Source organism: Cardiobacterium sp., from assembly GCF_057314735.1.
Genome location: NZ_DBHKZK010000022.1, coordinates 1 through 54,722 on the forward strand (window position 1 = coordinate 1; position 54,722 = coordinate 54,722).

The window sequence follows — 54,722 nt, forward strand, 5'->3', positions numbered from 1 at the left end:
TATATCAACTACGGATTTGTTTGAGGCAGCATACATTTTAGGACACCACCCAATCTGAATACCGAACATCTCCCGTTGTTGGGTTACGCGCTGCGCGCTAACCCAACCTGCGGGCTGTCCGGTTATTGCAGTGGGCGGTTACGCACTGCGTGCTAACCGCCCCTACGCGCCGAGTGGTACCTACGCGCCGAGTTTCTCGCCACCGCGACACACACGGGGAAAAGCGGCTCATACCGCCCCCTCTTCCAGTTGCATCCAACGCTCCATCAGCGCGTCCAGCGTTTGTTGCGCCGCTTCCAGTTCGACAAAGGCCGCCTGTTGTTCGGCCGGCGGGCGCTGGTAGAAATCCGGCTGTTGTACGGCATCGGTGAGGTGGGCGACTTCTGTCTCTGCCGCCTCTATCTGTCCCGGCAGCGCTTCCAGTTCGCGCTGGTATTTGTAGGAGAGTTTGCCCGTCTTTTTCTCGGCAACTAGCGCGGCGGGCGCGGCGGGTTTTTCCGGCGCGGGTGCGGGTTCGGCGGCGGGTTCGAGTTGGGCGATGTCGCCGCCCTGGTTGAGCCAGTCGGCAAAGCCGCCGACGGTTTGTTCGATGCGGTTTTTTTGTGCGTTGAAAACCCAGAGGCGGGTGACAACGGCGTCCAGGAAGGCGCGGTCGTGGCTGACGAGCAGTACGGTGCCGGGGTAGTCCGCCAGCACTTCTTCGAGCAGTTCGAGGGTTTCGATGTCCAGATCGTTGGTCGGTTCGTCCAGCACGAGTACGTTTGCCGGTTGGGCAAAGAGGCGGGCGAGCAAGAGTCGCGCGCGTTCGCCGCCGGAGAGTGCGCCGACCGGGGTGCGCCAGCGTTCGGGCGGGAAGAGGAAGTCTTGCAGGTAGGCGGCGATGTGTTTGCGGCTGCCGCCGATTTCGACGTAGTCGCGCCCGGCGCCGACGCTGTCGCGCAGGGTTTCTTCCGGGTCAAGCTGCGCGCGCAGTTGATCGAAGTAGGCGACTTCGAGTTTGGTGCCGTGTTTGAGTTTGCCGCCAGTGGGCGCAAGGTCGCCGAGCAGCAGGCGCAGCAGGGTGGTTTTGCCCGCGCCGTTCGCGCCGACTAATCCGATTTTTTCGCCGCGTTCGATGATGTCGCTGAAGTTGGTAATGAGCGGCGCGCCGCCGGGGTGGGTGAAGCTCAAGCGGTCGGCGACGATGACTTGTCGCCCGCTGCGCTCGCCAACATCGACTTGCAGGCTGGTTTTGCCCTGGCGTTCGATGCGTGCGGCGCGTTCTGCCCGCATTTCTTTCAGCGCGCGCACGCGGCCTTCGTTGCGGGTGCGCCGCGCTTTGATGCCCTGACGTATCCAGACTTCTTCTTCGGCGAGTTTTTTGTCGAAGCGCGCGTTGGCTTCGGCTTCGGCGTGCTGCATTTCGTCGCGGGTGCGGAGGAAGCGGCGGTAGTCGCTTTTGACGTCGAGCAAGCGGCCGCGGTCGAGTTCCCAGATGCGGTTGGCGACTTTTTCGAGGAAGGCGCGGTCGTGGGTAACGAAGACGACGGCGCCGCCGAAGTTGTTCAGCAGGCCTTCCAGCCAGACGATGGCGCCCATGTCGAGGTGGTTGGTGGGTTCATCGAGCAGCAACACGTCCGGTTTGGCGACCAGCACCCGCGCCAGCCAGACGCGCCGCCGCCAGCCGCCAGAGAGGTCGGCCATGCGCGCCGCGCCGTCGAGGGCGAAGCGCTGCAGGATGCCGTCGATGCGGTTTTCCAGTTGCCAGCCGTCGGCGGCGGCGACTTGCGCTTCCAGTTGGGCGAGGGTTTCCGCGTCGCTGTCGGTGTGGTTGGCGAGCAGTTCTTGGTAACGCGCGACCAGCGCTGCCGTTTCCGCCAGGCCGTCGCGCACCACTTCGCGCACCGTGCGCGCATCGGCGGCGGGCGGGTCTTGCGGCAGGTAGGCGACGCGCACGCCTTCGGTCAGGCGCAGTTCGCCGTCGTCGGGCGCTTGCGCGCCGCGCAAGACGTTCAACAGGGTGGATTTGCCTTCGCCGTTGCGTCCCAGCAGGGCGACGCGTTCGCCGCTTTCCAGCGAGAAATTGACGTGGTCGAGCAGCGGCCGCCAGCCGAAGGCGAGCGATAAATCTTGTGCGGTCAGCAGTAATGCCATGCGGTTTTCCTTGAGGTAGGGATGCGAAAGCGCGGCATTATGAAGCAATGCGCGGTGGTAAAAAATCCCGCACGGGGCGGGATTTTTTTCTGCGGTTATTGCGGTTTGCCGCCTTTTTGTACGGTCTCTATCAAATCACCGTAGCCCGCCTGCGCCATCTCGGCGAGCGGGATGAATTTCAGGCTGGCGCCGTTGATGCAGTAGCGCAGCCCGCCTTTGTCTTTCGGACCGTCGGGGAAGACGTGGCCGAGGTGGGTGTCGGCGACGCGGCTCCGCACTTCGGTGCGGTGCATATTGAAGCTGGTGTCGTCGTGTTCGGTGACAACCGCGCGGTTAATCGGCTTGGTGAAGCTCGGCCAGCCGCAGCCGGAGTTGTATTTGTCGGCGGAGCTGAACAGCGGTTCGCCGCTGACGACATCGACGTAGATGCCCGGCGCAAAGAGGTGGTCGTATTCGTGGCTGAAGGCGCGTTCGGTGGCGCTGTGTTGCGTGACTTCATACGCCTGCGCGTCCAGTTTTTCTTTCAGCGCGGCGGCGTCGGGTTTGTGGTATTTGCTGGCGTCAATTTCCGGTTCGCCGTTGGCGTCGGTTTTGGCGGGCGCGGCGGCAGCGGGTTTTTCCAGCGGGATGTCCGCCTTGCGGATGTCAATGTGGCAGTAGCCGTTCGGGTTTTTCGCGAGGTAATCCTGGTGGTATTCCTCTGCTTCGTAGAAGCCCGCGAGCGGTTCGTTTTCAACTACCAGCGGTTTGGTGTGTTTTTTTTGTTCTTCGGCGAAGGCGGCGGCGATGGTGGCGCGCTCCGCCGGGTCGGTGTAGTAAACGCCGCTGCGGTACTGCACGCCACGGTCGTTGCCCTGCTGGTTAAGGCTGGTCGGGTTGACCACGCGGAAGTAGTAGCGCAAGAGGTCGGCGAGGCTGATGCGTTCGGGGTCGTAGGTGACTTTCACGGTTTCGGCGTGGCCGGTGCCACGGTGCGAGACGTCTTCGTAGCTGGGGTTTGCGGTTTTGCCGTTGGCGTAGCCGGAGACGGCGTCCAGCACGCCGGGGACGCGCTCAAAGTACGCTTCCAGTCCCCAGAAGCAGCCGCCGGCGAGGTAGATGGTTTTGCTGTTCATGGTTTTCGCTCCTTTGGCTTCGGGTTTGTAGAATTTTTGCGCGGGCTGGGCGAGCTCCGCCTGCGGGTTTTTCAGTAGCGCCAACGCCTGTTCGCGCGCGAGATGGCCTTTGATGACGCGGATGACGTTGCCGTTTTTGTCCAGCAGCGCCCAGCTGGGATAGACGGCGACGCCGGTGTCGCGGGCGATGTCGCCGCCGCTGTTCACCAGTACGGGCAGGTTGGGGTAATCGAGGCCACGATACCATTCGCTAAAGGCGGCTTCGTCGTTTTCGCCGAGGTAGCCGGGCGAGGCGATGGTGATGAGGTTGATGCCGGCAAAGGCCGGGTCGCTGCGCCATTCTTGGGTTTCGGCAAGGGTGGCGAGGCAGAGCGGGCACCAGCTCGCCCAGTATTTGATGAGGGTCGGTTTGTCTGCTTCAAGGTAAGCGGCGGCGGGCTTGCCGTTCACGTCCTTGAGGGCGAGCAGCCGCCGTTGTAATTGGTGCGGCAGTGGCGCTTCGGCACGGCTGCCGTGGTCGGCAAAGGCGGGCAGCGGCGCGGTCGTGGCGACGGCAAGGGCGATAAGGATGGCGTGTGTGAGGTTTTTCATGGGAGGCTCCGTGGATGTTGGTGCCTTGATTATAGGAAATCGCGTTTGCGCGGGTGTCTGCTTCGGTTGCTGCACCGTCTGTTAAGAAGCCCGCCGGGGTGGCGGGCTTGTTTTACGGGCGGCAACCGCTGAGGAGGATGGTGGCGGAGGCGGGGCGGGAGAGGACGGCGTTCTGGCCGTCGCTATGGAAGGCGATTTGGCCGTTTTCGTAGGTGGCGGGGTTGTCGCCGGGGCGCTGTTCGAGGGTGTGTTCGCCGCTCATGTAGCGCAGTTGCAGGGTGCGTTTGCTGCTGTCCGGGTAGCGGGTGTCGAAGGTGCCTTCGCGGCATTGCCAGGTGTTCCAGTGGTTGCCAATCGGCAGTTTGAGCTGGCTGTTGTGGCTGGCGGCAGGCAGGGCGATGTCGGTATCCGGCTGTTCGCTTTCGAGGGTGATGTCGGGGCGCGGTTTGTTGCTGCTGCAGGTGGCGAGGAACAGGGCGAGGGCGGTAAGGGCGAGGGTTTTGCGGGTACTCATGGTTTTTTGCGGGTTAGGGGGTTGGTGAAGGGCAGGGGACTGCCGGTAATTCGGTGGTGGTTGTTTTTTGCAGGTGTTCCGGGAATTTGTTTGGTGTTTGCGGGTGAAAAATTGGAATTTCGGCTCATCAATAATATTGCTCACCCCCTTCCCAACCCTCCCCCGCTGCGGGTGCTGTCGCACCCTGCAGGGGAGGGAGCGAATCGGCGGGATGATTGGCACGGCGGGGTTATTTTTGTTCGTCTTCTCCAAACATTCGGTGCAGGCTGTCTTTTTTCTTTTCGGCTTCTTGCCGGTATTGTTGCAGTTTTTCGTTTTCCAGGGTCAGTTGTTTGAGTTGCTGGTTGAGCTCTGTGATGTAGGCGTCTTTTTTGGCGAGTTCTTTGCGCAAGTGTTTGATTTGTTGTTGCGCCCGGCCTTTGAATTTGTCTTCGGCGAAGTCGTAGGCGGCGCTTTGTGCCATGTCTTTGCCGCCGTGGTCCCAGCCGATTTTGGCGCCGAAGGCGAGGCCAACCAGGGCGATGAGTTTGGTGAGTGCTTTCATGGGTTTTCTTCCGTGTCGGGGTGGGGGGCGCGGCAGGGCGGCAGGAGTTTTTCAAAGCCGAGGCAGAGCAGGATGTATGCCCAGGAGAAGAACATCAGCTTCATGAAGTTGGAGATGGCAATGATGAGGTAAAACAGCCAGTAGCTGTGGATGTGAAAGAGCTCTTGTGCGATGAATTTGCCGAGCGCGATGCGCAGGTTATCGAGCAGGAGGAAGGCGTTGACGATTTTTCTGCCGTAGGGGTTGTGGCCGTTCGCCATGATGCTGTCGGCTTCGGCGTAGTCGATGAAGTTTTCAAAGTTGATGTTGGTGGTCATGAATTCGGCGGTGTCGTAGCCGCTGAAGAGCAGGGTGAGCAGGAGGTTCAGCAGTAATGCCGGGATGAAGATGTTGATGAGCAGGATGCCGTGGCGGGCGAGGTTTTCGTTCAGGTGGTTTTCGAGGATGGCGGGATGCGCGATTGGGTTTTCGCGGCGGATGAGGTTACTGGCGGTGTTGTAGAGGTAGAGGGGGACGAGGAGGATGGTGTAGCCGTGGGCGAGGATGATGCCTTTGGCGGTGATGGTAAAGAGGATGCTCAGCAGCAGCGAGAGGAGGGTGCAGACGAGGATTTGCCACGGGGTGTTGCGTTTTTTGATGAGGCGTTGCAGGAAGGATTGTTCTTTGAGGTAGATGTTGAGGAGTTGCCGCTTGCTGTACCAGAGCGAGGCGGTCATGTACCAGATGAACAGGGCGGTAATCAGGATGAGCAGCAGCGTCAGGCCGTCGTGTCTGCCGACGATGTAGCCTTGCAGGGCGAGCAGCAGCAGAACCGGGATGCCCGCGAGGAGGTTGCGGGCAAGGCTGCGTTGGGGGTGGTGTTCGCGGTTCATGTGGGAGGACATGACAGGGGGTTATGGTGGGGCAAGCCCCACCCTACGGGTTGGTTACCACAGGCGGACGCCGCCGCTGGCGTAGCTGGAGGGCGGCAGGTTGAGGCGGTATTCGTACACTTTTTCGTATTCGAGCACGCGCTTGACGTAGTCGCGGGTTTCGGTAAACGGGATTTGCGCGATCCATTCGTCCAGCGGCAGGCCGGGGTTTTCTGCCCGCCATTGGTTTACCCGCGAGGGCCCGGCGTTGTACGCCGCCGCGGCGTAGGCGAGGTGGCCAAATTCGTTCAGGCGGTCGGTGAGGTATTGGCTGCCGATTTCGAGGTTGGTGTCGGGTTCGGTCAGTTGCCATTTGCCGCTGTAGGGGATGCCGTTTTTGCTGGCGGTGTGGCTCGCGGTGGCGGGCATGATTTGCATCAGGCCGATGGCGCCCGCCTTCGAGGCTATCGCCGGCTGGAAGATGCTTTCTTTGCGGATGATGGCAAAGATTTTGGCGGGGCTGATGCCGTGCTGGCGCGCCAGTTGGCGCACGCGGGTTTCGTAGGCGGTGGGGAAGCGCAGCGCGAGGGCGTCGTAGTTTTTGCTTTTGCCGAGGGTGGTGACGGCTTGCACGCCCCAGCCGATTTCGCTGGCGTAGAGGGCGGCCTGTGCGCTTTCGGCAGGGGTGAGGGTTTTCAGCAGGGCTTGCCATTCCTGGCTGGCGCGGGCGTCGTCGCCAAGGTTGCGAAAGATGCGCGCGCGGTAGGCGGCGGGACGGCCGACAACGGCGGCGTAGTGGCGGTCGCGGCTGACCGGACGGTCGTGGTAGCTGGGCGCGACGCCGAGTTTTTCGGCGGCGAGGAAGCCGTAGAAGTCGCGTTGGCCGGCGGCGCGGCGGTAGTGGCTGTCGGCACCGGCGCGGTCGCCGCTTTTTTCCAGCGCTTTGGCTATCCAGTATTGGATTTCGGCTTTGTTTTGCGCTTCTTTGTCGAGTTTGCCGAGGTGGGCGGGCAGGCCGCGCCAGTCGCCACGGCGCAGTTCGTAGGCGATGAGGTCGTAGGTGGTGTTGTCTTCGTGTTCGCCCGCCGGGATGGCGTCCCACAGGGTGAGGGTGCTTGGGTCGTCGGCCTGCGCCAGTTTGCGTACCAGCGGGTTGTAGAGTTTGCCCGCGTCTTTGGGACGGCTGATGTAGCCCATGCTGGCGGCGGTGGTCGCCTGGGCGATGGCGACGGGGTCTTTTTTCAGGCGTTTGCCCAGTTGTTGCGCGAGCAGGGCGCTGCGCCAGTCGGGGTCGCTGAGGCTGTAAGCGCTTTCTATCGGCAGGGTGTTCTGGTCGATGTCGAGCCAGGTTTGTGCGGCTTGGGCGGCGGCGCCTTGCAGGTTGCCCGCGAGGTAGGAGGCGATGAGGCGGTTGTTGTTCGCCATCGCCAGGCGGAAGCGTTCGGCGTGTTGCGCCGGTTTGATGTGGCCGCTGTGGGCGAGGCGGTCGTAGAGGGTGTTGCATTCGGCGCTGAGGCTTTTTTCGCTTTCCCACAGTTTGTCGCTGCCCTGGGTGGCTTCGCGGGTTTTGCCGCGGTTCAACAGCGCCAGGCGGTATTGGCATTCGAGTGCTTCGTCGGCAAAGCCGGGGCTGTAGCTCTGGATGATGGCGTCGTTGTCGCCGCCCGCCGCCCACAGCGGGTATGCCTGTTTGGCGAGCGCGGTGCTGAAGGGGTCGTTCGGGTATTTTTTCAGGAAGGCGACGAGGGTTGCGGTCGGGGTGGTGGCGAGGTTGTCGCGATACGCCTGCGCTTCGAGGTAGGGGTAGAGCGGGTGCGGCGCGAGGTGCTGGTAGGCTGCGAGCGGCGCGCCGTTTTTGATGGCGGTTTCGGCGTCAAGGATGTTTTCTTCGGCGTGGGCGGGAATGCCGAAGGCGAGGGCGAGGCTCATGAGGATTTTGTTCATGGGGTTCCTATTTGATGTGCTGCTGCCAGTCGTTCTGGTAGCGGTTTTTGTAGTGCATGACGCGCTGGATGTATTGGCGCGTTTCCTGGTAAGGCGGGATTTGGCCGCGGTAGCGCAAGAGGCTTTGCGGCCCGGCGTTGTAGGCGGCGAGCGCCTGTTCGGTGTTCTGGAAGCGCGCCAGTTGTTGGCTCAGGTATTTGATGCCGCCTTCGAGGTTGTTCGCCGGGTTGTAGGGGTCGGCGACGTTCATGTCGCCCGCGGTGCCGGGCATGAGCTGCATCAGCCCGACTGCGCCCTTGCCGGAGACGGCGTTGCTGTTGTAGCCGGATTCGACGCTGATGACGGCGTGGACGAGGGCGGGGTCGATTTGGTATTTGGCGGCGAGTTGGTTGATGAGTGCCTTGTGTTGTTCTTGTCGGGTTTTGAAGTCGCCGCTGGGCTCAGCGATGCGCACCGGCGCCAGGGTGAGCGGCAGCAGCGGGCAATGTTGCTGGATGCGGCGTTTTTGTCCGTTGATGGTGAGTGTCGCGTAGCATTGGCCGGTGGCGACAGGCTCCGCGGTTGCGGGCGCGGCTGCGGGGGCAACCGGCGCGGGCGGCGGGTCGCCGGGAAGCTGGATCGGCGGGATGAGGGTGTTCGCCGGTTTCGGCGGCGGGGTCTTGGCTTTGCCGTTGGGCAGGGCAACGCTGCAGGCGATGTTGGTTTTTTTGCCTTTGTAAACGACGGTGCCGCAGCTTTTGCCGTGCGCGGGCAGGGCGAGGGCGAGGAAGGCGAGGGCGAGGGCGAGGGCTGTGGTCGCTGCGCGGGTTTTTACACCCCCTCCCCATCCCTCCCCCGCTTCGCAGGGGAGGGGGTGGTTCGGTGCGGGGATTGGGGACGGGTTGTCGTCCGATGCGCGGGCTGTTTGGGAAGCAAGGGTTTTGTCGCAAGCGGGTGTACTTGCTGCCCCCACCCCAGCCCTCCCCCACAGGGGGAGGGGGCTGTTTGGTGCACGAAGCGGGGGTGGCGCGTCAGGGCGCAGCGTGTGGTGGGTTAAACGCGTATCGGGGTGGCATGAATTAACCCCACCCCCGTCCCCACCCCCACAGGGGGAGGGGGGAACAGCGGCGCTGCCCGCCCACAGGGGGAGGGGGTGGTTCGGTGCGGGGAGCGTGGGCGGCGCGTCAGGGTGCAGCGTGTGGTGGGTTAAACGCGTATCGGGGTGGCATGAATTAACCCCACCCCCGTCCCCACCCCCACAGGGGGAGGGGGGAACAGCGGCGCTGCCCGCCCACAGGGGGAGGGGGTGCTTTTTATGCCGTGTCATAGGCCGATCTCGGACGGGTTCGCCTTGTAGCGGCGGTAGTATTCCATGACTTTCGGCACGTAGGCGCGGGTTTCGATGAACGGCGGGATTTTGTTGCCGTATTTTTTGACGTTGCCTTCGCCCGCGTTGTAGCCCGCTGCCGCCAGCTGCATATCGCCGCCAAATTCGTTGAGCAGCCATTTGAGGTAGGTCGCGCCACCGCGGATGTTTTGCCCGGTGTTGTAAGCGTCGCTGACGCCAAAGCGGCGCGCGGTACCGGGCATGAGCTGCATCAGGCCCATCGCGCCGGCGTGCGAGCGTGCGCCCGGTTTGTAGGCGGATTCGGCGGAGATGATGGCGTGGACGAAGTGTGGTTCGATGCCGACTTCTGCCGCAATTTGGTTCACTTGTGCGCTCAGGTTGCGCTGGCGTTCGCGGAAGGCGCCGCTGACGTTGATGTTGAGTTCGTTGCGGATTTTTGCGGCGAGGCGTTCGGCTTCGATGACGTAGGACTGCGGGCAGTCTTTGGTCGGCTCAAGGTGGAAGACGCGGCCGTTTTCGCTGGTGACGGTGCCGCCGCAACTGCCCTGGGTGTTGAGGTAGTCGAGGTTGTGCGCGGCGATGCTGGTTTGCTGGTTGCCGAGGCGCGCTTCGCCGCCGCTGGTGCCGGGGGTGTAGTCAAAGGAGCGGGTGGCGCAGTTGAATTCGCGCGTCTCGCCGTTGAACTGGATGCTGCCCGCACCGGTGCATTGCAGGCCAGGGCCGCCGCTTACTGCCTGTTTGGCATTTTTTTGTACGCCTGCGATGGCAAGGGCTTCGAGGTTTTGGCTTTGCGTCGCCTGTTGGCGAAATTCTTGTTTGGCGCCGCTGTAGGAGCGGGAGAAGAAGGTGCAGTGGCGGTAGTTGCCGCGTTTGTTGGCGGGGACGAAGTTGGGCAGGCCGTCGTTGTTGAAGCATTTGTAGATGTCCTGCGCGATTTCTTCGTTGTCGCCGGGGGTGAAGCCGACCAGCGGTTTGCCGCGGTTCGGCGCGGGCAGGGCCGGGGCGGAGACTTCGCCGCCTTTGCGCCCCAGCGGCTGACAATTGCCCTGCGGCGGAGTCGCGGTTTCGATGATGGTCGGCGTGCCGTCCAGTTGCGGGCAGACCCAGATTTGCGTGCCTGCCGGGGTGACGGTGGCGATGGTTTTTTCGTCGTCCGCCGGGGCGGGTGCGGCTTGTGGCGCAGCGGTTTGCGGCACGGCTGCGGCGGCGCTGCCCGGTTTGCCGGGACGGAGGGCCAGGTCGCGGTAGTATTGGCCGCCACCGCGCGGGTTACTGCTGTAGTTCGGCGCGGGCGGGAACAGCGGCGGCGGGGCGGCGGGTTGGGGCGCCGGGGTTTTTTCGCTGCTTTTGGCGGCGGGTTCGTCGTTTTCGTCCCAGGTGAAGCCGCCCTGGTTGGTGTCTTTGCGGGTGTCGGTTTTGGCGGCGGGTTTGTTTTGCTTGCTGGCCGGGGGGGCGGTGGGTGCCTTGTTTTCGGTTTTGGGCGCGGGAGCGGCAGTCGCCGGGGCGGGGTTGCTGCCGCTGAGTGCGCCTTTTTGGTAGGGGCGGCAGTTGTCGCCCGTCGGCTTGCTGACAATGTTGTTCATGCCGCCGGGCGCCGGGCAGATGTAGAGGCCGGCGGTGGCGTCTTGTGCTTGTGCCGGGTGGAGGGCGGCGCAGGCGAGGAGGAGGCAGGCGGCGAGTTTGGAAAGGATGGTAGTTGCCGATTGGGCGGCGAGGTATGCGGACAAACCCCACCCCAACCCTCCGCCGGATCCCATGAAAAATGCGTTCGCATTTTTCATGGGTGCCCGCCCACAGGGGGAGGGAGTCTTTTGGGTGGGCGATTGGGTAACGTGCAGGTAAGCGGATAGCCGGGCAGTAGATACTGGGGGCTGTTGACCATTCGTTTTATGTGCGGTCGCTGACGCGGATGGTTTGCTGCCCCCACCCCAACCCTCCCCCACGGGGGAGGGGGCAGTTCGGTGGGCGGGGTGGCTTTGGGCAGGGGATTCGGCGGTTTGGGCGGTAGCTGTCAGGTTGCGTCCGGGCATGGTGGTTTCCTTGTGGTTCAGTCCCAGTTGAAGAGGTTGAAGGCGTCGGCGGGCAGCCAGGCGGTCATGCCTTTTTGCCAGAGCAGGTCTTTCATCAGGATTTGGCCTTCGTCGATGAGTTTTTGGACGTCAATTGCGCTCAGCGGCCCAATTTGCTGGCCGTGGTGGACGCGGTAGAAGATTTTGTCCTGGCCGAGCGGCGGGCGCGGCGCGTCGTTTTTGGCGGTGGTGATGGCGGGCGGCGCGGGGGCTGTTGTCTCCGTGTTTTCGCGGGCGTAGGCCGGGGCGGCGCTGGCGGCAGCCGGGCGCGCGGGATGTGTGCTTTGCGGCGGTGCACTTGGGGTGCGGCGGGCGATGCGCAGGTCGTGCAGGGTCAGGCCGAGTTGGGCGAGTTGTGGTCGCAGGCGCGCCTTGAGGAAGTTTTGCAGGGCTTCGGTCTGGTGGTCGATGTCGTCCGCGCTGATTTGTTCGTGGATGAGGGTTTGGTCGATGTGGTAGCTCAGGGTTTGGTCGAGGTAGTCGTCGTCGAGGTCAAGGGTCTGGTTTTCGATGAGGATGCGGCAGAGGGTGTCCGGGTCGCGGATGCTGATGGTGTAGCTGCCGGTGAGCGGCTGGTCGAGGCGGCGTTGCGACGGTTGGTAGATGCTTTGCCAAAGGCGACTGGCGCTCGCGTCCAGGTTGAGGTAGAGGATGTCGGCGGTTTCGGCTTGCGGGATGTTGTCCGGGTCAAGCGGGTAGTCGCCGGGTTCGTTGGCAGCGGTGTATTGTTCGTTGATGATGAGGTAGGCGATTTGTCCCGGTTCGATGTGCAGGGTACTGCGTTCGAGCAGGTTGTGCTGGCTGTGGTGCGCGATGAGGCTGTCCGGCACGAAGCGGGCGCGCAGGGTGCGCGGTTGCAGGCCAAGTTTGTCGGGTTTGAGGCTGGCGAGCAGGCGGGCGATGAGGTTTTTGATCATGCCGGGCCTCCGGGTTTTTGCGCGGCGGCTTTGAGGCTTTGTTTGAGCGCTTCTTCGGCGGCTTCAAGTTTGGCGGTGGCCTCGGCGCGCTGTTGGCGTCCGGCTTCGTGGATTTGGATGCTTTCTTCGATGGTCTCGATCAGCATCTGGTTGGCTTTTTCCACGGCGTCAATGTCGAAGACGCCGCGCTCCAACTGGGTGCGGCTTTCGCGGTTGGCGAGTTTGAGGTTTTCGGCGTTGCTGGTGAGCAGTTCGTTGGTGAGATCGCTGCTTTGTTTGAGTGCGGTCGCCGCTTCGCCGGAGCGGTAGATGGCGATGGATTGGGCGAGTTGTTGCCGCCACAGCGGTACGGTGTTGACCAGGGTGGTGTTGATTTTGCTGACGAGTCCTTTGTTGTTTTCTTGAACCATGCGGATGCTTGGCAGTGCCTGCATCGAGACTTGTTTGGTCAGCCGCAGGTCGTGCAGGCGGCGGTCGAGTTCGTCGCGCTGCATTTGCGCGTCGCGCAGGCGCTGCGCGCTTTCCATTTCGCCGTCTTCGGCGGCCTTCACCAGCGCGGGCAGGGTGGTCTGGTCGGCCTCGGCGAGGACGGTTTCGGCGGCGGCGATGTGGTATTCGAGTTCGCGGTAGTAGTCGAGGTTGGCATCATAAAGTTTGTCCAGCGATTTGATGTCCACCAGCAGTTTTTGTTTGTGTGCTTCGAGGGCGTTGCTGATTTGGTCGAGTTGTTCGCTGATGGTGTCGAATTTTTGCAGGAAGCTGGCGAGCGGTTTGGCTTTGCCGAGGAGGCGGGCAAAGAGCGACGGTTTTTCTTGCACTTTGAGTTCCGCGCCCTGGAAGCCGCGCAGCAGCCCGACCATGTTGGCGAGCAGTTCGCCTGCTTTGCCCGCGTCTTCGCTTTTGATGTCGGTCAGCATGGTATCGGCGACGGTGGTGAGCTGTTTTTGCGCGGCCGCGCCGAAGTTGAGGATGCTGTTGGTGTCGGTGATGTTCAGCGTTTGTGCGAGTTGCTGGACGCGCGCCGGTTCGAGGTGAGCGGGCAGGGTGCTGGTGGCGGTATTGGTGGGGGCGAGTTCGGTGCGGGTGCTGTCGTTCATGGTTTGTTTCCCGTGTTGAGTTGGTCGCGCAGGACCTGGATTTGGGTGTCGAGGTGTTCTTGTTGGGCGCTGCCGAGTTGCAGTTGTTGCGCGCTGAAGCTGTGTTCGCTATCGGCGAGCAGGGTGTGGAAGTTTTGTTGTTGGCGACCGTGATCGGGGTTGCCGATGTCGGCGAGGTAGGCGGCGCTGATGCGGCGCAGTTCGTGCAGGTGGACGACGAGGAAGCTACGCGCGGCGCGGATGCGTTCGGGTTCTTCGCCGATGTGGGCGATGATGCCGCGCGCCTGGGCGGTGATTTTTTCGAGTTGGGCGGCGATGTCCGCTTCGTCGGCGTAGTTTTTCAGGCGGTTGGCGTGTTGTTCGAGGGTTTCGATGGCATCAAAGCCGCCGCTCAACATTTCGCGCAGGGTGGCGTTGAGGTGGCCGGGGATGTGGCGCGGCGGTGCCTGGTAGGCGTCGGCGGGGGCGCTGTTGTGGAGGTAGGCGAGGTAGTAACCGGCGGCGGCGAGTAGCGCGCTGGTCAGGGCAAAGGCAATGCCGGGGCGGACGCTGAAGGTGATGCTGGCGGCGGCAAGCGCGGTGTAGGCGAGGGCGTAGGGGCGGTAGTCGTTGTCGGCCTGGTCGAGGCCGCTGCGGGCGAGGTTGGCGCTGCGCGAGCGGTAATGCTGTTGGGTGAGGCGGGCGGCGTAGCTGAGCAGGCCGATGGCAACGGCAGCGGTTGCGACGCCCAGCAGTTTGCCGCGCAGGAGGTTCACCGGCAGGGCGAGCCACAGCGGCAGTTGCAGCACGTACAGGCCGACACCGCGCAGGGCGAGGTATTGTTGTTTGAGTTTTTTTTGGGCGTCTTCGAGGTTCATCAGCGGAACAGGCTCATGCAGGCGGGGAGGAAAATGGCGCTGGCAAGCAGCAGCAGACCGAGGGCGCGGGGGAAGGTCATGGGCGGTCGGGGGTGGGTTGCAAGTCGCGCGATTATAACGGTTTTGTCAGGTTTTGGCTTGCGGCGGGCGGCTGTCGAGACGGTCGCGCAGGACTTCCATCCGGGTTTCGAGGTCGCGCAGGGTGCGGGCGCGCTGGTGCTGGTGGCCGTACTGGATGTGGTCGTGGGTGTCGTGGATGAGTTGCAGCAGTTGGCGGCGGTTGTGTTCGCCCAGCTCGCTCGCAGGCAGTTGCAGGTAGAGCAGGCTGATGTACACCAGTTCGGGCAGGTACACGGTGAGCAGCGGGCGGTTGGCGCGGATTTTGTCGTCGTCGCCGCGCAGGCTTTCGAGGTAGGTTTCGCTGTGGTTGCAGAGTTGTTCGAGCAACAGACCGATGCGCTCGCCATCGGCACGGTTGCGGTATTGCACCGCGTTTTCGCGCAGCGCGGCGAGGTCGGCGTGGGCGCGGGCGAGGGTCTGCTCGTGGATGGTCGGCGGTTTGGCGTGGCTGCAGAGGATGTGCGCGTGATAGCGCAGCCACAGCCAGGGCAGGGCGGCAAGCGCCAGGCTGGTCATGAGCGCCAGCAGCCACGGCACGAGGTGGACTTCACCGCGCCAGAGGACGCCATGGACGAAGCTCGCGCCGAAATAGAGGCTGATGAGCGCGGCGGCGCTGTTACTCCAGTAGCGCGCGGGCAGGGTTTTGAGGGTGGTGAGGATGGGGGGCATGGTGTTCAGGATGACTTTATCGCCATTCCCTTAAAGCCTCATACGGCGTTGTATCTCCTCGCCGTACAAAGGTGTACGCTTCGTCGCGGTGCCTTGTCCTGAGGCTTTAGGTGTATGGCCATATAATAAGTATCGGTGGCTGTCGGGTTTGTCCCCTTTTTTGAATTTGTCTGCGGTTGTGTGCCCGAAAGGGGTTATAGCCCCAGCGCCTGTTTCTGCACCTGCATGATTTCGCGGATGCCCTTGTCGGCCAGCGCCAGCATCGCCTGCATTTCGTCGTGGCGGAAGGCGTGGCCTTCGGCAGTGCCCTGGATTTCGATAAACGCGCCGCCGTCGTTCATCACGATGTTCATGTCGGTCTCGGCTTCGCTGTCTTCGGCGTATTCCAAATCCAACAGCGGCGTGCCGCGATACACGCCGACGGAGACGGCAGCGAGCTGGCCGTGCAGCGGGTTTTGTTTCAGCCGTCCCTGCTGAATCAGGGTGCGGATGGCATCCGCCAAAGCGACAAAGCCGCCGCTAATCGCGGCGGTGCGCGTGCCGCCATCGGCTTGTAGCACGTCGCAGTCAATCGTTATTGCGCGGTCGCCGAGTGCGGCGAGATCGACCACCGCGCGCAGCGAGCGGCCAATCAGGCGCTGGATTTCCACGGTGCGCCCCTGCTGTTTGCCCCGCGCGGATTCGCGCACGGTGCGCTCATGCGTGGCGCGCGGCAGCATCCCGTATTCGGCGGTCACCCAGCCTTGTCCCTTGCCACGGAGGAAGGGCGGTACTTTTTCTTCGACGCTGGCGGTGCAGAGGACGTGGGTGTCGCCGCAGCGGATGAGTGCCGAGCCTTCGGCGTATTTGTTGATGCCGCGTTCGATGCTGACGGGGCGGAGCTGGTCGGGACGGCGGTTGCTGGCGCGCATGATGATTCCTTGTGAGTTAATGTGGGCAGGCCGCGCATTATAAGGGGTGCGCGCTGTGTTTTCCGGCAAAAGGGCGTATCATGCGCCCGACTTTCTTACAGGGACATTGCCCATGCGACAGAGTATGACCGCCTTCGCCCGCGCCACCGAAGAAAACGCGCAATGGCGCATCAGTGTGGAATTGAAATCGGTGAATCACCGCTTCCTTGAAATCCAGGTAAAGATGGGCGACACGCTGCGCCATCTGGAAGGCGCGATTCGCGAGCGCCTGCAGGCGGCGGTCGCGCGCGGCAAGGTGGAAATCTGGATATTCGTCGAGAACATGGGCGAGGGCAACGCGCAGCGGTTAGATGCCAATGCGCTCACCGCCTGGCTGGACAAGTTCGCCGCCGCCGACCCGCAGGCGAATCTGGGTGCGCCCGGCTGGAGCGACCTGCTCGCCCTACCCGGCGTGCTGGTGCGTGAATACAACAGCGAAGACGCACTGGATGCCGCCGTACTGCGCCTCTTTGACGCCGCACTCACCGATTTCATCGCCATGCGTGCGCGTGAAGGCGAAGCGATTGCCGCCGTGCTGGGTGCGCGGCTGGACAGCATGAGCGCGGTGCTGGACGGTGTGGTCGCCGGACTGCCGCAGTTGCAGGAAAAAACCGCCGCCATCATGCAGGAGCGCCTGCGTGCGCTGCAATTTGAGGCCGATCCCGCTATTGCCGGGCAGGCGCTGTCGCAAATCCTGTCCAAAATGGACGTGCAGGAAGAGCTGGACCGGCTGCGCTTCCACATCGAGGAGGCGCGCAAAACCCTGCAACAGCAGGGCGCGATTGGTCGCCGTCTCGATTTCCTCATGCAGGAATTTAACCGCGAAGCGAACACGCTCGGCTCCAAGGCGGGCGACAACGCGCAGAGCCAGGCATCGGTCGAGCTCAAAGTCCTTATCGAACAAATGCGGGAACAGGTGCAGAACCTCGTCTGAGCCCACTGCCGCAACCCTTAAACCCATCCAGCAAAACAAATCCTTCCAACCCACAAACAGGAGAAACCCATGGCAAAAGTAGGAATCATCGGCGCCGGATTCGTCGGCGCCACCGCCGCATACGCAATGATGCTCAACGGCACCTGTAGCGAAATCGTGCTGATTGACCGCGACGAACCGCGCGCCAAGGCCGAAGCCGCCGACATCGCCCACGGCGCGCCGCTCGCCAAAGGCGTGCGTGCCTACGCGGGCGACTACAAAGACCTCACCGGTGCCGTGCTGGTCGTCATCGCCGCCGGCTCCAACCAAAAACCGGGCGAATCGCGGCTGAACCTGCTGGCGCGCAACGCCGCCATCCTCGCCAGCATCGTGCCGCAAGTCGTCCAGGCCGCACCCGATGCGGTCGTGCTGCTTGTCTCCAACCCGGTGGACATCATGACCAGCATCGCCCGCGCGCTGCACCCGAACCCGTCGCTGGTGATGGGCTCCGGCACCATCCTTGACAGCGCCCGCTTCCGCCAGCTCATCGGCGAACGTGCCGGGGTCAATGCGCGCTACGTCCACTCCTACGTCATGGGCGAACACGGCGACTCCTCCGTGATGTGCTGGAGCGGCGCGCTCATCGCCGGGATGCCGGTCGCCACCTTCATGAGCGAGCGGCAAATCCCGTGGGACGACAAAATCAAGGAAGCCATCGCCTACGACGTGCGCAACGCCGCGCTCGCCATCATCGCCGGCAAACACGCTACCTATTACGGCATCGGCATCGCGGTGAACAGCCTCGCCGATGCCATCATCAACGACCGCCACGCCGTCTTCACCGTCTCTGGCGACAGCCCGTTTGACGAAGTCTGCCTGTCGCTGCCGCGCCTCGTGGGTCGCAAAGGCATCTTGGAAACCCTGATGCCGCCGCTGAACAAAGACGAAAGCGTTGCCCTCTCGCACAGCGCGCAAGTGCTTTATGACGCGCAGGAAGGCGTGCTGAAAGACGGCAAACTGGTTTGCCTCTGAAACCGCCACGGCAACAAAAACGGGCATCGCAAGATGCCCGTTTTTTAATGCGCGCCTGCAAAACACCACGCAAAAGACAGCGCAACCCGCTGATTGCAAATAATAAAATAATAACCCATTGACAAAAAAAAAAAATCAACGTTAAGATGCGGTCAATCTCATTTGGAGCATCGCATGAAACGCAAAAACGGATTTGTCCTCCCCTTCCTTCTTCTCGCCGCAAACGCTCACGCCGACCTGCCGCTCAGCCTGGAAGGCATCGCCCCCACCCAAAACCGCCTCAAAATCGGCGCATCCCTGACTTACTACAACAGCAGCTCGGACATTCACAGCCAGGGCGCATCCACTTACCTTCTCACCCCGCAAAACACCACCATCGAAATCCCCGGACGCCTGCGCAACGGGCGCTCAAACAGCGACGTCCTCTATACCCACCTCAACCTCCAGTACGGCCTGAGCGCCAATACCGAAATCTACACCGGCGTCGGCGCACTGTGGCGGCAAAACCGCTACAGCGACGACAACGCACGCTTTACCCGCAACCATAACGAACTGTCGGACATAGTCCTCGGCGTCAATCAGGTCGTATTGCGCGATGGCGCAAACCCCATGCTGACCGCCACCCTCGAAACCTCCGCCCTCGAAAAAATCCGGGGCAAAAACGTCCACGCCCGCTCATGGTTCGCCGGAATCTCGGCCTACAAGGCAATAGACCCCGTTGTTTTCTCCCTCACCACCGGCTACCGCTTCAACTTCAACAACAGCACCGAACGCCGCCCCGGCAACTACTGGCTCATCCGCCCCGGTGTCTCTTTTGCCGCCAATGACCGCACCTCGTTCAACGCCCGCCTGCAATGGACAGGACGACAGGGCGACCGCATCCGTGGCAAAAAAACCAACGCATTTGAAAGCAGCACCCACACCACCCTCGGCGTCGGTTATGCCTTTTCAGACCGAACATCACTCAGTGCCGATGTGCAATGGAATCTCTCCGGAGATACCGGCGCCAATGCCACCCTTGGCTTTCAGCACCGATTCTGATGTAATCTGTAAACATGAAATGGAGTCAATCATGAAAAAACTGGTAATCAGCGCCCTCATCGCAGGGATTTCCGCCACCGCCCCGCTCTATGCCCAAACCGCCGCCGCGGACAGCATTGAGCAACAGGTCTTCGACAAATCCTTTGATGTCGCCGTACTCTCACCGCAGGAGATGCAGGAGACAGAAGGAGCGTTTTCACTTGCAGACAATGCAATTGTGGTGGGCGCAGGTATAGGAATGTTGGATTATGGATACAATAATATGGCAGCCGGAAAGGAAGTTAACCCTTATGGCTTGATAGGCGCAGGTGCTGCTGGAGCATTTGGTGGTGCATACGCTAGAATAACTAGTCTAATGGAAGGCACACTTGCAGGATGGTGGCTGGCAAAAGCCAACGATCAAATATGGGATTACAATTCTCCCAATACAAGACAATCGTTACATCCTGATGTAATGAAAGAATTATAGGTTACAGGAAAATCAATTTCCTCTATTAATCTATGACCGTTTTATATCATTTAAGACGGTCATTTATATTGGTTAGACATCCTATGACACTACTAATACTAGTACGTTTTTATACAATTATATGCAAAATATTGTATAATTTCACATAGATAACCACATCCCATCAAGATCAAGATAATAAAATTCCACAAACCTACGAAAACGTGATGCTTATATGAACTCTTTTTTATTTGAGGGAATTCATGTTATTTTTCTTATGATACCGCTAACACTCATGCACATCATGGAAAAATCCAAACCTGTCAAGAAAAGATACTATCTTTTGGTTATTACTGTTGTTTCATTCATATATTATGTTGTCGCCTCATTTATACTGAATGAATGGCATGAGACCATACAGCCAAGTTTGCGAACATTTTTATGGTTTGCAGCCTTTTTCTTGCTGATTACTCCTCCAAAAAATAGTGACCGGTCATAATTGGAGCATTTCATGCGATACGGGATATTTTTGATATTAATCAGCAGTCTTGCATTCGCCGCAGCGCCTTTCCCGGAACACCGTGCGATTTTGACCGAACAACCGGCGGTTAAAAGCTGGAAGGCGATGCGCGATGCGGGCATCGTCAAACAGGATTACGATTTCTCCTGCGGCGCGGCATCCATTGCCACCCTGCTTAACCGCCAATACGGTCTAACTTATAGTGAAAAAGAAATCCTGGAACTGTTGAGCAAGGAAGCGCAGGAAACCTGGAAAGCCTCCTTTGCCGATATGCAGAAAATCATGCCGTCGCTGGGATTTCGCGCCGAAGGCTATGCTGTTTCCTTTGAGCAGTTGCAACAACTGCGCGCGCCGGTGATTGTCTATCTGCGCTACCGCAACAACGACCATTTCTCCGTGCTCTACGGCATTGACGGCGAGACCGTGCTGCTAGCCGACCCGTCGCTGGGTCATGTATCCCTGAGCCGCACGCAGTTCCTCGATGCGTGGAAAACCCGCGACAGTCATTTGAGCGGCAAAATCCTCGCCATCGTCCCGGACAAGGCGCATCCGCATCCCGCCAAAACGGACTTTTTCACCCGCGCGCCACAGCGCAGCACCCGGCACAGCATGGTGTTTGAGCAAATGCCATCGCGCTATTGAACAGGACAACGGGCATCGTCGATGCCCGTTTTTTTGTCGCCGCAAAGAGGCAATCGCGCGTAGGGTGGGGCTTGCCCCACCATGTATGGCGCTGTTCATTGCGGCGGAAAACGCAGCTCGCCGCTGTTTTCGGCAGCGGTATAACGCAGCGCGGCGACAACCCAGTCGCCCGCCGCCTGCACCGCATCGTTGAGCGGCGCGCCATTCAGCAGGGCGGCGGTGAGCGCGGCGTGGAAGGCGTCGCCAGTGCCTTTGACGTCGCTCGCGATGCGCGGGTGATGGCTTTGCGCGACGCCGTCGCGGGTAATGATGAGGTTGGCGATTTCGCCGTCTTTAGCGCCGGGGCTGCTGGTGACGATGACGGTATTGAGGCGCGTGCCGAGCAGGCTGCGTGCGGCGGCGATGGTGGCGTCGAGGCTGTCGGTCGGGCGCTCGCTCAAATAGCCGAGTTCGTAATGGTTCGGGGTGATGAGGTCGGCGCAGGCGGCGAGGCGGTCGCGGTAGCTGGCGGCGAGTTCGGGGCGCACATAGAGGCCGCTGTCGTGGTCGCCCAGTACCGGGTCGATGCTGATGTGCAGTTGCGGGCGGCGTGCTTTTTCGGCGTCGAGCCAGTCGGCGAGGATGTCCGCCTGTTCGGCGCTACCGAGGTAGCCGAGGATGATGGCGCGGGTAGCATCCAGCGCGCGGCGGCGGTCGAGGTCGGCAAGGTAGCCGCGAAACCAGTCGGCGGGAATGGCGCCGCCGTGGATGGTGTCGTAGTGCGGGGTGTTGGAGTAGAGCACGGTTGGCACGGCGGCGGCGCGGATGCCGTGCCGGGCAAGCGTTGGCAGCGCGGCGTTGTTGCCGACGGTGCCATAGACGACTTGCGACTGGATGGAGAGGACGTCAAGCGGCAACGGGTTGCGGGCGGCGTAATCGAGGGGCATGGGTTTATTCCTTGTTGCGGGTCAATTTGCAGGGTAATTCTCACAAAGCCCTGTGCAGTATTGCGCCACTTTGCCGTACTGACTTTAGCGGCGCGTTTTGTACAGAACTTTGCGAGTATCGCCATACAGTTTATGCAATTTCCCGCTTTGGGTTCAAAGTCGATGCGCGGAAGCAGATATGCCCTCACCGCAGGGCACGATTATGGGTTATTTGGCTCGCCTTTGCCGGTCATATCCTGGTCTGGCGTGTTATGCTGACAAGCCGAAGCAGGAATGGCATTGGGCGCCATTCGATGAAAACGAGGAGTCAAACATGAGCCAAAATAAATCCGTGCAACAAGGCATTTTCCCGCGGGGCGACAAAAACGACGCCTATGCGCCATTTTTTACCGGCCAGAGTTATCTGCACAAGCTGGTTGCGGATGCCGATATTCCACTGTCGGTCGCCAACGTCACCTTTGAGCCTGGCTGTCGCAATCACTGGCATATTCATACCGATGGCTATCAAATTCTGCTTGTCACTGCTGGCGCGGGCTGGTATCAGGAGGCGGGAGAGGCGGCGCGTGCGTTGCATCCGGGCGATGTCGTTGTCACCCACAAAGGCATCCGGCATTGGCACGGCGCGCAAAAAGACAGTTGGTTCAGCCATGTCGCCATTACTGCCGGGCAGACAGAATTTTTTGAGCCGGTTGATGCGCGCGCATATGACGCGCTGCATTGATTGCATTTTATGATTTGCCGCCCGCAACGGGCGGCTTTCCTTTTTGTTTTTTTGAGATGGTGTGAAGTATTTTTTTCCACGCTTAAATGGCTGTTCATTCTTGTTCTTTTATTGATTGTCGTCGGCATCGCTTATGTCTGGCTCAATCCAACTTTCGGCGGCAAACCCGATGCGGTGAGCCTGAAACGCATTCAGGCATCGCCGCATTTTAATGGCAAAATTTTTGTCAATCTGGAGCCGACTGAGCTCGTCACTGCAAGCGAACGGCGTACCGGCATGGGCGATTTTCTTGCGGGCTATTTTTCCCCGCCCGCAGGCAAAGTTCCCGCTGCACCGTTATGAATGGCGCGAGCCGATTGAGCGCTTTACTGCCGCCGCCAAAGACCAGCCGCTGCCTGGCGAGGTATTTGATTACCGCGCACCGCCGCAACGCGACTGGTGGCGCGCGGTGCGAGACGAATGAACATCCCGCAAAGCGGCGGAATTTCCCCCGGCGGACATGGGCTTTTCGCTTACAATAATGGCATTTAATCAATCACCCGCCCTGCCAGCTTGAGGAAAACCGCTTATGGAAAGTATGAACCTGATGTTCCTGATTTTCGCCTTTCTCTTTTTTATCAGCATAGTAGCCACCCGTCTCTCGGCTTACATCGGGATGCCGCTGTTGCTGGTATTCCTCGGCGTGGGGATGCTCGCCGGCGAGGAAGGCATCGGCGGCATCCAGTTCAGTAATTTCCTTGCGGCGAACCTCGTCGGGCAGTTGGCTCTAGCCATCATCCTGCTCGACGGCGGCCTGCGCACCAGCACCGCCAGCCTGCGCATCTCGCTCAAACCGGCGGCGGTACTCGCCAGTTGGGGCGTTTTGGCGACGGTATTGGTGCTTGGTCTCTTTACCACTTATTTCCTAAACGTCAGTTGGCAATTGGGCTTTTTGATGGCGGCCATTGTCGGCTCGACTGATGCCGCCGCGGTATTTTCATTATTGCGCAGTAGCGGCGTCCGCTTAAATTCGCGCATTCTCTCGACTTTGGAACTGGAAAGCGGCGCGAACGACCCGACTGCCATTTTTTTGGTGACGGCGATGATTACCATGCTGAACCAGCCGGAGAATGCCAGTGTCCTTTCCTTTATTGTGATGTTGCTGCAGCAACTCTGCCTCGGATTGTTATTCGGCTGGTTGGCGGGAAAAGGGCTCGCCTGGCTCTTGCGCCGTATTGAACTTGCGGAAGGATTATATGCGCTTTTAATTGCATCCGGCGGGCTGATGCTTTTCGCCTTTACCAATCTTTTTGGCGGTAGCGGATTCCTCGCCGTCTATCTCGCCGGTATTCTCGTCGGCAATTCGCGCGGGCGCGCCAATGAGCCTATGCTCAATGTCATGGACGGCCTCGCCTGGTTGGCGCAGGCATCCATGTTCCTCGTTCTCGGTTTGTTGGTGACGCCGAGCCGTCTCTTTGAAAAAGGATTCTATGCGCTGATTATTGCCGCCTGCCTCATTTTGGTCGCGCGCCCCATTGCCGTATTCACTTCGCTGGTATTCTTTCCCTATGGCAAACGGGAAATGGCGTATATCAGTTGGGTTGGCCTGCGCGGTGCGGTACCCATTACCCTGGCGATGATGCCGCTGATGGAGGGTATTCCCAATTCCCAACTCATTTTTGACGTCATCTTTTCCGTCGTCATTTTCTCGCTGCTGATTCAGGGAACGACTCTCGGCTTTATGGCGCGCAAACTGAAAGTCGATTTACCGCCGCGCCCGGAACCGCTATCGAGCGATGAAATCTGGCTGACCGACAAACTGACGCTGCAACTGCAATCCTTCCGCGTTGCCGAAAATTCCAAGGCAGAGCGCAGCCACCCCTATGCCCTGACCCGCCTGAAACAATTTGCCAATGCCCGTCTCTTTGCCCTTATCCGCGACGGCGCCATCATGAAAGTCGGCATGAATTCCCAAATGAAAAAAGGCGATGTCGCCTGGTATGTTTTCCCGGAAGACCGGGGCAATGAATTTGCCGAGCAATTCGCCAGCAGCAAGCAAAGCGAAAGCGAGCAGGAATTTTATGGCGAAATTGAAGTCAAGCCGTATGTGCGCATTGGCGAACTGGCCAAGGCGCATCAATTAAACCTGCGCGAAGAAGACGCCGACCGCACGTTGGGGGAACTCTTCCGCGAACGGTTCGGCGATGTGCCGGTTGCAGGCGACCGCCTCGACCTGGACGGCTACGAAATCACCATCAAGGAGCTGGACGAACGCGGCTATATGAAATGGCTGGCGCTGAAAATGCCGCCAAAACCGGCGGAGGCGGAAGCCGTCGCGCCTGTATGACAAACGATAGAACCGCCGCGAGATGCGGCGGTTTTTTATGATTGTGCGGCAAGTGAGCGCCGCAACTTGCATCATTGCCGCTGCGCCCAGGCAATGGCGGTGGCAATCGCCGCGCGGGATTGCGGGCTGTTTTTCCAGCAACTGCTGCCGGTGAGCAGCGCGCCAAGCGACAGCACTTCTTCGAGGTCGGCGTTGGCGAGCGCTGCCACGTCGTCCAGTCCCATTTGTGCGAGGCGTTGCAGCACGGTTTTGCCGATGCCTTTTTCGGCAAGCAGCGCGGTTTGTTGTTCCGGGGTGAAGGGCATGGGGTGATTCCAAGAATTTATTTGGTGAGGGGTTTTTTGAAGCCGCTACTGCCTGCTGCAAGAATACCGTGCGTGTCGCGATAAACCCCACCCCGACCCTCCCCCACAGGGGGCGGGAGTGAATGGGTGCAGGCCGGTATTCAGTCAATCCCGAAAAACCGTCGCGCGTTTTCCGTCGTCAGGCGGGCGACGTCTGCCTCATTTTGTCCGCGACATTCGGCGACAACGCGCAGCACTTCCGGCAGGTACTGCGGTTCGTTTACGCGCGGCAGCGGGTTCAGCGTTTTCGGGGTGAGGTACGGCGCGTCGCTTTCCAGCATCAGGCGGTCGTCCGGAATGTGGCGCACGGTGTCGCGCAATGCCGCGCCGCGCGCGGGGTCGCATATCCAGCCGGTGATGCCGAAGTACACGCCGCGCGCTGCCATCGCCTCCATTTGCTCGCGGGTGCCGGTGAAGCAGTGCCAGACCGCACCCGCGAGTTCCGGCAGCGCTTCGCCCAGGATGGCGCTGAAGTCGGCGAAGGCGTCGCGTTCGTGCAGGAAGACGGGTTTTTGGACGGTTTTGGCAATCGCCAGCTGGTCGGCGAAGCAGCGGCGCTGGTTCGCGGGCAGGGCGAGGTTGCGGAAGTAGTCCAGCCCCATTTCGCCGACGGCGACGCAGCGCGGCTCACGGGCGAGGGTTTGCAGCAGCAGGCGGTGCGACGGTGCCTGCCATTCGTTGGCGTGGTGCGGGTGGAAACCGGCGGTGGCGTAGAGTTCGCTGTAGTGGTTGGCGAGCGCCAGCGCGGTTTCGTTGCTGGCGGCGTCGCTGCCGGTGATGATTTGCCGGGTGACGCCCGCGCGCCGCGCGTCCGCGAGGATGCGCCCGACGTGCGGCAACAGGCGGGGGCTTGCGAGGTTGCAGCCGATGTCAATCAGCATCACATTTTGATGAGGAAGATGACGAACAGCACCACCATCGCCATGAGGAAGGCAAAGGTGCCCCAGTGCTGCGGCGCGTTGCGGGAGCGCTCCATCAACGCCTTGTAGCCGCCGGTTTTGACCATGCGGTAAAACATATAGATGAAGTAGGCGCCAATGGCGACCGCGCCCAATTTATTCCAGTCCATACGGGTTTCTCCGGGGTAAAATGAGCGCGCATTGTACCGTAAGGATTTCCCCATGCCCTATCAAGACGCCAGCCCCGCCGGGCAACATTTCATGAATTTTTCCCGCCCGCTTGCGCTCGCCGTGGTCGCACGCGCGGCGGACGCACTCACTTTTGAGCTGATTTACGGCTTCGGCCAGTACCGCTTCGCCGCCGACCCCGCCCGCCATGACAGTCTCGCCGATTTGGCGCAAATGGCGGACGCGCTCGAAGCGGGGCATGACCACGTTGAGGCGCTATTCCGCGATGCCGACGGCGAAATCCGCCTGCTGTTGCAGGGCGATGATGATGTGCTGCAATTCGCCTGTTACGACGGCGCGGGCAGCGTGCTGCCGTGGTTGCAGGGCGATGCCGGGCGCTACGCCACCGCGCGCATGATTCGCGAACTCCTCGCCAGTCAGGACGCCGCATGAGCCAGTCGCGCTGGCAACGCGGCGTTGCCGCCCTCACCGCCATTTACATCACGCGGATGCTCGGCCTGTTCATGATTTTTCCCGTGTTCAGCCTGTATGCGAACGAGCTGGCGGGGGCGAACAAAACCCTGGTCGGTATCGCGCTTGGCATCTATGGGCTCAGTCAGGGGCTGTTGCAAATCCCCTGCGGCTGGCTCTCCGACCGCTACGGGCGCAAACCGGTCATCGCGGGCGGTCTCGCCCTCTTTGTCGCGGGCAGCCTGCTGGCGGCGTGTGCCAGCGACATATATATGATGATTGCCGCGCGTGCGGTGCAGGGCATGGGGGCGATTGCCGCCGTCGCGTTGGCGTATGCCACCGACATCACCCCGCCGGAAAAACTCGGCAAGACGATGGCAATACTCGGCGCGAGCATCGGCATCGCCTTCGTCCTCTCGCTCATCCTCGGCCCGCTGCTGGCGAACTGGGTCGGCGTTGCCGGACTCTTTGCCCTGATTGCCCTCTTGGCCGCCGCCGCGCTTGCCGCCAGCCTGCGCCTGCCCGCCGTCGCCCGCCCGACCACCAGCGGCGCGCAGTACAACGCCAAACCCGTTTACCAGGCCGCCGCCACCATCTTCACCCTGCACGCCATCTTTACCGCCACCTTCCTCGTGCTGCCGCCGCTACTGGTTGCAGGCGGCATCGAAAAAGTGTACCACTGGTGGCTCTACCTGCCCGCCAACCTCATCGCGCTCGCCTTCATGCGCCCGAAAAACCAGCCGCATCCGCTCACCTTCGGCATCAATTTCCTTATCCTCGCCGCCGGTGCCGCGCTGCTCGCCGTCCCTATCGCCCACACCGCCTGGCTGCTCGCCGCGCTCACCGTCTATTTCATCGCCTTCTACCGCTTGGAAACCGGCCTGCCGCACTGGGTCGCGCAAAATGCCGCGCCGGACAGCCGGGGCAAGGCGATGGGCATCTACAGCAGCGCACAGTTCATCGGCAGCTTCAGTGGTGGTGCCATCGGTGGCCGCCTCTGGCAAAACCAAAGCCCCGGCGTGGTACTCACCGCGCTCGCCATCGCCAGCGCCGCCGCCGCGCTCATTTTGCTGAAGATGGGCAAAACCGCTACACTACGCGGCGCAAACGAGCCTTAATCACACATTACACACGAGGAAACACATGGCAGGCGTCAATAAAGTCATACTCATCGGCAACCTGGGCAACGACCCGGATATGCGCTATATGCCCAACGGCGAGCCGGTCGCGAACATCTCCATCGCGACCTCGGAAACCTGGAACGACAAAAACACCGGCGAAAAACGCGAACGCACCGAATGGCACCGCGTTGTCGCCTACCGCAAAACCGCCGAAATCATCGGCCAGTACACGCGCAAAGGCAGCAAACTCTACGTTGAAGGCAAACTGCAAACCCGCAAATGGACCGACCAAAGCGGCCAGCAGCGCTACACCACCGAAATCATCGCCGACAGCATCCAGTTCTTGGACAGCCGCAGCGGCGGTGAAGGCAGCTTCGGCGGCGGTGGCTACAACAACAATCGCAACAACTACGGCGGCCAGCAAGGCGGCTACGACCAGGGTGGCGGCTATGACGACTACAACCAGGACTACGGCGCGCCCGGCGGCAACCGTCCGCAACAACCTGCGACGCCGAACAAGCCCGTGCCGCCGCAGAACAACAACGGCGGCTTTGGCGGCCCCACCATTGACCAGGACAACTTCGACGATGACATCCCGTTCTGACCCCCAAACCCCGCAGTAGCGGGGTTTTTCGTTATTTGGGTGGGGTGCCAAACGCAACAGCAGGGGCGAGTGTGCACCGCATCGTCAGGCTAGACACACGTCAATGTAAAGCCAAAGAAGAAGGCTTATCATCTACGCAACCTTACCAGCCGACAAGGAACCCGTAATGAAGCCAACACTGCCCTGCCTCCTGCCACTGCTCGCCGTAGCCGTCGCCCACGCCGAAGAAAAAACCGACCTCGCCACCGCCAACGCTTACCGCCCGCAATACGACTTCGCGCCGCCGCCGGTCATCACCCCGCAGACCGAATTTGGCCAGCCGCTGGAAAACCAGTACGACTACCGCCGTCCGTGGACGAACCCGTCCGCCGCACAAAACGTCAGTACCAACACCACCCGCCCGCTGCAAGCCGAAGCCCGCGTTGGCGGCATCGGCGATCAGGAGCGAATCCTCTACCGCCAGCGCGGCAGCAATCTCTACGGCGCGGTGCAGGCCTACCGCCTGCACATGGGCGATTACAAAGATGGCAGCGGCAAGCGCGTCCATGCCGGCTACACGCGCGACGGTGAAATGGCGATGCTTGGCGTCGTCCCCAACGCGCAGCAGGAATACCGCCTTGGCGTCGTGCGCGACAACATCCGCGACGACAAACAGCCGCAGCACCAAATGGACGCGGTCAAAACCCAACGCATCGTGGTCAACGCCAGCGCCCGCCTCGGCGCACAGGACCAAAGCAACACCTTCAACCTCAACGCGCGCCACATCGAACTCGACCGCACCGCCAACAACTACAAACTGCGCACCCCCGCGCAAGGCCAGCCGCGCGTCAAAATGGAAGTAGAGCGCAGCAAAACCGACCTTGACGCCGACTACCGCATCCAGTACGGCGAACAGCGCTCGCACATCGGCCTGCACTATGGCCGCGACAGCCACAACGCCGAACGCTACGCCATCACCCCGCAGGGCGCGCGGCGCAACGCCTACCGCTTCGCCGACATCCACAGCGACCACTACCACCTCTACTACGACCACTACTGGAACATCACCCCGCAGCACCAACTGAGCGGCGGCATCAGCTACGACCGCCTCACCGCCGACCCGAAAAAGAAAAACAGCGCCTCACAAATCGGCAACCAAAACTTCCCCGCGCCGAACCAGCTCTGGCAGCAGTATTACGGCAAAGCGCTGAATGGCAAACGCACCACCGGCGGCGTTGGCGCGGCACTCGCCTACCAGTACCAGCCCGACGAGCGACAAAAATACCGCCTTGGCGTGGACAGCCTCATCCGCCAGCCGGACAACCCCGAACGCTTCACCTCGCTCCCCGGCCAAAACGGCATGGGCTGGATCGGCAACCCCTACCTCAAACCCGAACGGCACAACCGCATCGCCGTCAGCGGCAGCTGGCAGGGCGACGGCTGGCGCGAATACGGCAAAGTGCGCAACGGCGACGTCGCCGGCGCCTGGCAAATCGAAGCCGCCGCCGACTACGACAAAGTGCGCAACTTCATCACCTACGACCGCGCACGCGGCCAAAACGGCATCCGCCGCGACGACGGCAACGTTATCAGCCGCAACACCCGCGCCACCCTCATCGGCGCCGAAATCAGCGCGGCAAAAAGCCTGACGCAAAAACTCGCCACGCGCGGCAAAGTGCGCTACCAATACGGCGAAAACAACGGCGACGACCGCCCGCTGTACAACATCCGCCCGCTCACCGCCGATTGTGCGCTGGACTGGCAGGACTACGCCCCCTTCGGCAGCTACAACATCGGCGCCAACCTGCACTACGCCCACAAAAACACGCGGCTGGACAGCGACAAAACCAAAGGCCTTGGCATCGACAACCCGCTGCACTACCAGAGCTACGCCACGGTGAACCTCTACGCCAGCCTGCAAACCCGCGACCGCTTCGCCGTCAGCGTCGGCATCGACAACCTCCTTGACCGCAAATACCACGCCCATAACGAACAGCCGCACGTCGCCTCGCTCAGCCCTGCCGCCGTCGCCGCCCCGGAACGCACCTACTGGCTCGGCTTCAGCTTCAATTTCTGACCACAAAAAGTAGGGGCGGTTAGTGAGGAACGAGCGTAACCGCCCGTAAAAAACCTTGCGGGCGGTTACGACACAAGCGTCTAACCGCCTCTACAGCCTTGCAGGTTGGGTTAGGCGTAGCCGTAACCCAACAACGGGATATGTTCGGCATTCGGTTTTTTGGGTCTCTCTCGCTGCGCGAGCAATACTTGTCGCTGCGCGAGCTGTTCCAGTCGCTCGTTCCTCGCTAACCCAACCTACGAACTGAGCACTCAAGGTGTATGTAAATCAGGTAGCGAAGAAACAGCACACAAATGCGAAAACGTGAACAAAAGCCGAACTGCCGCCGAACAGCCCCCTCCCTCGCAGGACGCGCAGCGTCCGCAGCGGGGGAGGGCTGGGGTGGGGGGAGCGCCCGCGAACACACCGCTGAAGTACAAAACGACAAGCGAACAGCCCCACCCAACCCCATCCATTTACATACACCTGAGCGCTCAACGTGTATGTAAAACAGGTAGCGAAGAAACAGCACACAAATACGAAAACATGAACAAAAGCCCAAACAACCGCCGCTCTGCCCCCTCCCCCGTGGGGGAGGGCTGGGGTGGGGGCAGCAAACCACCCGCAGCGCGACAAAATCCGAACAACCACGCCCACCCATTTACATACACCAACCCCGCTACCCTGTATGTAAATCTACCCCTCACTTACAACCGGAGAACACCATGACCCGTAACCTCACCCGCCGCCGCTTCCTGCAAATCAGCGCCGCCGCAGCCGCTGCCAGTGCCCTGCCGCTGCACGCCGCCGAACCCTTCACCCTGTGGGGGCCGCCCGTCACCCCGACCGTATTGCTGGCGGTCGCTGCCGAGATGGGCGAAGCGCGCAAAATCCGCCCGTTTGCCGTGAAAAGCTGGCAAAGCCCCGATCAACTGCGCGCCGGCCTCTTGAACAAAAGCATCGAAATCAGCATTGTGCCGAGCTACGTCGCCGCCAACCTGCGCGCGCAAGGGCAGCCAGTGCTGTTGCACAACATCATGACGCGCGGCCTGCTCGCGGTGATGAGCAAAAGCGGCACCATCAGCGACCTCACCGGTCTTGCCGGGCAGAAACTCGTCATGCCGTTTAAAAACGACATGCCGGACATCGTCCTGCAAATCCTCGCGAAAAAATACGGCCTCAACCTCGAAAACCGCATCACCTACACCGCCACCCCGCCCGAGGCCGTCACCCTCTTCCTGCAAAAAGACTACCCGCACGCGCTCCTGCCCGAACCGCTGGCGAGCGCCTCCATCCTCAAAGGCAAACAAGAAGGCGTGAACGTGGAGCGCAGCTTTGCCCTCGACAAAATCTGGAGCGAAACCTTTAACACCGCCAAAGGCGGCATCGCCCAGGCGGGGCTGATGGTGTCCGAGACGGCCGCCAAAGAACACGCCGACTTCCTCGCCGCACTCGACAAAGACCTGCTCGCGGCGGTGGACTGGGTGGCGAACAACGGCAAAAGCGCCGCAGAAATCGCCGCCAACTACATGCCCGCGCCCGTACCCGCGCTGGAGCGCGCCTTCCCGCACTCCGCCCTCTGTGCCATCCCGGCGAAAGACATCGGCGACGAAATCCTGCAATTCCTCAATGAGCTGCACCGCTTCAACCCGAAAATCACCGGTGGCAAAGCAGTCGATGCCAGCCTGCTCGGCTGAAGCCTGACGCTCGCAAAGCCGTCGCCATTCCCCTATCATCGGCGTTATCGCCCCGGCTGCCCCGGCGGTGATAGCGCCGCAATCGCTTATCCGGGGCGGTCGCCTTCCAGCATTCACCCGAAGGAATCCCCATGAATCACGCCCTGCTTGGCCTCACCGCCCCGCGCCGCCTCACTACCCGCCACCCGCAAGGCACCGCGCCCGAACTCAAACTGGCCGCCGCCTGCTTCATCACCCTGCTGCTACTGCTGACCGTTTGGCTCGGTAAAGGCGGCGCGGGCGGCAAGATACTCTTCAGCCTCGCCATCATCGCCGCGGCGGCATACCTCTACCGCCTCTTTGCCCGTGGCAAAACCGACCCCGTTTACGCCAAAATCCTGCGTGCGCGCATCCCCGACAGCGTCTGGCAAGACCCGCTGCTGCGCGACGACACCCTGACCGACGCGCAAAAAACCGCGCTGGGCGAAGCACTGCGCGACTGGCTCATCATCCGCCGCCAGTGCGATGCCCCGGTCGCCCAACCCTCGCAATACGTCCAACAACTCTGGCTGGCGCTGCACAACCAGCCCGGCTGGCTGCAAGCCGTCGGCGAACATCCGTCGCCGTCCACCAGCCTTTGCACCAGCCGCAACGGGATGCTCACCTGGGCGTATGCCTGCGCACTGCAAGGCGTGGCGCCGGACAGCCCCGTCTTCCTGCCGCGGCTGTGGTGCGTGGATTTACTGATTGAAAAAGGCGAATACGCCGACGCGGGCGCACAGGCGAAGCTGCAACATTGGGCGGACGCCTACCGCGAAGCGCAGACGCGGCGCTACTAAAATCGCAAAAAAAGTCCATCGTGCCGCCGTATCATGAAAACCATGAAAAACCATCACCCGCACGAACAGCGCTTCATCCGCGCACTGCGCTACCTGCAAAGCCACTACACCGACGCCATCGACCTGCGCCACATCGCCGACGCCGCCAACTACTCGCCCTGGCACTGGCACCGCGTCTATCGCGACCTCATGGGCGAAACCCTGCATACCACCGTCAAATGGATGCGGCTGCACCGCGCCGCCTGGCTCATCGCCTACACCGACAAACCCTTCGCCGACATCGCGCGCGAATGCGGTTACAGCAACGCCCAGTCCTTTGCGCGCAGCTTTCGCGACGAATACGGCTTCTCGCCGCAGCAATACCGCGCCCGCCCGCTGTCCCGCCATCCGGTACGGCTTGAAACCCGCGCGCCGGTTGCCGTGGTCATGCTCGCCCACCCCGGCGAATGCCAGCGTTTGGGCGACACCTTCTACCAGTTGGAAAGCCTGCTGCGCCTGCGCGGCGCGGATACCACCCGCGCGCGCTCCTTCAGCATCCATCCGGCGATTGACCCGTACCACGCGGAAAAACACGTCGCGGCTACCGTTGCCGCCGCATACGCCGCCGCGCCGCTGCAAACAGGCACCATCGCCGGAGGACGCTACGCGGTGCTGCACCACTGCGGCTCCTATGCCGACCTTGACCGCATTTATGACTGGTTCGCCGGCGAATGGCTGCCCGCTGCCGGACTGCGCGCGGACGAACACCGCCCGGTCATCATCGAATACTACGACACCCGCCCGGAAATCCCGCAACAGCAAAAGCGGGTGGAGCTCTGCATCCCGCTGGCAGAATGAAAAAGCCCCGCCATGCGGGGTATTTTTATGCCTATTCATCAAACAAAGCGTAGGGGCGGTTAGACGCTTGCGTCGTAACCGCCCGTGGCAATAGTTCGGGCGGCCTCTTTCTCGCTGCGCAAGCCAATGCTTGCCGGACGCCCGTCGCACTATATAGCCATCCACCGAAAGCCTCATACGGTGTTGCGTCGCCTGACCGGGCACTCTAAAAAATGGCTCCGCCATTTTTTAGGGGAACCCGCGCCGTACAAAAGCGTACTGTCTTCGGCGACGCGCCTTGTCTGAAACTTTCGGTGGATGGCTATAATGCCGAAAAACAAACGACAGGGCGTTGGCATGAAATTCAAAAATCCTTTTGAAGATTTTCTTAACTGGATACTGATAGGGATGATCCTTTTGCTGATCATTATTTCCGCTTACGATGGCAATGAAAAGATCGATATGAATTATGGCGACCCGATACAGTTTCCACAAAAGGCGGGTGAAGTGATAGAAATAGAGCTCGCCCTAAAATCCTGGCCGGAATCACGCTATCGCATACGCAGCGAAGATATTTTCTTTTTCCGCCTGCAAGGGCAATCATTTGAATGTCGCTGCGCGCATTATTGGTGCAGGGGAGGTGTGCGCAAGCATCAAAAAATTATCCGTTTTCGCAAGGCCGCCATACGTTTCGCCGAAGGCACCATACGCCGCACCATTACCAAAGGCACCCGCTTTTGCCAGATAGACTCCTGGGAATTTTGGGATGCGGCGGATGAAGCCAAATTCAGGGCGTGGGCAGACGAAAGTCCGCCGCAACGGTAATAAACATCAGCGCTCCTCATACTGCATCAGCATACCGACAAAAAATAAAATAAAGTAAAGCAGCATAGCGGCTCCGAGCATATTCAGGGCGGCCAGCGCGATAAAGACAAACGGTTTCAGAATATTGAGCCATGCGGCTAGATAAGATGCGCGCTGCGGATGCGCGTCTGCCGCTTCTTTGGGTAATACCAGCGGCTTGCCACGCAAAACCGCCTGTGTGTAAGCGGCGATTTCATCCAGCATTTCATCGTCGCCCAGATTGTCGCTGCTGATGACATATTGCGCCCCGTCCCGGGCGGTAATCAGCAGCGCGGATGAAGTCTTGTCATCCGCCCCGGCGGCGACATATTCGCAGGCGGCCATTTCTGCCCACTGCATACGAAAGACCGGCTCACCCAGCGGATAGAGCGACAGCGCATCATTATCGGCTTCGGCAAAGATACGGATGCGGTTGCGGCCGAAAAAATGATAATAAATCCAGCCGCAATACCATGCCGTCCGCCCCATGCTAACCAGACAAATCAATACGCCGATAATGGAAGCCAAGCCGCGCAACAATTCCCAGCTGATCAGCAAGAAAACGTGCGCTATTATGAAGATATCCATCGACATCGCAAGATACGCATTGGCGGTACGCACCAGTAAGGCATTCATATACCAAATATGCGAGGTAATAGTTTCCGCCGGAATGAATGGTGGCAGCACGTTATTTTCTGCTGCGGGCGTGTATGTTTTTCCCGCCGGGAAAAGCGGGGCGGCGGTAATGGTATTTACAGGCGACAGACCGTTAGCCGCCAGCCGGTTTGCCGCTACTGCCGCTATTTCCCGCAAGCTGTTTAACGAGAGTCTTCCCATGCGTACCGTTATCGCTTGCCCCTGAATATCGTGGACGATAATAAACGGTTTGCCTGACGCAGAAATGACGCTTACTTTTTTCAAGTCTTGCCAGCGCCATTGATAGCGTATTTTTTTGCCGCAGGAAAAGGTTAGTCCTTCTATGTCGCAAACTGCCAAGGGATGCCCCGTCGAGATGCCGGGAAGTAAAACCCAAACCAAAAAGGCTAACAGGAAAAAGATGACCGCTGTCTTGGCGATTTCGTGGTGAATGCTGTCCCGCCAGATAATCGCGATAAGTAATAAAATGGTGAATGCGCAACCACGCTTTCCGGCTGAAGGGGGTTCGCCATACCACACATGACTGTCGGCAGCATATATCCGGGGCTGAAAGGAAGGTTGTGGCATGGCGGTTCCTTATAACAGATTTATGGCGTATCCTGGAATGTCGCGGCCTTTCCCAAAGAAAAAGGCAGGCTCTCAGGATATAGCAATCCTCACGAAGCAGCAAACGCAGGTCGGCCATTTATGCCAATCCAGAAAACAAGGCGTAGGGGCGGTTAGACGCTTGCGTCGTAACCGCCCGTGGTAATGAATGGCTCGGGCGGCTTCTCTCTTGCTGTACGAATAATGCTTGTCGGATGCCCATCCGTACTATAATGCCGGAAAACAAACGACAGGGGATAGCATGAAATTTAATGACGCTGCGGGCGGATTTTTTATCTGGTTTTGGGTCGCTTTTTCCATCTTTATAGTGGCTTATCTTTTTGTCGATGGCGACGTCAAATACGATTATAACTATGGCGCACCATTGCATTTGCCGCTGAAAGATGGCGAGCCGATAGAAGTTGAACTGGTCGCAAGGGAAATTATGGAATCAAAATTCAAAGTTAGATATGAGGATATTTATTTGTTCCGTCTGAACCGGGAAACTTTTGAGTGCGACTGTAATGCTTTTTGGTGCAGGGAAAGTGTCCGCCAGCATCAAAAAGTTATCCGCTTCCGTAAAGTAACGGTTCGCTTTACCGACGGGACGATACGCCGCAGGGTGCTTAAAGGCAGCCGTTTCTGCAAAATTGAACAGTGGGAATTTTGGAATCCGGCAGATGAGGCGGTTATCCGGCAATGGTCCGAGGCGGGGAGAAAAGACAATCCCTATGGTTTTTGAGTTTCAGGAATCCACGTCCGCAGAGGACATACCTGAAAGAACCAATATCATAAATAGCGCAACACCGAATCCGTCCATATCGAGCAGCACTGCCAGCATAAAGACAAAGGGGGCGGAAAGGGAAAGCCATACGGAAATATAGGCCATCCGTTTTGGGTGGGCGTCCGCGTCTTCTGCTTCCAGGGCGGCAGGCTCACCGCGCAGCACGGCTTGTGCGTAAAGGGCGATTTCGCTGAGGACTTCGTCGCTGCCCAGCTTGTCTTCCATGAAGCGGTATTTTTCGCCCTGTTTGTCGGTAATGAGCAGATAGGATGATGGCGTCCGTTCGGGGGGAATTTTGATGTATTCGCAGGTGCGCATTGCCGCCCAGGTAATGCGAAATTCGTCTTCTGCAAATGGATAGAGCGTGAGCGCGACTTCGTCCGCCTGCGCAAAATAGCGCATCCGCCTGCGGCCAAAGATATGCCGGTAAATGTTGAGGCAATGGTATGCGGTGTACAGCGTCCCAATGAGACAGACCGCCATGCCAAAAGCGGCTACCACGCCTTGCGCCATATCACGAAAGAATAATAGAAACACGGGCGCCAGCATAAAGATGGCCACGGTCTCGTTAATATTGTGGTTCGCCTCGCGCACGACGGTGGCATTCATATACCAGGTATGCGGGGTAATGGTTTTGTTGTTCGGTGCTGCTTCTTTGGTTAAAGACAGTGTTGCCGGGGCAGTCTGGATCAGGGCAGTCATTTCTTGCGCTTCGGGGATAATTTGGGGAAGCGGTATTTGCGTCAGATAATTGTCGCCCTGGATGCGCATCATGGCGTCAAAGGCGATTTCCGGCATGATGTCGGGCGGTAATTGGCTTTCGTCCATGATGGTATTTTTCCCCGCCTGGTCTTGTACGGCCAGCCGGGAATGTCCGGCGGCGGCAAGGACGTTTATTTTGGCAATGTCCTGCCAGCGCCATTGGTGCAAGATGGTTTCGTTGTGGTCGTAAAGGGTCAGCCCTTCGTTATCGCAAACGGCGAGAATATTACGGGGACGTTTGACGGGACGCGAGCATAGCCATAGCAGGAAATACATAAACAGCAGAAACCAGATGAATGCCCGTGGGGATTTATCTATCGCGCGGATGACCCAAAAGCAACTTGCCAAAAACAATATGAAGCAAATGCAGCCCATCAGGTTGAATTGTGGTTTGTGATCGTTATGCCAGACGCGGCTGTTTTCGTCGTATGGACGTGGCTGAAATGAATGTTGTGACATGGCAGTTCCTTTGGCTGGTTTTAGGGGCTGTTTTCAATTCAGCCGTGAATCTTTGTAGGTTGGGTTAGCGCGTAGCGCGTAACCCAACAACGGGATAGGTCCGGCATTCGGTTTGTTGGGTCTCTCTCTGGAACCGGGACAGCTCGCGCAGCGACAAGCATTGCTTGCGAAGCAAGAGAGAGGGCTGGAGTGAGGGCAGCAAGCGTGAAAAATGGGCTTTTGATTCACCAACAATATCGCTCACCCCCACCCCGTCCCTCCCCCGCTGCGGACGCTGGCGCGTCCTGCAGGGGAGGGGGTATTCTTGGGCTATTTCTGCTTTATTCCACTATACATACACTTGAGTGCTCCATGTGTATGTAAACAGGTGTTTGGGTTGTACCCTTCAGCGCCCTGCACAAGCATACGGAAAATTGCGATTGCCCAGGATGTTGAGCGGATTTTCAGGACGCATCCTGTAATGCCGCCGCTTTTTCCACGAGGAAATCAATGAAGCTGCGCACTTTCGCGCTCAGGTGGCGGCGGTCGGGGTAGGCGGCGTGCAGGGTGACGCGGTGCAGCTCCCACTCCGGCAGGAGTTGTACCAGCCGCCCGGCGGCGAGGTCGTCCTGCGCCAGCCAGTGCGGCAGGTAGCCGATGCCGCTGCCCGCCAGCAGCAGTTCGCGCAGCATCAGCGTGCTGTTGCTTTGCAGGGCGCTGTTGAGAGCGAGTGTCGCGGTCTCGCCGCCACGGGCGCAGGTGAGGCGGCCAACGTCGGTGTAGGAAGGGAGGACGGCGGCGTGCGCGGCCGCGTCTTCCGGTGTCTGCGGCAGGCCGTGGCGGCGTATCCAGGCGGGGGCGGCGACGAGGACGAAGCGCACGGTAAAGAGCGGGCGCACGACGAGGCTCGGCGTCGGGTCGCGGCTGACGCGCAGCGCGAGGTCAATGCCGTCGCCGATGAGGTCGCGCATTTCGTTGTCAAGGATGAGGTCGAGGCTGACGTCGGGGTAGCGCGTGCGGTAGTCGCGCATCCAGCCGGCGAAGGTGGGGTTGGCGCACCAGATGGGCGCGGTCAGGCGCAGGTGCCCTTGTGGGGTTTCGCGCCCGCCACCCGCAGCGGCGGCTGCGGCGTCCAACAGCGCCAGCGCTTCGCCGCTCTGGCGGTAGTAGGCTTCGCCTTCGGCGGTGAGGCTGAGGCGGCGGCTGTTGCGCTGCATCAGGCGGATGCCGAGCTGTTTTTCCAGATGATTCAGGTGTTTGCTCGCCATCGCGGTGGAGATGCCGAGGCTTTCGGCGGCGCGGGTGAAGCTCGCGCATTCGACGATTTGCTGAAAGACTTTGAGGCTGAACAGGGTATCCATCGTTTCCTGATGAGAAAGGTTGCGTCAATGCGGCGAGTATAGGCGAGGGGCGGGCGTTTCTCTATAATCCGCGCTTCTTTTCAACCATCCAGGAGTTATCCATGCGTTTTCTCGCCCCTTATCAAGGCATCATTCTTTCTTTTGTGCGCATCGTCGTCGCCTATATGTTCATGCTGCACGGCCTCGCCAAGGCCTTCGGCTTCCCGATGGCAATGGGCGAAGGCCCGCTGGACTGGGCGTCAATGTCAGGCGTGGCCGCCATTCTCGAACTGGTCGGCGGCGGCCTGCTCATTCTCGGCCTCTTTACCCGCCCGGCCGCTTTCATCCTCTCCGGGCAGATGGCAGTCGCCTATTTCATGGTGCACGCCAAATCCGCGCTGTTCTTCCCGCTGGTGAACCACGGTGAATCTGCGGCGATGTTCAGCCTCATCTTCCTCTACTTTGCCGCAGCCGGCGGTGGCAGCCTCTCGCTCGACCGCGCCATCAGCCGTTATGACGATTAAGGAGACTGCCATGAGCCATACCGCCATTGCCCAGGCCATCGCCGCGCGCCGCTCCGTCTATGCGCTCAACCGCGAACTGTCGCTGCCGCCGCAAGACATCATCACCCTGATTGAAGACGCGCTGCGCCACGCGCCCAGCGCCTTCAACTCGCAATCCACCCGCCTGCAAGTGCTGTTTGGCGCGGAGCATGAAGCGCTGTGGGACATCGCCGCCGACGCCCTGCGCGCCGTCGTCCCGGCGGAACAGTTCGCCGCGACTGCGGAAAAACTCGCCGCCTTCCGTGCTGCTGCCGGTACCATCCTCTTCTACGAAGACCGCGACGTTATCAAGGGCTTGCAGGAACGGATGCCCATCTATGCCGACACCTTCCCCGGCTCAGCCGACCAGGGCGGCGCGATGCTGCAATACGCGCTGTGGACGCTGTTCAGCGCGGCGGGCATCGGCGCCAACCTGCAACATTACAACCCGCTGATTGACGACGCCGTCGCCGCCCGCTGGCACATCCCGGCGAGCTGGCACCTGCGCGCGCAGCTCGTCTTTGGCGGTATCGCCGCCGCGCCGGGCGAGAAAGACATCACGCCGCTGCAAGGCCGCCTGCGCGTCGCCGGAGTGTAATCCGCCTCCCGATAACACAAAATCCATTTCATCCTGTTGCCGCCACTCCGTGGCGGTTTTTTTAGGCGTAAATTTTTCGGATATTCCATAACGAAATGGCGTTATAATCCCGCGCCCTGATTGAAGAAATAGGAGTTAATCATGAAAGTACTGTCCTCGCTGAAAACGGCGAAAACGCGTAGCCGCGACTGTCAGGTCGTGCGCCGTCGCGGCAAGCTGTTTGTCATCTGCAAGAGCGATAAACGGCTGAAAGCCCGTCAGCGTTAAGCGTCAAAAAGCCCGCAATTATGCGGGCTTTGTTTTTGGTCGCTCGGCGGGTTGGGGTGAGGGCAGCAATCAACTGAAAAACTGGAATTTTAGCGCGTCAATAATATCGCCCTCTCCCCAGTCTTCCCCCAGCCCACGCAAAATACGGACGCATTTTGCGTGGGTACCCGCCCGCTGTGGGCTTCGCCCTGCAGGGGAGGGGATTTGTCAATTGCAAACAGCGCCTAATGCTGAAGAACAGCTATTCCGGTGCGCTGTTTTCGCCTTCGGCCTTGATGCCGCTGGCGTCATGCAATGCAAAGATACTGGCGAGCAGGGCAGTGGCGTAGCTACCGCGTGGCAGGGTGAAGGCGAGGTGCAGGGTGTGTGCGTCCTGCCACTCGTATTGCAGATCGCGCGGGCGTACGGTGAGCGCGCGCCAGCCGCCATCGGCGTATTTTTGCAAATATTGCACGGCGGCCTGTTGCGCGGCATCGGTGCTTTCCAGCCAGGCGCTGACGGCAGGCGGCAGCGCGCTTTTTTCCTTGCCGGGCAACCAGCCACCGAGGGCGATGTCGCCGCTTGCCAGGCGGGCGAGCAGGGTGTCGTCCACCGTTTCAATGGTGAAGTGGCTGTTGCTGCCGGCGAGCATGGCGCGGTCGCCGGGTTGCGGGGTGTGCAGGGCGTCAGCAACGCGGCGGGCGTCCAGTTGGGCGTTGTAGGCGGCGGCGCGCAGGGTGGAGAGGGTTTGCGCGCGTTCGTCGTGTTTTTTCGGTAGCTGGTCGCGTTCGACCCAGCGTTGCGCCTTGTCGCGGTTACTGTGGCCGAAGCGCTGCTCGCCGAAATAGTTGGGGAAGCCGTCGCGGGCAAGTTCAGCAAGCGCGCTTTCAATGGCGGTCGGGTCGGCGTCAATATCACGCAAGGCGATGGCAAACTGATTATGGCGATGGGCGCCGACGCGCAGTTTGCGTTCGTTCAGGTGGCGCTCGAGGATACGCCAGCCGTCGCCACTATCGGGCAGTTGCACGCCGTGTTTGGCGGGCAGCGAGAGCCATTGGCGGGTGATGGCGTGGCGGTCTTTGAGGCCGCTGTGCGCGATGTCTTTTGGCGCGCAGCCGGTGAGGCGCGCCCATTCGCGTTTGAGCCAGGCGGTGTTGAGGCCGGTTTTTTCGACGTAGCACCAGAGGTGTTCGCCGTGGCCGGTTAAGGGGAAGTCGATTTGTTCGGCGACGCGGAAGTCGGCGGGGCTTTGTTTGAGGGTGGCGCGGGGTTTGGGCATGGGTTTCTCAATGTATAGCGATACACGCGAAGTTCTGTACAAGGCACGCCGCCGAAGACAGTACGCTGTTGTACGGCGCGGGTTGCCCATAAAAATGGCTTTGCCATTTTTATGGGTGCCCGGTCAGGCGGCGTAACACCGTACAGGGCTTTGCGTGGATTGCGATAAAAAAGCCGTGAGGCTTGCGGCTCACGGCGGGGATGGTCTTGGGTGCTTTAGCGCGATGCCGTCAGGCGGTCGTAGATGGCATCCAGCGGTACCATTTCGGCGCTGTCGCTGCGGCGCTCCTTGTATTCGACTTCGCCGTTCGCCAGGGTTTTGTCGGAGATGACAACGCGCGCCGGGATGCCGATGAGGTCGATGTCGGCGAACATGAAGCCGGGGCGTTTGCCACGGTCGTCCAGCACGACGTCCACGTCCGCATCCAGCAGTTTTTGGTAGAGCGCTTCGGCGGCGGCTAGCACTTCCGGCGATTTGGCAGCGTTCAGCGGCAGGATGGCGACGGTGAACGGCGCGATGGCCTGCGGCCAGATAATGCCGCGTTCGTCGTGATTTTGTTCGATGGCGGCGGCAACGACGCGGGTGACGCCGATGCCGTAGCAGCCCATCAGCGGGATGGCGGAGCCGCCGTCTTCGAGCTGGACTTTCAGCCCCATCGCCTCACTGTATTTTTTGCCAAGCTGGAAGATGTGGCCGACTTCAATGCCACGGCGGATGGCAAGCGTGCCGCTGCCGTCCGGGGCGGGGTCGCCTTCGACGATGTTGCGCAGGTCGGCCTGTTTGGGTAGCGGCAGGTCGCGTTCCCAGTTGATGTTGAAGTAGTGGTAGCCGTCTTCGTTGGCACCGGCGGCAAAGTCGGCAATGTGGGCGGCGTCGTAATCAACGATGACGGGGACGCGCGCTCCGACCGGGCCGAGCGAGCCTGCGCCCGCGCCCATTGCCGCGCGGATTTCGGCTTCGTCTGCCATGCGCAGCGGTGCCGCAACTTCAGGCAGGTGTTCGGCCTTGATCGGGTTGAGTTCGTGGTCGCCACGGAGGATAAGGGCGACCAGCCCGCCTTCAGCTCCGGCAACCAGCAGGGTTTTGACGGTGCGTTCTATCGGCACGCCGTGGTTGGCGACCAGCGTGGCGATGGTTTTGCTGTCCGGCGTTGGCACTTTTTCCATGATGGCGGTCGGCGCCGGGCGCGGTGTGGTCGGGCGCTGTGCTTCGGCTTTTTCGATGTTGGCCGCATAGTTGCCGCCGCTGGAGAAGACGATGGCGTCTTCGCCGGTCGCCGCCAGCACGTGGAATTCGTGCGAACCGGTGCCGCCGATGGAGCCGTTGTCAGCGATGACCGGGCGGTAATCGAGGCCGAGGCGGTCGAAGATGCGGCAGTAGGCGTCGTACATATCCTGATAGGTCGCCTGCAAACTCGCTTCGTCAAGGTGGAAGCTGTAGGCGTCTTTCATCAGAAACTCGCGCCCGCGCATTACGCCGAAGCGCGGCCGGATTTCGTCGCGGAATTTGGTCTGGATTTGGTAAACGTTCAGCGGCAATTGTTTGTAGCTGGCAAGATCGCGCCGCATCAGGTCGGTGATGACTTCTTCATGCGTCGGGCCGAGGCAGTATTCGCGCTCGTGCCGATCGAGGAAGCGCAGCAACTCCGGGCCGTAATCCTGCCAGCGTCCCGATTCTTGCCAGAGTTCGCCCGGCTGTACGCCTGGCATCAACAGCTCCAGTGAACCGGCGCGGTTCATTTCTTCGCGGACAATCTGCTCAACTTTGCGCAAGACGCGCAGCCCCAGCGGCAGCCAGGTGTACACGCCGAGGGCGTTTTGCCGGATCATCCCCGCGCGCAGCATCAGCTGGTGGCTGATGATTTCGGCGTCAGCAGGGGTTTCTTTTTGGGTGGTGAGCCAGAATCGGGAGAGGCGCATGAGTTCGTGTTTAACCTTTGGGTTGTTCTTTCGGGTTCATAGTGCTGCCTTCAGCACCGGCTGCAGGTGACGGCGCAACCGGTTGTGGTGGTGGTACTGCAGTAGCAGGCATAATTGGCTGAGCCGGTGTCACCGCGGGTGGAATGCGGGAAGGCGCGATTGCCGGCGGCATTGTTGCCCGATTAATTGGAACACCGTTTACCTCCGGCGATGATTGACAATAGCGGTCAACGATCCCTTCTGCTTGCTGTTTGCGCTCGGCGATCTGCTCGCTTGACAGCGCAATCAGGTTACCTTTGCCGTCATCTTCAACGATATTGGTTTTGGTCTGGATGGTTTTCAAGTTCTGCTGCGCCTCTGCACAACGTTGCTCCCGTGAAATAGACCCGGGCGGCAGTGGCTGGTTGTCATTCGCCGGAGCAGCGTTTCCAGAGGTATCCGTCGGACGTACTGGACGCAATACAGCGATGCTGTCGCTGGTCGGGCGTTCGCTGACCAGCATCCCTTGTTCGTTGATTTTGGTGTAGCTGGTGACGCCACGTGGCACATATTTGCCGTAGTGCGTTTTTCCGCCTGAACGCCACTTGTAGAAAATTTTTAGTGGTTCAACGCCAGGTCTGGTGTAAACCTCCGGCGGACGTTCATCTGCCGCTGCAGCAGGTTTGCTGTCCTGCGCCCATGCGGCAGCACAAGAGAGGGAAACGGCCAGGGCCAACAAAGATGTTTTCAATTTCATGGTTGAATTCCTTATCTAAAGAGACCGTCATATTCTAACATTAATTTTCAGAAAAGAATCCACCCTGCTATAATTATTTTCCTCAAATTTTCCCAAACATACAGGAGATTCCTCATGAAAAACCCCGTTCGCGTCACCATCTCCGGTGCGGCAGGCAACATCGGCTATGCGCTCGCTTTCCGCGTCGCAGCTGGCGATATGCTCGGCCCGGACCAGCCCGTCATCCTGCAATTGCTGGAAATCACCCCGGCGCTGGACGCACTCAAGGGCGTTGCCATGGAACTCAACGATTGCGCCTTCCCACTGCTGCGCGGCCTCGTCACCACTGACGACGCCAATGTCGCCTTCAAGGACTGCGATTACGCGCTCCTGGTCGGTGCCCGTCCGCGCGGCCCCGGCATGGAGCGCAAGGATTTGCTCGCCGCGAACGGCGCCATCTTCGGCCCGCAGGGCAAGGCGCTGAACGACCACGCCTCGCGCAACGTCAAAGTATTGGTCGTCGGCAACCCGGCCAACACCAACGCCCTCATCGCCCAAGCCGCCGCGCCGGATCTCAACCCGCGCAACTTCACCGCGATGACCCGCCTCGACCACAACCGCGCGCTGTCGCAACTGGCCGAAAAAACCGGCACGCACAGCACCGACGTCGCCAAAATGACCATCTGGGGCAATCACTCCTCCACCCAGTACCCGGACATCAGCCACGCCACCGTGCAGGGCAAACCCGCCAAAGGCCTGGTTGAAGACGCCTGGTACAAAGACACCTTCATCCCCGTCGTGCAACAGCGCGGTGCTGCCATCATCAAGGCGCGCGGCGCATCTTCTGCCGCCTCCGCCGCCTCCGCCGCGATTGACCACATGCGCAGCTGGGCGCTCGGTACCGACGGCGACGACTGGGTCAGCATGGGCGTTCCGTCCGACGGCTCCTACGGCATCGCCCCCGGCATCATCTACTCCTACCCCTGCCGCTGCAAAAACGGCGACTACGAAATCGTCCAGGGCCTCGACATTAACGCCTTCAGCCGTGAAAAAATGGACGCGACCGAGCGCGAACTGCGCGAAGAACGCGCCGCCGTCGAACACCTGCTCAAATAAACACAGCGCCACAACCGCCCCGCCCCGCGCGGGGCTTTTCCCAAGAGCCTGTTCAAAATCCCGCTGCGGGCGTTATGCGTGCGGGATTGGGCGGGCTGCTTCGTTGCAAGACTTGGCAAGGTAGCCCACATTGCCTGCGTCTTGCGCCTTGCATCCCATCCCAACCCGCCCCCATTCGCCTCACCCCGGAATATTGAACAGGCTCTAAATGACCGCCGCACAGCACAAAAAGCTCGCCTTCGCCTGGATAGCCGCCAACATCATCCTCATCCCGCACATCCGTCCGGTAGAAGGCACCGCCTCGCTCTACACTGACCTTATCCTCGGCCTCAGCGGCCTGCCGCTCTGTTGGTGGGTGTGGCGCGACCGCCACGAAACCCTCACCTACCACTTCGCCTGGGAAACGCCATTACTCACCCTCATCCTGCTGATATTCCTCACCCTACCCGCGCTGCGCGACCTCATCGGCGGCAGCCAAACCCTCACCCCGCATTGGCACAGCACCGACCGCAACGCGCGAATGCCCGACCACTACTACCTTGAGCTTTTCGCCAAACCGCTCGCCACCGTACCCACGACACTGCGCATCCGCCGCACCACCTACGACCAGCTCAACCGCATCCGTGGCAGCGGCAGCGAGCGCCCGCCCGCCATCCGTGTCGAATACTGGCCACACAGCCGCACCCTCAAACACCTTGATATCCCGGAGACCCCATGAGAGAAGCCCTCTTTGAATGGCTGCAACAATCGCCCCTCCTCTGCCTCCTCGCCATCGCCTTTGTCGCTGTCGAAATCCTGACCCCATCCACCGGCATCAATGCCCTCTACGGCAACATCCTCGCCGGACTCATCGCCATCCCGGCCGTCATCGAACGCTGGCACAGCCGCCACAAACGCGACGAATGGCTCTCCGACCTCATTCTCTGGCTGCTGCTCGGCGCCGGCCTCTACCTCTACATCATCCCGTCCAGCCGCGACCTCGCCAGTGGTAGCCAAACCCTCACCACCGCCGACTACCGCCTGCACAAAAAACACCGCTCCCGCCACAGCTACGACTTCCGTAGCCGTTACCGCCTCGAAATCCCGGCAATCCGCACCACCTTCCGCATCGACCAAAAAGACTACGACCGCCTCGACCGAACCCCGGCTCCGACCATCCACATCGAATACTGGCCACACAGCCACACCCTCAAACGCCTCGACATCCACAACGACACCCCATGAAAGACACCCTCTTTGAATGGCTGCAACAATCGCCCTGGCTCGTCGCTCTCGCCGCCCTCATGCTCGCCACCCACATCCTTGCCCCGACCGAAGGCATCGGCGCCCTCTACGGCGACATTATCACCGGCCTCATCGCCATTCCCGTCGCCCTCGAACGCTGGCTGACCCGCAATTACCGCCGTGAGCGCCTCAGCGACCTCGCCGCACTCGCCCTGCTCGCCGGCGCCGTCATCGTACTCATCGCCCCGGCGAGCCTTGACCTCATTCGCGGCAGCAAAACCATCACCACCCGGAACTACCACGCACGCGAAACCGCCTGGAGCACGCACCGCAAAACCCGCTACCTCCTCGAACTCCCCGAAACCGGCGCCCGCCTCCACATCGACTACCCCCACTACAGCCAGCTCACCAATACAAACCCCCACACCATCCGCGTAGAATACTGGCCGGCAAGCGACACCATCCGCCGCCTCACCATCAACCCGACCGAGGAAAGCCAATGAAACTCTACACCAGCACCACCTCCCCCACCGCGCGCGCCATCATCCTGACCGCGCTTTCACAAAACAAAGACGAGCTGCAACTCGCCTACGCCGACCCGTGGACGACCCCGCCCGCGCTCACCGCGGAAAACCCCTTCTCGCAAGTGCCGACCCTCATCACCGACGACGGCATCCACATCTACAACACCCTCACCATCGCCGACTACCTCTTTGACCACCCCTTCCGCAGCGCGGCACAAACCGCCGTGGCGGGCTACGCCACTGCCCTGCTCGAACAAATCATCAAAGCCTACTCGCTGGCGCGCTTCCAGCCGGAAGGCACGGCGGAACACCCGCACATCGCGCGCGCCCGCGCTGCCGTTGTCCGCGGCCTCGAACGCGCGCCACAACTCGACCCGGCGAGCAACCACATCGCGCAACACCTGCTGGCAATGGCCTACCACTATGCCGAACTGCGCCACCCCGCGCTCTACCCGCACCTGGATGCCGACAACCGCCGCGCCTTCGCCGAATACCAAATGCGTCCTGACGTGCGCGCCGTCCGCCCCGAAGCGCTGGAACAACACCCGGCCAGCATCGCCGCCGTGCGGCAAAGCATCCGCTAAAACACACACCTTATCCTGCGGGGCGGAATTCGCAGCGGGCGAAGGAGGAACAATAGACGAAAAACAGCCGATAAAATCTCGCCGCAACCACAAAAAACCCGCCATAGGCGGGTTTATCTTTTTATCATTTTACAACTTGATATTTTCCACTGACCGTTTTGCGTCTTCAACAGCCTTTTTCTCTTGTGCATCCTGCGCTTCCTGTTCCTTTCGTGTAAATTCTGCTTCCGTTTTTTCAATGGCAGCGCGGTCAATGAATATCTGATAAAGATAAATACTCTGTGGATAGGGAACCAGCACTGCCATGGCACCGGATCCTTTAAGATTGATGACACCATCAGTGTCAGTTTCAGAATCCGAACAATCTCCCCAGCAGGATACAGCCTTGGCATGGGAAGAATTAACATTCCACGGAAAAGTATTTTTCCCGACATTTGCAAAAAAATAACTGTCTGGTGCAGCCGTCTTGCTTATCGTAGGTGCACCATATTTCTCACTGATCTTGTCGCGGATAGCAAGAAGGTTGTTATATTTTTCATTATCTGGCAAATTTTCGGGTAGCGGAATTTTCTTTGAACGAATAATTTGCATAATACCAAACCCATCGCTGGTAAAAATGTCAATTTCTTCTTCCAGACTGGCTCGACAAACAAAACGCCTGGCACCTTTGATTTTTGTCTCGCCCACATCATAAGTTCGCAACGCTGTGAAACCGTTCCGGTTATAAATACAGGTTTCCTTGATAAGTGGCATATAGACTTCTTTTTTCATGCCCAATTTAAAGCTATTCAAATCAAATTCGCGATAATTTGTTTCGGCAAAAGAGGGGACTGCCATTGTGGTGAATATGGCGGCCAATGAAAGAGAAAACGTACATGTGCGCATAACAACTCCTTGGTTTGCTTCAGGGGAAAATCGGGCACTTGCCCGCTGTTTTTATACCACAACAAGCTTCATGTTACCGCTGTCTTATAATGCCGCAGTCGTAGCGGAATCCGATCCCTGCCTCCCCCTCACCAAATTTATGGAGAACCCCATGAAACTCTACCTCAGTACCACCTCGCCCTACTCCCGCCTCGCCCTCATCGCAGCAATGCGCAGTGGACACACCAACCTGCAACTGCACTACGTCCTGCCCTGGGAAAACCCGGCCGACCTCCTCGCCGTCAACCCCTACAGCCAAATCCCGGCGCTGCATTGCGACGACGGCAACATCCTCACCGAAACCCTCATCATCATGCACTACCTCGACGACCGCGTGCTGCGCGGCGGCGGCACCTGTGCCCGTGCCGCTTACGGCATCGCCACCATCAACCAGGCCGTGCGCGCGTTCTCCCTCGCCATGCACCAACCGGCAGACAGCCTGCCGCACCCGCACATCGCTCGCAGCCGCGCCGCGCTTGCCCGCGCCCTGCCGCACGCGCCGCAACTCGACCCCGCATCTGCCGACTGGGGGCACATCATCCTCGGTAACGGCCTGAACTATGTGCGAATGCGCCTACCGGAGATTTACACCGCACACACCAGCCGCGACAACCAGAATGCTGTTGCCGCCTTCCTCACCCGCGACTTCATGCAAAAAACCGAGACGCCGCAACTGGAAAAACGCCCCGCCCGCGTCGCCGACCTGTAAGAGCCTGTTTAAAATCTTGGAGAACCGCATTTTTCCATATGCTTGTGTAGGAAACTGAAAACCGGGAAAACAGCCAATATGCCCCCTCTCCCCGTGGGAGAGGGCCGGGGTGAGGGCAGCAAACGATTGAAAAAACCGGAATTTCGATTCATGAACAACATCCCTCCACCCCTTCCCCGACCCTCCCCCGCTACGGGCTTCGCCCTGCAGGGGAGGGGGATTTTAAACAGGTTCTAAGAACCTTGTCGCAACAGCACAGCCGCCTTCCCCGCTTCGCTTCAGCGCAGGCGGGGATTTTTGCATGGTCAGCACTCCCGCCCTTTTCCGCACCACGGCGGCAAACCTTGCTATGCTGCCTCCGTTTTGCTTAGCGGAGAAAGGTTGATGCAAGGGATTTTTGCCGCGCTGGAGCTGGTTTTCTGGCGCGTGTTCATGTTGCTTTGGCCGTGGTTGCGTTGGCCGAAGCCGTCGGCAGCGTCGCTGCGTGGTGATTTTTGCGCGGGGCTGACCGGTGCGGCGCTGGTGTTGCCGCAGGGGATTGCCTTCGCCCGCATCGCCGGGTTGCCGCCGCTGTTCGGGCTTTACAGTGCGATGTTTGCCGCGGTGGTGGCGGCACTGTTCGGCTCCAGTTGGCATTTGGTGAGCGGGCCGACGGTGGCGCTGTCCATCGTTTTGCCGACGGTGCTTGCGCCGTATGCGCCGCTGGCGTCGCCGGAGTATGTGGCGCTGTCGCTGGTGTTGATGTTTTTGGTGGGCGTGATTCAGCTCGCGTTTGCGGTGTTCCGCCTCGGCGGGCTGGTCAATTTTATTTCGCCGACGGTGGTGACGGGCTTCACTGCGGGTGCGGGTGTGCTGATTGTGTTCAGTCAGTTGCCGGATTTTTTCGGGGTGGCAGTACCGCATGGCTTGTCGCTGCCGGAGCGAGTGCTGGCGCTGGCGGCGCTGTTGCCGTCCGCCCATTGGCCAACGCTGGCAATTGCGGCGACGACGCTCGCGGTTGCCGTGCTTTGCCGCCGTTTTTGTCGCCGCTGGCCGTATATGCTGGTCGGGATGCTGGCGGGCAGTCTGCTCTCGCTCGCCATTGACGGTGCCGGGCGCGGGGTGGCGATGCTCGGCGCGCTGCCGCTGAGCGCGCCCGCGTGGCAATGGCCGCCGTTGCAGTGGCAGACGCTGCGCCAGTTGTTGCCGGCGGCGTTTGCGGTCGCCCTGCTCGGCCTCATCAATGCGGTGTCAATCGCCCGCGCCATCACCGCCCGCTCCGGGCAACGCATTGACGGCAATCAGGAATTTTTCGGGCAGGGGCTGGCGAATGTGGTCGGCAGTTGTTGTTGCTGCTATGTGATTTCCGGCTCGTTCAACCGCAGCGGTGTCAATTTTGACAGCGGCGCGCGTTCGCCGCTGGCGCAGGTATTTACCGCCGCGCTGGTCGCCGCCGCGCTCGCACTCGCGCCCGGCATCACCCGCTTTTTGCCGCTCGCCGCGATGGCCGGGGTCATCATGCTCGCCGCCTGGAATTTGCTTGATTTTGCCCGCTTCAGGCTCACCCTGCGCACGTCGCGCAACGAGACGGCGATTCTGCTGGCGACGTTTGTGTCCACGCTGCTGTTCAGTCTGGATTTTGCGATTTATGTCGGCGTGATTTTGTCTTTGGTGCTGTATTTGCAGAAGATTGCGCATCCGGTATTAAGCGCGGCGGATTTTGCGCCGCTCTACCGCCAATGCCGCGCGGCCGACCCCGCTTTTGTGCCGCCGCTGCGCGCGGTGCATCTCGACGGCTCGATTTTCTTCGGCTCGGTGGAACATATCCGCAGTCGCCTCGCCGAACTGGCGACGGCGCATGAGGGGCGCAATCTGGTCATTCTCGCCGAGGGGCTGAACCGTCTTGACCTTGCCGGGATTGAAATGCTGCTTGATGAGCGGCGCGCGTTGCAACAGCGCGGCGGCGACCTTTATCTGATTGGCATGAAACCGTATTTGCGGCGCAAGCTGCGACGCAGTCCGTACTGGTCATTGCTTGGCGGTCAGGAGCATTTGTTTGAAAGTACCTTCGTCGCTTTCCGCGAGGTGTGCGTGCGTCTCGGTATCCGTAACTATCGCAGTTACATGAAGTATTTGTTTCGAGATTACAACAGGCTGTAGTCATATTGATACTTGCGCGCGGGGCGAAAATCCATACCATAGCCCGCTACCAAACACGAGACGAGATACATGAAACACCTTCTTTTGATGACCGCGTTGCTTGGTGCGCTGTTCGGCTGCTCCAGCACGCGCGACAAGGATGAAGACCGCCCCGCCCGCCGTCCGGTGCAGGAAGCGGTCGTTGAAAATGCACGGAAAAACGTTTCCTGGCAGGGGACTTATCAGGGCATCCTGCCGTGCTCCGCCTGCGAAGGCGTGGCGACGATGATCGTCCTCAACCCGAACATGACCTACACCACGCGCACGCGGATGCTCGGCATTGACGACAAGGACCGCACCGGCGAAGGGCGCTTTGAATGGCTGCCGGACAACAGCCATATTGCCATCGACAGCGAAGGGCAGCGCAAGGTATTCCGCGTCCACAGTGATCATCTGGAAATGCGAATGCCTAATGGCGATGCCATTCCGACCGCGAACCCCGAAGCGTTCCAGTTGATGAAAACGGAATGACGTTTTTGATGACATGATTACTTCCTAAAGTATATTGCCCCGCCCTGCGGGGTATTTTTTATGGCAATCCTCACAAAGCACTGTACGGCGTTGCGCCGCCTGACCGGGCACCCTAAAAAATGGCGGGAGCCATTTTTTAGGGAAACCCGCACCGTACTAATCTGTACTGCCTTCGGCAGCGCGCCTTGTACAGAACTTTGTGAGTATCGCCATATATGAACCATCCGAAAAGAGGCGGAAATAATGACCATATCCCTGATGGAAAAAGCCGATTTCATCGAAAAATATAACGGCAAGGATGATGAAGTATTGACGCGAATGTATGACACCTTCCATAAAATTCAGCACGCCAAGGCATCGCTGTTATTAAACCTGAAACCGCCGGAAGCAGGCGATGACGAAGAATACGGGCTGGAATTGATGCGCTGCTACGAACATTACCGCGCCCTGGAATTTGCCGATGCCGCCATTCGCGAAATTCTGACCGGCGAAGATATGTATGAACAGCTCATGCAAGAACCGCTGACGCTGGAACGTTTTCTTGCCTTGCTCAAGGGCTTCAAACACGAAATGGCGAATTATATGCACTGATGACGGAGAAATAGCGGATGGAAATCTTTTTGGTGGGCGGCGCGGTGCGCGATCAATTATTGGGACTGCCGGTGCATGACCGCGATTGGGTCGTGGTTGGCGCGACGGCGGAAGAAATGTTGGCGCAAGGGTTCCGACAGGTCGGCAAGGATTTCCCGGTGTTTCTGCACCCCGAAACGGGCGAGGAATACGCGCTGGCGCGGCAGGAGCGCAAGACCGGGCGCGGCCATCAGGCCTTTATCTTTGATTTCGCGCCGGATGTATCGCTGGAAGCGGATTTGTTGCGCCGTGATTTGACGATTAACGCGATGGCGCAGGCGGCGGACGGGCGACTGATTGACCCCTATGGCGGCGCGGCGGACGTGCAGGCGCGCGTATTGCGCCACGTCTCGCCCGCCTTCGCCGAAGACCCGCTGCGGGTGCTGCGCCTGATGCGTTTCCTGGCGCGCTTCGCCCCGCTGGGCTTTACCGTAGCAGCAACAACGCTTGAATTGTGCCGCGAGATGGTCGCCGACGGCGAATTGCAGCATTTGAGCGCGGAGCGCGTCTGGACAGAATGCGAAAAAGCGTTGGCATCATCCGCACCGCAGGCATTTTTCAGCGGTTTGCAGGCAGTGGATGCGCTCGATGTGTTGGGCTTTAACGTCAGCGATGCACAATTGGCGACCATGAATACCCGCTTGCAGGCGGTGTTGGCGATGGATGAAAGCGCCGAACACCGCCTTGCCGTGTGGCTGCAGGGCGAAGACTGCGCTGCGGCGCGGGCGGCATTGCAAGCGGCGTTACCGCTGCCCAAACGCTACCGCTACTGGCTGCAACTGGTGGCAGATTACGGTGATGCCGTGCGCCGCTGGCGTGAATGCGATGGCGCAGCGCGCTGGCAGATGTTGAAGGCGAGCGGCAGCCTGCGCGCTGAAGGCGATGTACTGACGCTGGCGCGGCTGATGCAGGTTGAAGCGGCGCTGTTGGCAGAAATAGAAAACGCCCGCGAACAGGTGCGGGCGTTATCAACAGATGAATTGGCGCGGCAGTATCAGGGCGCAGAATTAGGCGAACGGATACGGGCGGCGCAGATAAACGCGTTATAACAGCTTCTGAATATTTGGCTGTTCCAGTTTTCGGGTAAATTCATAGCGCGTAATTTTGGGATCCTTAAAAATGGGCGCTTTTACCGTAATTTTGGTACTGGTATTACCGATGAGCTGCTCTCCATCCTTTTTCGTAGCCAATCCCCAAAGAGGACCAGTAAGCTTGGTTTCAAAAGAGACATCGGCATAGTCTTTGAACAGATCATCATGATAGACGATAAAGCTGGTCAGCCTGTCCGGGATATAATCATTTTTCTCCCGCTGCGGTTTCTGGAAATGACTGGCAGACTCGATGAAATATTCACACGCCTGGGTTTTTCCGCCTGTAAATTTATAGCTATATTGGGTATATCTGTCATTAATAATTACCGTCGCCTCCGGATCCAGTAAATCACAAAGTGCCTGCGGATCGGCTTCGCGATTGAAATTCACATATTCAACGACCCAAGGGCGCATATAGGCATCATGAAATGTCTGGTAATTATGAAATAAATACGTCGCCAGTCCCAGCGCAATTAAAATCAGCAGGTGTATCATGTTTTATTTCCTCACTATAAATTGTCATTTTTGTTGCGGGTTTGCTCGCTCAACAATACCCATCATTTTGTAGGCAAGATCGGCGGCGGTGAAATCGTAAACGTGCAGGCCGCGGATCGGGGCAAATTCGACCAAATCCATGCCGACCACCTGTCGCTGGCGGGCGACGGCGGCGATCAGGTCCAACAGTTGCCACCAGCCAAGGCCGCCCGGTACCGGGGTGCCGGTGGCGGGCATCAACGCCGCGTCCAGCCCGTCAATATCCACGGTGATGTAGATTTTTTCTGGGAAATGCGGCGGCAGGCTGAGGTCATGTAGCGGCGGGCGGCAGATGTCGCGCGCGTCATAGGCGGTGATTTGTGCCGGAAATTCGTCACGCACCGCCTGTTCGTCGAGGCTCATCGCGCGCACGCCGACCTGAAACAGCGCCACGCCTTCATCGACCAGCCGCTTCATCACGCAGGCATGGCTCCAGATGCTGCCTTCGTAGTTTTCGCGCAAATCCGCGTGTGCATCGAATTGCACTACGCCGATGCGTTCGCCGGGGCAAGCATCGGCGACGCCCATCACCGCGCCATAGCTGACGGTGTGTTCGCCGCCCAGCACGAACGGCAGGCTGCCCTGGGCGGCAACGTCGCGCACCCGTTCGCGGATGCGCAGCAGGACGTCGCCCGCTTCGCCGCGGCAGTCAATGGCTGGGTGGGTATAGATGCCAGCACGGCAAGGCTCGCCGCCCAACTGGTCATAGGTTTCGAGCTGGTCGGAGGCTTCGATGATGGCCGCCGGACCCTCGCCCGTGCCGCCGCCGTAGCTGACGGTTTTTTCGTA

At 60.1% G+C, this 54,722-nt stretch carries 56 protein-coding genes (1 of these 56 running past the window's edge); 30 read left to right on the forward strand and 26 right to left on the reverse strand.

Annotation, left to right across the window (positions count from 1 at the left end):
* Positions 1–228: 228 nt before the first annotated feature.
* The 13 genes from ACO54Z_RS02490 to rph form a co-directional block, all read right to left on the reverse strand.
* Positions 229–2,133 (reverse strand): ATP-binding cassette domain-containing protein, encoded by a 1,905-nt coding sequence (locus ACO54Z_RS02490; protein ID WP_485995595.1) that lies wholly within the window; start codon positions 2,131–2,133, stop codon positions 229–231.
* Between the two features lie 95 nt (positions 2,134–2,228).
* Positions 2,229–3,839 (reverse strand): bifunctional peptide-methionine (S)-S-oxide reductase MsrA/peptide-methionine (R)-S-oxide reductase MsrB, encoded by a 1,611-nt coding sequence (gene msrAB / locus ACO54Z_RS02495; RefSeq protein ID WP_485995596.1) that lies wholly within the window; start codon positions 3,837–3,839, stop codon positions 2,229–2,231.
* Positions 3,840–3,951: 112 nt separating this feature from the next.
* Positions 3,952–4,353, reverse strand: a complete 402-nt coding sequence (locus ACO54Z_RS02500) for an MliC family protein (protein WP_298080246.1) — start codon at positions 4,351–4,353, stop codon at positions 3,952–3,954.
* A gap of 229 nt (positions 4,354–4,582) precedes the next feature.
* On the reverse strand, positions 4,583–4,897 hold the full coding sequence (locus ACO54Z_RS02505) for a hypothetical protein (protein ID WP_485995597.1): 315 nt from the start codon (positions 4,895–4,897) through the stop codon (positions 4,583–4,585).
* Positions 4,894–5,769, reverse strand: a complete 876-nt coding sequence (locus ACO54Z_RS02510) for a hypothetical protein (RefSeq protein ID WP_485995598.1) — start codon at positions 5,767–5,769, stop codon at positions 4,894–4,896. Before ACO54Z_RS02510 ends, ACO54Z_RS02505 begins: the two co-directional genes overlap by 4 nt.
* 54 nt (positions 5,770–5,823) lie before the next feature.
* Positions 5,824–7,692, reverse strand: a complete 1,869-nt coding sequence (locus ACO54Z_RS02515) for a transglycosylase SLT domain-containing protein (protein ID WP_485995599.1) — start codon at positions 7,690–7,692, stop codon at positions 5,824–5,826.
* 7 nt (positions 7,693–7,699) lie between these two features.
* The gene (locus ACO54Z_RS02520; RefSeq protein WP_485995600.1) at positions 7,700–8,644 is read right to left on the reverse strand and encodes a lytic transglycosylase domain-containing protein; all 945 of its coding nucleotides are present in this window, start codon (positions 8,642–8,644) and stop codon (positions 7,700–7,702) included.
* Between the two features lie 350 nt (positions 8,645–8,994).
* Positions 8,995–10,746, reverse strand: coding sequence for a lytic transglycosylase domain-containing protein (locus ACO54Z_RS02525; RefSeq protein WP_485995601.1), 1,752 nt, complete (start codon positions 10,744–10,746; stop codon positions 8,995–8,997).
* Positions 10,747–11,066: 320 nt separating this feature from the next.
* Positions 11,067–12,005 (reverse strand): DUF4339 domain-containing protein, encoded by a 939-nt coding sequence (locus tag ACO54Z_RS02530; protein ID WP_485995602.1) that lies wholly within the window; start codon positions 12,003–12,005, stop codon positions 11,067–11,069.
* Positions 12,002–13,102, reverse strand: a complete 1,101-nt coding sequence (locus ACO54Z_RS02535) for a toxic anion resistance protein (protein WP_485995603.1) — start codon at positions 13,100–13,102, stop codon at positions 12,002–12,004. The genes ACO54Z_RS02530 and ACO54Z_RS02535 overlap by 4 nt, the downstream gene beginning before the upstream one ends.
* On the reverse strand, positions 13,099–13,959 hold the full coding sequence (locus ACO54Z_RS02540) for a 5-bromo-4-chloroindolyl phosphate hydrolysis family protein (RefSeq protein WP_485995604.1): 861 nt from the start codon (positions 13,957–13,959) through the stop codon (positions 13,099–13,101). The genes ACO54Z_RS02535 and ACO54Z_RS02540 overlap by 4 nt, the downstream gene beginning before the upstream one ends.
* Before the next feature lie 126 nt (positions 13,960–14,085).
* Positions 14,086–14,748, reverse strand: coding sequence for a hypothetical protein (locus ACO54Z_RS02545; RefSeq protein WP_485995605.1), 663 nt, complete (start codon positions 14,746–14,748; stop codon positions 14,086–14,088).
* A 194-nt stretch (positions 14,749–14,942) separates the two neighbouring features.
* The gene (rph, locus tag ACO54Z_RS02550) at positions 14,943–15,659 is read right to left on the reverse strand and encodes a ribonuclease PH (RefSeq protein ID WP_485995606.1); all 717 of its coding nucleotides are present in this window, start codon (positions 15,657–15,659) and stop codon (positions 14,943–14,945) included.
* 112 nt (positions 15,660–15,771) lie between these two features.
* Between rph and ACO54Z_RS02555 the strand changes: the two genes are divergently transcribed.
* The 5 genes from ACO54Z_RS02555 (at position 15,772) to ACO54Z_RS02575 (ending at position 20,294) form a co-directional block, all read left to right on the forward strand.
* Positions 15,772–16,632, forward strand: a complete 861-nt coding sequence (locus ACO54Z_RS02555; protein ID WP_485995607.1) for a YicC/YloC family endoribonuclease — start codon at positions 15,772–15,774, stop codon at positions 16,630–16,632.
* Between the two features lie 69 nt (positions 16,633–16,701).
* Positions 16,702–17,643: an L-lactate dehydrogenase gene (locus ACO54Z_RS02560; protein ID WP_485995608.1), complete on the forward strand. Its 942-nt coding sequence runs from the start codon at positions 16,702–16,704 to the stop codon at positions 17,641–17,643.
* 174 nt (positions 17,644–17,817) lie between these two features.
* On the forward strand, positions 17,818–18,684 hold the full coding sequence (locus ACO54Z_RS02565; RefSeq protein WP_485995609.1) for a meta-pathway of phenol degradation family protein: 867 nt from the start codon (positions 17,818–17,820) through the stop codon (positions 18,682–18,684).
* 31 nt (positions 18,685–18,715) lie between these two features.
* A complete protein-coding gene (locus ACO54Z_RS02570) occupies positions 18,716–19,153 on the forward strand; it encodes a hypothetical protein (protein WP_485995610.1) in 438 nt (145 codons plus the stop codon).
* A 478-nt stretch (positions 19,154–19,631) separates the two neighbouring features.
* Entirely contained in the window at positions 19,632–20,294 is a 663-nt protein-coding gene (locus tag ACO54Z_RS02575) for a C39 family peptidase (protein ID WP_485995611.1), read from the forward strand.
* Positions 20,295–20,389: 95 nt separating this feature from the next.
* On the opposite strand, the gene pdxK is transcribed toward ACO54Z_RS02575, so the two are convergent.
* Positions 20,390–21,220: a pyridoxine/pyridoxal/pyridoxamine kinase gene (gene pdxK / locus ACO54Z_RS02580; RefSeq protein WP_485995612.1), complete on the reverse strand. Its 831-nt coding sequence runs from the start codon at positions 21,218–21,220 to the stop codon at positions 20,390–20,392.
* 313 nt (positions 21,221–21,533) lie between these two features.
* Here pdxK and ACO54Z_RS02585 point away from each other — a divergent pair, with 313 nt between their 5' ends.
* From ACO54Z_RS02585 to ACO54Z_RS02595, 3 genes are all read left to right on the forward strand, one after another.
* The gene (locus ACO54Z_RS02585; RefSeq protein ID WP_366916263.1) at positions 21,534–21,941 is read left to right on the forward strand and encodes a cupin domain-containing protein; all 408 of its coding nucleotides are present in this window, start codon (positions 21,534–21,536) and stop codon (positions 21,939–21,941) included.
* Positions 21,942–21,950: 9 nt separating this feature from the next.
* Complete coding sequence (locus ACO54Z_RS02590; protein WP_485995613.1) at positions 21,951–22,283, forward strand: hypothetical protein; 333 nt, start codon at positions 21,951–21,953, stop codon at positions 22,281–22,283.
* Positions 22,284–22,509: 226 nt separating this feature from the next.
* Entirely contained in the window at positions 22,510–24,267 is a 1,758-nt protein-coding gene (locus tag ACO54Z_RS02595; protein ID WP_485995614.1) for a potassium/proton antiporter, read from the forward strand.
* Between the two features lie 71 nt (positions 24,268–24,338).
* Here the strand turns inward: ACO54Z_RS02595 and ACO54Z_RS02600 are convergent, their stop codons facing one another.
* From ACO54Z_RS02600 to ACO54Z_RS02610, 3 genes are all read right to left on the reverse strand, one after another.
* Positions 24,339–24,572 (reverse strand): recombinase RecA, encoded by a 234-nt coding sequence (locus ACO54Z_RS02600; RefSeq protein WP_485995615.1) that lies wholly within the window; start codon positions 24,570–24,572, stop codon positions 24,339–24,341.
* A 140-nt stretch (positions 24,573–24,712) separates the two neighbouring features.
* Positions 24,713–25,492: a TatD family hydrolase gene (locus tag ACO54Z_RS02605; protein ID WP_485995616.1), complete on the reverse strand. Its 780-nt coding sequence runs from the start codon at positions 25,490–25,492 to the stop codon at positions 24,713–24,715.
* Complete coding sequence (locus tag ACO54Z_RS02610) at positions 25,492–25,680, reverse strand: hypothetical protein (protein WP_485995617.1); 189 nt, start codon at positions 25,678–25,680, stop codon at positions 25,492–25,494. Before ACO54Z_RS02610 ends, ACO54Z_RS02605 begins: the two co-directional genes overlap by 1 nt.
* Positions 25,681–25,732: 52 nt before the next feature.
* Here ACO54Z_RS02610 and ACO54Z_RS02615 point away from each other — a divergent pair, with 52 nt between their 5' ends.
* The 8 genes from ACO54Z_RS02615 to ACO54Z_RS02650 all read left to right on the forward strand — a co-directional run bounded on the left by ACO54Z_RS02615 (position 25,733) and on the right by ACO54Z_RS02650 (position 34,065).
* Positions 25,733–26,131 carry a hypothetical protein gene (locus ACO54Z_RS02615; RefSeq protein WP_485995618.1) on the forward strand — a complete coding sequence of 133 codons (399 nt, stop codon included), beginning with the start codon at positions 25,733–25,735 and terminating at the stop codon, positions 26,129–26,131.
* On the forward strand, positions 26,128–27,267 hold the full coding sequence (locus ACO54Z_RS02620; RefSeq protein WP_485995619.1) for an MFS transporter: 1,140 nt from the start codon (positions 26,128–26,130) through the stop codon (positions 27,265–27,267). The genes ACO54Z_RS02615 and ACO54Z_RS02620 overlap by 4 nt, the downstream gene beginning before the upstream one ends.
* 25 nt (positions 27,268–27,292) lie before the next feature.
* Positions 27,293–27,874 carry a single-stranded DNA-binding protein gene (gene ssb / locus ACO54Z_RS02625; RefSeq protein WP_485995620.1) on the forward strand — a complete coding sequence of 194 codons (582 nt, stop codon included), beginning with the start codon at positions 27,293–27,295 and terminating at the stop codon, positions 27,872–27,874.
* Positions 27,875–28,040: 166 nt separating this feature from the next.
* Positions 28,041–29,930 carry a TonB-dependent receptor domain-containing protein gene (locus ACO54Z_RS02630; RefSeq protein WP_485995621.1) on the forward strand — a complete coding sequence of 630 codons (1,890 nt, stop codon included), beginning with the start codon at positions 28,041–28,043 and terminating at the stop codon, positions 29,928–29,930.
* 704 nt (positions 29,931–30,634) lie between these two features.
* Positions 30,635–31,606, forward strand: coding sequence for an ABC transporter substrate-binding protein (locus ACO54Z_RS02635; RefSeq protein WP_485995622.1), 972 nt, complete (start codon positions 30,635–30,637; stop codon positions 31,604–31,606).
* Between the two features lie 131 nt (positions 31,607–31,737).
* Complete coding sequence (locus ACO54Z_RS02640) at positions 31,738–32,424, forward strand: hypothetical protein (protein ID WP_485995623.1); 687 nt, start codon at positions 31,738–31,740, stop codon at positions 32,422–32,424.
* A 42-nt stretch (positions 32,425–32,466) separates the two neighbouring features.
* A complete protein-coding gene (locus ACO54Z_RS02645; protein WP_485995624.1) occupies positions 32,467–33,261 on the forward strand; it encodes an AraC family transcriptional regulator in 795 nt (264 codons plus the stop codon).
* Between the two features lie 336 nt (positions 33,262–33,597).
* The gene (locus tag ACO54Z_RS02650; RefSeq protein ID WP_485995625.1) at positions 33,598–34,065 is read left to right on the forward strand and encodes a hypothetical protein; all 468 of its coding nucleotides are present in this window, start codon (positions 33,598–33,600) and stop codon (positions 34,063–34,065) included.
* Between the two features lie 6 nt (positions 34,066–34,071).
* On the opposite strand, the gene ACO54Z_RS02655 is transcribed toward ACO54Z_RS02650, so the two are convergent.
* Positions 34,072–35,307, reverse strand: coding sequence for a hypothetical protein (locus ACO54Z_RS02655; RefSeq protein ID WP_485995626.1), 1,236 nt, complete (start codon positions 35,305–35,307; stop codon positions 34,072–34,074).
* Positions 35,308–35,587: 280 nt separating this feature from the next.
* Here ACO54Z_RS02655 and ACO54Z_RS02660 point away from each other — a divergent pair, with 280 nt between their 5' ends.
* Positions 35,588–36,067 carry a hypothetical protein gene (locus ACO54Z_RS02660; protein ID WP_485995627.1) on the forward strand — a complete coding sequence of 160 codons (480 nt, stop codon included), beginning with the start codon at positions 35,588–35,590 and terminating at the stop codon, positions 36,065–36,067.
* 3 nt (positions 36,068–36,070) lie between these two features.
* On the opposite strand, the gene ACO54Z_RS02665 is transcribed toward ACO54Z_RS02660, so the two are convergent.
* Positions 36,071–37,330 (reverse strand): hypothetical protein, encoded by a 1,260-nt coding sequence (locus tag ACO54Z_RS02665; protein ID WP_485995628.1) that lies wholly within the window; start codon positions 37,328–37,330, stop codon positions 36,071–36,073.
* Positions 37,331–37,773: 443 nt separating this feature from the next.
* Entirely contained in the window at positions 37,774–38,670 is an 897-nt protein-coding gene (locus ACO54Z_RS02670; protein WP_485995629.1) for a LysR family transcriptional regulator, read from the reverse strand.
* Between the two features lie 101 nt (positions 38,671–38,771).
* Here ACO54Z_RS02670 and ACO54Z_RS02675 point away from each other — a divergent pair, with 101 nt between their 5' ends.
* The 3 genes from ACO54Z_RS02675 (at position 38,772) to ykgO (ending at position 40,056) form a co-directional block, all read left to right on the forward strand.
* A complete protein-coding gene (locus ACO54Z_RS02675; protein ID WP_485995630.1) occupies positions 38,772–39,173 on the forward strand; it encodes a DoxX family protein in 402 nt (133 codons plus the stop codon).
* Between the two features lie 10 nt (positions 39,174–39,183).
* Positions 39,184–39,789, forward strand: coding sequence for a nitroreductase family protein (locus ACO54Z_RS02680; RefSeq protein ID WP_485995631.1), 606 nt, complete (start codon positions 39,184–39,186; stop codon positions 39,787–39,789).
* Positions 39,790–39,930: 141 nt separating this feature from the next.
* On the forward strand, positions 39,931–40,056 hold the full coding sequence (gene ykgO, locus ACO54Z_RS02685; protein ID WP_048714664.1) for a type B 50S ribosomal protein L36: 126 nt from the start codon (positions 39,931–39,933) through the stop codon (positions 40,054–40,056).
* Positions 40,057–40,297: 241 nt separating this feature from the next.
* On the opposite strand, the gene truD is transcribed toward ykgO, so the two are convergent.
* The 3 genes from truD to ACO54Z_RS02700 all read right to left on the reverse strand — a co-directional run bounded on the left by truD (position 40,298) and on the right by ACO54Z_RS02700 (position 43,969).
* Entirely contained in the window at positions 40,298–41,314 is a 1,017-nt protein-coding gene (gene truD / locus ACO54Z_RS02690) for a tRNA pseudouridine(13) synthase TruD (protein WP_485995632.1), read from the reverse strand.
* 215 nt (positions 41,315–41,529) lie between these two features.
* Positions 41,530–43,233: a proline--tRNA ligase gene (locus tag ACO54Z_RS02695; RefSeq protein WP_485995633.1), complete on the reverse strand. Its 1,704-nt coding sequence runs from the start codon at positions 43,231–43,233 to the stop codon at positions 41,530–41,532.
* Positions 43,234–43,243: 10 nt separating this feature from the next.
* Positions 43,244–43,969 carry a hypothetical protein gene (locus tag ACO54Z_RS02700; RefSeq protein WP_485995634.1) on the reverse strand — a complete coding sequence of 242 codons (726 nt, stop codon included), beginning with the start codon at positions 43,967–43,969 and terminating at the stop codon, positions 43,244–43,246.
* A gap of 114 nt (positions 43,970–44,083) precedes the next feature.
* Here ACO54Z_RS02700 and ACO54Z_RS02705 point away from each other — a divergent pair, with 114 nt between their 5' ends.
* The 5 genes from ACO54Z_RS02705 to ACO54Z_RS02725 all read left to right on the forward strand — a co-directional run bounded on the left by ACO54Z_RS02705 (position 44,084) and on the right by ACO54Z_RS02725 (position 47,396).
* Entirely contained in the window at positions 44,084–45,064 is a 981-nt protein-coding gene (locus ACO54Z_RS02705) for a malate dehydrogenase (RefSeq protein ID WP_485995635.1), read from the forward strand.
* A 208-nt stretch (positions 45,065–45,272) separates the two neighbouring features.
* Positions 45,273–45,782, forward strand: coding sequence for a hypothetical protein (locus ACO54Z_RS02710; protein WP_485995636.1), 510 nt, complete (start codon positions 45,273–45,275; stop codon positions 45,780–45,782).
* Entirely contained in the window at positions 45,779–46,288 is a 510-nt protein-coding gene (locus tag ACO54Z_RS02715) for a hypothetical protein (RefSeq protein WP_485995637.1), read from the forward strand. Before ACO54Z_RS02710 ends, ACO54Z_RS02715 begins: the two co-directional genes overlap by 4 nt.
* Positions 46,285–46,791, forward strand: coding sequence for a hypothetical protein (locus ACO54Z_RS02720; protein WP_485995638.1), 507 nt, complete (start codon positions 46,285–46,287; stop codon positions 46,789–46,791). Before ACO54Z_RS02715 ends, ACO54Z_RS02720 begins: the two co-directional genes overlap by 4 nt.
* On the forward strand, positions 46,788–47,396 hold the full coding sequence (locus tag ACO54Z_RS02725; protein ID WP_485995639.1) for a glutathione S-transferase N-terminal domain-containing protein: 609 nt from the start codon (positions 46,788–46,790) through the stop codon (positions 47,394–47,396). Before ACO54Z_RS02720 ends, ACO54Z_RS02725 begins: the two co-directional genes overlap by 4 nt.
* Before the next feature lie 129 nt (positions 47,397–47,525).
* Here ACO54Z_RS02725 and ACO54Z_RS02730 read toward each other — a convergent pair whose 3' ends face one another.
* A complete protein-coding gene (locus tag ACO54Z_RS02730) occupies positions 47,526–48,281 on the reverse strand; it encodes a hypothetical protein (protein ID WP_485995640.1) in 756 nt (251 codons plus the stop codon).
* A 151-nt stretch (positions 48,282–48,432) separates the two neighbouring features.
* Between ACO54Z_RS02730 and ACO54Z_RS02735 the strand changes: the two genes are divergently transcribed.
* The 5 genes from ACO54Z_RS02735 (at position 48,433) to ACO54Z_RS02755 (ending at position 53,357) form a co-directional block, all read left to right on the forward strand.
* Positions 48,433–49,029 (forward strand): glutathione S-transferase N-terminal domain-containing protein, encoded by a 597-nt coding sequence (locus ACO54Z_RS02735; RefSeq protein ID WP_485995641.1) that lies wholly within the window; start codon positions 48,433–48,435, stop codon positions 49,027–49,029.
* Between the two features lie 384 nt (positions 49,030–49,413).
* Positions 49,414–51,168, forward strand: coding sequence for a SulP family inorganic anion transporter (locus ACO54Z_RS02740; RefSeq protein WP_485995642.1), 1,755 nt, complete (start codon positions 49,414–49,416; stop codon positions 51,166–51,168).
* 69 nt (positions 51,169–51,237) lie between these two features.
* A complete protein-coding gene (locus ACO54Z_RS02745; protein WP_485995643.1) occupies positions 51,238–51,678 on the forward strand; it encodes a copper resistance protein NlpE in 441 nt (146 codons plus the stop codon).
* Between the two features lie 243 nt (positions 51,679–51,921).
* On the forward strand, positions 51,922–52,269 hold the full coding sequence (locus ACO54Z_RS02750) for a hypothetical protein (RefSeq protein ID WP_298080597.1): 348 nt from the start codon (positions 51,922–51,924) through the stop codon (positions 52,267–52,269).
* Positions 52,270–52,286: 17 nt separating this feature from the next.
* Complete coding sequence (locus tag ACO54Z_RS02755) at positions 52,287–53,357, forward strand: tRNA nucleotidyltransferase/poly(A) polymerase-related protein (RefSeq protein WP_485995644.1); 1,071 nt, start codon at positions 52,287–52,289, stop codon at positions 53,355–53,357.
* Here the strand turns inward: ACO54Z_RS02755 and ACO54Z_RS02760 are convergent.
* Complete coding sequence (locus ACO54Z_RS02760) at positions 53,352–53,894, reverse strand: hypothetical protein (RefSeq protein WP_485995645.1); 543 nt, start codon at positions 53,892–53,894, stop codon at positions 53,352–53,354. The two genes, ACO54Z_RS02755 and ACO54Z_RS02760, sit on opposite strands and share 6 nt — an antisense overlap.
* 24 nt (positions 53,895–53,918) lie before the next feature.
* A protein-coding gene (speB, locus tag ACO54Z_RS02765; RefSeq protein WP_485995663.1) for an agmatinase crosses the window boundary here: on the reverse strand, positions 53,919–54,722 show its 3' portion. It continues 81 nt past the right edge of the window; the window shows 804 of its 885 coding nt (coding positions 82–885); its start codon lies beyond the right edge, outside the window — the gene reads right to left on this strand; it ends in the stop codon at positions 53,919–53,921.

Excerpts from the sequence above, each read along its gene's own strand:
- ACO54Z_RS02490 (WP_485995595.1), bottom strand. The coding sequence starts at position 2,133 with ATGGCATTACTGCTGACCGCACAAGATTTATCGCTCGCCTTCGGCTGG.
- msrAB (WP_485995596.1), bottom strand. The coding sequence starts at position 3,839 with ATGAAAAACCTCACACACGCCATCCTTATCGCCCTTGCCGTCGCCACG.
- ACO54Z_RS02500 (WP_298080246.1), bottom strand. The coding sequence starts at position 4,353 with ATGAGTACCCGCAAAACCCTCGCCCTTACCGCCCTCGCCCTGTTCCTC.
- ACO54Z_RS02505 (WP_485995597.1), bottom strand. The coding sequence starts at position 4,897 with ATGAAAGCACTCACCAAACTCATCGCCCTGGTTGGCCTCGCCTTCGGC.
- ACO54Z_RS02510 (WP_485995598.1), bottom strand. The coding sequence starts at position 5,769 with ATGAACCGCGAACACCACCCCCAACGCAGCCTTGCCCGCAACCTCCTC.
- ACO54Z_RS02515 (WP_485995599.1), bottom strand. The coding sequence starts at position 7,692 with ATGAACAAAATCCTCATGAGCCTCGCCCTCGCCTTCGGCATTCCCGCC.
- ACO54Z_RS02530 (WP_485995602.1), bottom strand. The coding sequence starts at position 12,005 with ATGATCAAAAACCTCATCGCCCGCCTGCTCGCCAGCCTCAAACCCGAC.
- ACO54Z_RS02535 (WP_485995603.1), bottom strand. The coding sequence starts at position 13,102 with ATGAACGACAGCACCCGCACCGAACTCGCCCCCACCAATACCGCCACC.
- ACO54Z_RS02540 (WP_485995604.1), bottom strand. The coding sequence starts at position 13,959 with ATGAACCTCGAAGACGCCCAAAAAAAACTCAAACAACAATACCTCGCC.
- ACO54Z_RS02545 (WP_485995605.1), bottom strand. The coding sequence starts at position 14,748 with ATGCCCCCCATCCTCACCACCCTCAAAACCCTGCCCGCGCGCTACTGG.
- rph (WP_485995606.1), bottom strand. The coding sequence starts at position 15,659 with ATGCGCGCCAGCAACCGCCGTCCCGACCAGCTCCGCCCCGTCAGCATC.
- ACO54Z_RS02555 (WP_485995607.1), top strand. The coding sequence starts at position 15,772 with ATGCGACAGAGTATGACCGCCTTCGCCCGCGCCACCGAAGAAAACGCG.
- ACO54Z_RS02560 (WP_485995608.1), top strand. The coding sequence starts at position 16,702 with ATGGCAAAAGTAGGAATCATCGGCGCCGGATTCGTCGGCGCCACCGCC.
- ACO54Z_RS02565 (WP_485995609.1), top strand. The coding sequence starts at position 17,818 with ATGAAACGCAAAAACGGATTTGTCCTCCCCTTCCTTCTTCTCGCCGCA.
- ACO54Z_RS02570 (WP_485995610.1), top strand. The coding sequence starts at position 18,716 with ATGAAAAAACTGGTAATCAGCGCCCTCATCGCAGGGATTTCCGCCACC.
- pdxK (WP_485995612.1), bottom strand. The coding sequence starts at position 21,220 with ATGCCCCTCGATTACGCCGCCCGCAACCCGTTGCCGCTTGACGTCCTC.
- ACO54Z_RS02585 (WP_366916263.1), top strand. The coding sequence starts at position 21,534 with ATGAGCCAAAATAAATCCGTGCAACAAGGCATTTTCCCGCGGGGCGAC.
- ACO54Z_RS02590 (WP_485995613.1), top strand. The coding sequence starts at position 21,951 with ATGATTTGCCGCCCGCAACGGGCGGCTTTCCTTTTTGTTTTTTTGAGA.
- ACO54Z_RS02595 (WP_485995614.1), top strand. The coding sequence starts at position 22,510 with ATGGAAAGTATGAACCTGATGTTCCTGATTTTCGCCTTTCTCTTTTTT.
- ACO54Z_RS02600 (WP_485995615.1), bottom strand. The coding sequence starts at position 24,572 with ATGCCCTTCACCCCGGAACAACAAACCGCGCTGCTTGCCGAAAAAGGC.
- ACO54Z_RS02605 (WP_485995616.1), bottom strand. The coding sequence starts at position 25,492 with ATGCTGATTGACATCGGCTGCAACCTCGCAAGCCCCCGCCTGTTGCCG.
- ACO54Z_RS02610 (WP_485995617.1), bottom strand. The coding sequence starts at position 25,680 with ATGGACTGGAATAAATTGGGCGCGGTCGCCATTGGCGCCTACTTCATC.
- ACO54Z_RS02615 (WP_485995618.1), top strand. The coding sequence starts at position 25,733 with ATGCCCTATCAAGACGCCAGCCCCGCCGGGCAACATTTCATGAATTTT.
- ACO54Z_RS02620 (WP_485995619.1), top strand. The coding sequence starts at position 26,128 with ATGAGCCAGTCGCGCTGGCAACGCGGCGTTGCCGCCCTCACCGCCATT.
- ssb (WP_485995620.1), top strand. The coding sequence starts at position 27,293 with ATGGCAGGCGTCAATAAAGTCATACTCATCGGCAACCTGGGCAACGAC.
- ACO54Z_RS02630 (WP_485995621.1), top strand. The coding sequence starts at position 28,041 with ATGAAGCCAACACTGCCCTGCCTCCTGCCACTGCTCGCCGTAGCCGTC.
- ACO54Z_RS02635 (WP_485995622.1), top strand. The coding sequence starts at position 30,635 with ATGACCCGTAACCTCACCCGCCGCCGCTTCCTGCAAATCAGCGCCGCC.
- ACO54Z_RS02640 (WP_485995623.1), top strand. The coding sequence starts at position 31,738 with ATGAATCACGCCCTGCTTGGCCTCACCGCCCCGCGCCGCCTCACTACC.
- ACO54Z_RS02645 (WP_485995624.1), top strand. The coding sequence starts at position 32,467 with ATGAAAAACCATCACCCGCACGAACAGCGCTTCATCCGCGCACTGCGC.
- ACO54Z_RS02650 (WP_485995625.1), top strand. The coding sequence starts at position 33,598 with ATGAAATTCAAAAATCCTTTTGAAGATTTTCTTAACTGGATACTGATA.
- ACO54Z_RS02655 (WP_485995626.1), bottom strand. The coding sequence starts at position 35,307 with ATGCCACAACCTTCCTTTCAGCCCCGGATATATGCTGCCGACAGTCAT.
- ACO54Z_RS02660 (WP_485995627.1), top strand. The coding sequence starts at position 35,588 with ATGAAATTTAATGACGCTGCGGGCGGATTTTTTATCTGGTTTTGGGTC.
- ACO54Z_RS02665 (WP_485995628.1), bottom strand. The coding sequence starts at position 37,330 with ATGTCACAACATTCATTTCAGCCACGTCCATACGACGAAAACAGCCGC.
- ACO54Z_RS02670 (WP_485995629.1), bottom strand. The coding sequence starts at position 38,670 with ATGGATACCCTGTTCAGCCTCAAAGTCTTTCAGCAAATCGTCGAATGC.
- ACO54Z_RS02675 (WP_485995630.1), top strand. The coding sequence starts at position 38,772 with ATGCGTTTTCTCGCCCCTTATCAAGGCATCATTCTTTCTTTTGTGCGC.
- ACO54Z_RS02680 (WP_485995631.1), top strand. The coding sequence starts at position 39,184 with ATGAGCCATACCGCCATTGCCCAGGCCATCGCCGCGCGCCGCTCCGTC.
- ykgO (WP_048714664.1), top strand. The coding sequence starts at position 39,931 with ATGAAAGTACTGTCCTCGCTGAAAACGGCGAAAACGCGTAGCCGCGAC.
- truD (WP_485995632.1), bottom strand. The coding sequence starts at position 41,314 with ATGCCCAAACCCCGCGCCACCCTCAAACAAAGCCCCGCCGACTTCCGC.
- ACO54Z_RS02695 (WP_485995633.1), bottom strand. The coding sequence starts at position 43,233 with ATGCGCCTCTCCCGATTCTGGCTCACCACCCAAAAAGAAACCCCTGCT.
- ACO54Z_RS02700 (WP_485995634.1), bottom strand. The coding sequence starts at position 43,969 with ATGAAATTGAAAACATCTTTGTTGGCCCTGGCCGTTTCCCTCTCTTGT.
- ACO54Z_RS02705 (WP_485995635.1), top strand. The coding sequence starts at position 44,084 with ATGAAAAACCCCGTTCGCGTCACCATCTCCGGTGCGGCAGGCAACATC.
- ACO54Z_RS02710 (WP_485995636.1), top strand. The coding sequence starts at position 45,273 with ATGACCGCCGCACAGCACAAAAAGCTCGCCTTCGCCTGGATAGCCGCC.
- ACO54Z_RS02715 (WP_485995637.1), top strand. The coding sequence starts at position 45,779 with ATGAGAGAAGCCCTCTTTGAATGGCTGCAACAATCGCCCCTCCTCTGC.
- ACO54Z_RS02720 (WP_485995638.1), top strand. The coding sequence starts at position 46,285 with ATGAAAGACACCCTCTTTGAATGGCTGCAACAATCGCCCTGGCTCGTC.
- ACO54Z_RS02725 (WP_485995639.1), top strand. The coding sequence starts at position 46,788 with ATGAAACTCTACACCAGCACCACCTCCCCCACCGCGCGCGCCATCATC.
- ACO54Z_RS02730 (WP_485995640.1), bottom strand. The coding sequence starts at position 48,281 with ATGCGCACATGTACGTTTTCTCTTTCATTGGCCGCCATATTCACCACA.
- ACO54Z_RS02735 (WP_485995641.1), top strand. The coding sequence starts at position 48,433 with ATGAAACTCTACCTCAGTACCACCTCGCCCTACTCCCGCCTCGCCCTC.
- ACO54Z_RS02740 (WP_485995642.1), top strand. The coding sequence starts at position 49,414 with ATGCAAGGGATTTTTGCCGCGCTGGAGCTGGTTTTCTGGCGCGTGTTC.
- ACO54Z_RS02745 (WP_485995643.1), top strand. The coding sequence starts at position 51,238 with ATGAAACACCTTCTTTTGATGACCGCGTTGCTTGGTGCGCTGTTCGGC.
- ACO54Z_RS02750 (WP_298080597.1), top strand. The coding sequence starts at position 51,922 with ATGACCATATCCCTGATGGAAAAAGCCGATTTCATCGAAAAATATAAC.
- ACO54Z_RS02755 (WP_485995644.1), top strand. The coding sequence starts at position 52,287 with ATGGAAATCTTTTTGGTGGGCGGCGCGGTGCGCGATCAATTATTGGGA.
- ACO54Z_RS02760 (WP_485995645.1), bottom strand. The coding sequence starts at position 53,894 with ATGATACACCTGCTGATTTTAATTGCGCTGGGACTGGCGACGTATTTA.